The 45,222-nt window shown below is 33.9% G+C and carries 48 protein-coding genes and 1 tRNA gene; 17 read left to right on the forward strand and 32 right to left on the reverse strand.

Features of this window, described 5'->3' with window-relative positions:
• The 8 genes from AC061C_RS11940 to AC061C_RS11975 form a co-directional block, all read left to right on the forward strand.
• The coding region (locus tag AC061C_RS11940; protein WP_478291356.1) for a hypothetical protein at positions 1–686 on the forward strand (686 nt) is incomplete at its 5' end.
• Between the two features lie 108 nt (positions 687–794).
• Entirely contained in the window at positions 795–1,076 is a 282-nt protein-coding gene (locus AC061C_RS11945; protein WP_478291357.1) for a helix-turn-helix domain-containing protein, read from the forward strand.
• 5 nt (positions 1,077–1,081) lie between these two features.
• Entirely contained in the window at positions 1,082–1,393 is a 312-nt protein-coding gene (locus AC061C_RS11950; protein WP_478291358.1) for a hypothetical protein, read from the forward strand.
• A 2-nt stretch (positions 1,394–1,395) separates the two neighbouring features.
• Positions 1,396–2,571 (forward strand): AAA family ATPase, encoded by a 1,176-nt coding sequence (locus AC061C_RS11955; RefSeq protein WP_478291359.1) that lies wholly within the window; start codon positions 1,396–1,398, stop codon positions 2,569–2,571.
• Between the two features lie 125 nt (positions 2,572–2,696).
• On the forward strand, positions 2,697–3,728 hold the full coding sequence (locus AC061C_RS11960) for a DUF6371 domain-containing protein (protein WP_478291360.1): 1,032 nt from the start codon (positions 2,697–2,699) through the stop codon (positions 3,726–3,728).
• Positions 3,718–3,906 carry a hypothetical protein gene (locus tag AC061C_RS11965; protein ID WP_478291361.1) on the forward strand — a complete coding sequence of 63 codons (189 nt, stop codon included), beginning with the start codon at positions 3,718–3,720 and terminating at the stop codon, positions 3,904–3,906. The genes AC061C_RS11960 and AC061C_RS11965 overlap by 11 nt, the downstream gene beginning before the upstream one ends.
• 42 nt (positions 3,907–3,948) lie before the next feature.
• The gene (locus AC061C_RS11970) at positions 3,949–4,509 is read left to right on the forward strand and encodes a hypothetical protein (RefSeq protein ID WP_478291362.1); all 561 of its coding nucleotides are present in this window, start codon (positions 3,949–3,951) and stop codon (positions 4,507–4,509) included.
• 110 nt (positions 4,510–4,619) lie between these two features.
• Complete coding sequence (locus AC061C_RS11975; protein ID WP_478291363.1) at positions 4,620–5,030, forward strand: hypothetical protein; 411 nt, start codon at positions 4,620–4,622, stop codon at positions 5,028–5,030.
• Positions 5,031–5,496: 466 nt separating this feature from the next.
• On the opposite strand, the gene AC061C_RS11980 is transcribed toward AC061C_RS11975, so the two are convergent.
• From AC061C_RS11980 to mraZ, 16 genes are all read right to left on the reverse strand, one after another.
• Positions 5,497–5,570, reverse strand: a tRNA-Arg gene (locus AC061C_RS11980).
• 71 nt (positions 5,571–5,641) lie between these two features.
• Complete coding sequence (locus tag AC061C_RS11985) at positions 5,642–6,091, reverse strand: GatB/YqeY domain-containing protein (RefSeq protein ID WP_478291364.1); 450 nt, start codon at positions 6,089–6,091, stop codon at positions 5,642–5,644.
• 340 nt (positions 6,092–6,431) lie between these two features.
• Positions 6,432–8,366 (reverse strand): cell division protein FtsZ, encoded by a 1,935-nt coding sequence (gene ftsZ / locus AC061C_RS11990; protein ID WP_478291365.1) that lies wholly within the window; start codon positions 8,364–8,366, stop codon positions 6,432–6,434.
• Positions 8,367–8,462: 96 nt separating this feature from the next.
• Complete coding sequence (ftsA, locus tag AC061C_RS11995; protein ID WP_309754849.1) at positions 8,463–9,833, reverse strand: cell division protein FtsA; 1,371 nt, start codon at positions 9,831–9,833, stop codon at positions 8,463–8,465.
• Between the two features lie 6 nt (positions 9,834–9,839).
• Positions 9,840–10,562 carry a cell division protein FtsQ/DivIB gene (locus AC061C_RS12000; RefSeq protein WP_417976964.1) on the reverse strand — a complete coding sequence of 241 codons (723 nt, stop codon included), beginning with the start codon at positions 10,560–10,562 and terminating at the stop codon, positions 9,840–9,842.
• Positions 10,549–11,898 (reverse strand): UDP-N-acetylmuramate--L-alanine ligase, encoded by a 1,350-nt coding sequence (gene murC, locus AC061C_RS12005; protein WP_478291366.1) that lies wholly within the window; start codon positions 11,896–11,898, stop codon positions 10,549–10,551. Before murC ends, AC061C_RS12000 begins: the two co-directional genes overlap by 14 nt.
• Positions 11,899–11,915: 17 nt before the next feature.
• Positions 11,916–12,086 carry a hypothetical protein gene (locus AC061C_RS12010; protein ID WP_478291367.1) on the reverse strand — a complete coding sequence of 57 codons (171 nt, stop codon included), beginning with the start codon at positions 12,084–12,086 and terminating at the stop codon, positions 11,916–11,918.
• 6 nt (positions 12,087–12,092) lie between these two features.
• Positions 12,093–13,181: an undecaprenyldiphospho-muramoylpentapeptide beta-N-acetylglucosaminyltransferase gene (gene murG, locus AC061C_RS12015; protein ID WP_478291368.1), complete on the reverse strand. Its 1,089-nt coding sequence runs from the start codon at positions 13,179–13,181 to the stop codon at positions 12,093–12,095.
• 30 nt (positions 13,182–13,211) lie between these two features.
• Entirely contained in the window at positions 13,212–14,504 is a 1,293-nt protein-coding gene (locus tag AC061C_RS12020) for an FtsW/RodA/SpoVE family cell cycle protein (RefSeq protein ID WP_478291369.1), read from the reverse strand.
• Between the two features lie 75 nt (positions 14,505–14,579).
• Complete coding sequence (gene murD / locus AC061C_RS12025) at positions 14,580–15,911, reverse strand: UDP-N-acetylmuramoyl-L-alanine--D-glutamate ligase (protein ID WP_478291370.1); 1,332 nt, start codon at positions 15,909–15,911, stop codon at positions 14,580–14,582.
• Between the two features lies 1 nt (position 15,912).
• The gene (gene mraY, locus AC061C_RS12030) at positions 15,913–17,142 is read right to left on the reverse strand and encodes a phospho-N-acetylmuramoyl-pentapeptide-transferase (RefSeq protein ID WP_417943565.1); all 1,230 of its coding nucleotides are present in this window, start codon (positions 17,140–17,142) and stop codon (positions 15,913–15,915) included.
• Between the two features lie 102 nt (positions 17,143–17,244).
• A complete protein-coding gene (locus AC061C_RS12035) occupies positions 17,245–18,708 on the reverse strand; it encodes a UDP-N-acetylmuramoyl-L-alanyl-D-glutamate--2,6-diaminopimelate ligase (RefSeq protein ID WP_478291371.1) in 1,464 nt (487 codons plus the stop codon).
• Entirely contained in the window at positions 18,705–20,708 is a 2,004-nt protein-coding gene (locus tag AC061C_RS12040) for a PASTA domain-containing penicillin-binding protein (RefSeq protein ID WP_478291372.1), read from the reverse strand. Before AC061C_RS12040 ends, AC061C_RS12035 begins: the two co-directional genes overlap by 4 nt.
• Positions 20,699–21,046, reverse strand: coding sequence for an FtsL-like putative cell division protein (locus AC061C_RS12045; protein ID WP_309760396.1), 348 nt, complete (start codon positions 21,044–21,046; stop codon positions 20,699–20,701). The genes AC061C_RS12040 and AC061C_RS12045 overlap by 10 nt, the downstream gene beginning before the upstream one ends.
• 12 nt (positions 21,047–21,058) lie before the next feature.
• Entirely contained in the window at positions 21,059–21,967 is a 909-nt protein-coding gene (rsmH, locus tag AC061C_RS12050) for a 16S rRNA (cytosine(1402)-N(4))-methyltransferase RsmH (RefSeq protein ID WP_478291373.1), read from the reverse strand.
• Complete coding sequence (gene mraZ / locus AC061C_RS12055; RefSeq protein ID WP_417943560.1) at positions 21,942–22,415, reverse strand: division/cell wall cluster transcriptional repressor MraZ; 474 nt, start codon at positions 22,413–22,415, stop codon at positions 21,942–21,944. Before mraZ ends, rsmH begins: the two co-directional genes overlap by 26 nt.
• A gap of 380 nt (positions 22,416–22,795) precedes the next feature.
• On the opposite strand from mraZ, the gene AC061C_RS12060 reads away from it, so the two are divergent.
• Both AC061C_RS12060 and yihA read left to right on the forward strand, forming a co-directional pair.
• Positions 22,796–23,569, forward strand: coding sequence for an alpha/beta fold hydrolase (locus AC061C_RS12060; RefSeq protein WP_417943558.1), 774 nt, complete (start codon positions 22,796–22,798; stop codon positions 23,567–23,569).
• A gap of 34 nt (positions 23,570–23,603) precedes the next feature.
• A complete protein-coding gene (gene yihA, locus AC061C_RS12065; protein WP_417969958.1) occupies positions 23,604–24,224 on the forward strand; it encodes a ribosome biogenesis GTP-binding protein YihA/YsxC in 621 nt (206 codons plus the stop codon).
• Positions 24,225–24,302: 78 nt separating this feature from the next.
• Here the strand turns inward: yihA and gldC are convergent, their stop codons facing one another.
• Positions 24,303–24,638 (reverse strand): gliding motility protein GldC, encoded by a 336-nt coding sequence (gene gldC / locus AC061C_RS12070; RefSeq protein WP_417943556.1) that lies wholly within the window; start codon positions 24,636–24,638, stop codon positions 24,303–24,305.
• A complete protein-coding gene (gene gldB / locus AC061C_RS12075; RefSeq protein WP_478291374.1) occupies positions 24,638–25,594 on the reverse strand; it encodes a gliding motility lipoprotein GldB in 957 nt (318 codons plus the stop codon). The genes gldC and gldB overlap by 1 nt, the downstream gene beginning before the upstream one ends.
• Positions 25,595–25,693: 99 nt before the next feature.
• Here gldB and nadE point away from each other — a divergent pair, with 99 nt between their 5' ends.
• Together nadE and AC061C_RS12085 are read left to right on the forward strand one after the other, a co-directional pair.
• Positions 25,694–26,491, forward strand: coding sequence for an NAD(+) synthase (gene nadE, locus AC061C_RS12080; RefSeq protein WP_478291375.1), 798 nt, complete (start codon positions 25,694–25,696; stop codon positions 26,489–26,491).
• Between the two features lie 97 nt (positions 26,492–26,588).
• Positions 26,589–27,218, forward strand: coding sequence for a LuxR C-terminal-related transcriptional regulator (locus AC061C_RS12085; RefSeq protein WP_309758036.1), 630 nt, complete (start codon positions 26,589–26,591; stop codon positions 27,216–27,218).
• Here the strand turns inward: AC061C_RS12085 and dnaG are convergent.
• The 5 genes from dnaG to AC061C_RS12110 all read right to left on the reverse strand — a co-directional run bounded on the left by dnaG (position 27,215) and on the right by AC061C_RS12110 (position 33,360).
• Positions 27,215–29,200 carry a DNA primase gene (gene dnaG, locus AC061C_RS12090; RefSeq protein ID WP_478291376.1) on the reverse strand — a complete coding sequence of 662 codons (1,986 nt, stop codon included), beginning with the start codon at positions 29,198–29,200 and terminating at the stop codon, positions 27,215–27,217. The genes AC061C_RS12085 and dnaG overlap by 4 nt on opposite strands.
• A gap of 113 nt (positions 29,201–29,313) precedes the next feature.
• Positions 29,314–30,909, reverse strand: a complete 1,596-nt coding sequence (locus AC061C_RS12095; RefSeq protein WP_478291377.1) for a hypothetical protein — start codon at positions 30,907–30,909, stop codon at positions 29,314–29,316.
• 34 nt (positions 30,910–30,943) lie between these two features.
• A complete protein-coding gene (locus AC061C_RS12100) occupies positions 30,944–31,708 on the reverse strand; it encodes a hypothetical protein (RefSeq protein ID WP_478291378.1) in 765 nt (254 codons plus the stop codon).
• The gene (locus AC061C_RS12105; RefSeq protein WP_478291379.1) at positions 31,695–32,255 is read right to left on the reverse strand and encodes an RNA polymerase sigma factor; all 561 of its coding nucleotides are present in this window, start codon (positions 32,253–32,255) and stop codon (positions 31,695–31,697) included. Before AC061C_RS12105 ends, AC061C_RS12100 begins: the two co-directional genes overlap by 14 nt.
• A gap of 127 nt (positions 32,256–32,382) precedes the next feature.
• Positions 32,383–33,360: a polyprenyl synthetase family protein gene (locus tag AC061C_RS12110; protein WP_478291380.1), complete on the reverse strand. Its 978-nt coding sequence runs from the start codon at positions 33,358–33,360 to the stop codon at positions 32,383–32,385.
• A 225-nt stretch (positions 33,361–33,585) separates the two neighbouring features.
• Between AC061C_RS12110 and AC061C_RS12115 the strand changes: the two genes are divergently transcribed.
• Positions 33,586–34,470, forward strand: a complete 885-nt coding sequence (locus AC061C_RS12115; protein WP_478291381.1) for a hypothetical protein — start codon at positions 33,586–33,588, stop codon at positions 34,468–34,470.
• 54 nt (positions 34,471–34,524) lie between these two features.
• Here the strand turns inward: AC061C_RS12115 and rlmN are convergent, their stop codons facing one another.
• Positions 34,525–35,568 carry a dual-specificity RNA methyltransferase RlmN gene (gene rlmN / locus AC061C_RS12120; protein WP_478291382.1) on the reverse strand — a complete coding sequence of 348 codons (1,044 nt, stop codon included), beginning with the start codon at positions 35,566–35,568 and terminating at the stop codon, positions 34,525–34,527.
• Between the two features lie 198 nt (positions 35,569–35,766).
• Between rlmN and AC061C_RS12125 the strand changes: the two genes are divergently transcribed.
• Genes AC061C_RS12125 through AC061C_RS12135 form a run of 3 tightly spaced genes read left to right on the forward strand, consistent with a single transcriptional unit; the run spans position 35,767 to position 36,951 of the window.
• Entirely contained in the window at positions 35,767–36,018 is a 252-nt protein-coding gene (locus AC061C_RS12125; RefSeq protein ID WP_478291383.1) for a hypothetical protein, read from the forward strand.
• Positions 36,011–36,310, forward strand: coding sequence for a type II toxin-antitoxin system RelE/ParE family toxin (locus AC061C_RS12130; RefSeq protein ID WP_478291384.1), 300 nt, complete (start codon positions 36,011–36,013; stop codon positions 36,308–36,310). Before AC061C_RS12125 ends, AC061C_RS12130 begins: the two co-directional genes overlap by 8 nt.
• Positions 36,310–36,951 carry an O-methyltransferase gene (locus AC061C_RS12135; protein WP_478291385.1) on the forward strand — a complete coding sequence of 214 codons (642 nt, stop codon included), beginning with the start codon at positions 36,310–36,312 and terminating at the stop codon, positions 36,949–36,951. Before AC061C_RS12130 ends, AC061C_RS12135 begins: the two co-directional genes overlap by 1 nt.
• 130 nt (positions 36,952–37,081) lie before the next feature.
• On the opposite strand, the gene AC061C_RS12140 is transcribed toward AC061C_RS12135, so the two are convergent.
• The 8 genes from AC061C_RS12140 to AC061C_RS12175 form a co-directional block, all read right to left on the reverse strand.
• On the reverse strand, positions 37,082–37,645 hold the full coding sequence (locus AC061C_RS12140) for a phosphatase PAP2 family protein (protein ID WP_478291386.1): 564 nt from the start codon (positions 37,643–37,645) through the stop codon (positions 37,082–37,084).
• Positions 37,645–38,046, reverse strand: coding sequence for a twin-arginine translocase TatA/TatE family subunit (locus AC061C_RS12145; RefSeq protein ID WP_478291387.1), 402 nt, complete (start codon positions 38,044–38,046; stop codon positions 37,645–37,647). Before AC061C_RS12145 ends, AC061C_RS12140 begins: the two co-directional genes overlap by 1 nt.
• Positions 38,047–38,154: 108 nt before the next feature.
• On the reverse strand, positions 38,155–40,398 hold the full coding sequence (locus tag AC061C_RS12150) for a M1 family metallopeptidase (RefSeq protein WP_478291388.1): 2,244 nt from the start codon (positions 40,396–40,398) through the stop codon (positions 38,155–38,157).
• Positions 40,399–40,458: 60 nt separating this feature from the next.
• Positions 40,459–40,965: a DUF6702 family protein gene (locus AC061C_RS12155; RefSeq protein WP_478291389.1), complete on the reverse strand. Its 507-nt coding sequence runs from the start codon at positions 40,963–40,965 to the stop codon at positions 40,459–40,461.
• A 73-nt stretch (positions 40,966–41,038) separates the two neighbouring features.
• Complete coding sequence (bamP, locus tag AC061C_RS12160; protein WP_478291390.1) at positions 41,039–41,794, reverse strand: BamP family beta-barrel-assembly machinery protein; 756 nt, start codon at positions 41,792–41,794, stop codon at positions 41,039–41,041.
• Positions 41,795–41,805: 11 nt separating this feature from the next.
• Entirely contained in the window at positions 41,806–42,585 is a 780-nt protein-coding gene (locus AC061C_RS12165) for a hypothetical protein (RefSeq protein WP_478291391.1), read from the reverse strand.
• Positions 42,572–43,264 (reverse strand): BamP family beta-assembly machinery protein, encoded by a 693-nt coding sequence (locus tag AC061C_RS12170; RefSeq protein WP_417984889.1) that lies wholly within the window; start codon positions 43,262–43,264, stop codon positions 42,572–42,574. The genes AC061C_RS12165 and AC061C_RS12170 overlap by 14 nt, the downstream gene beginning before the upstream one ends.
• 25 nt (positions 43,265–43,289) lie before the next feature.
• Complete coding sequence (locus AC061C_RS12175) at positions 43,290–44,045, reverse strand: hypothetical protein (RefSeq protein ID WP_478291392.1); 756 nt, start codon at positions 44,043–44,045, stop codon at positions 43,290–43,292.
• A 149-nt stretch (positions 44,046–44,194) separates the two neighbouring features.
• On the opposite strand from AC061C_RS12175, the gene pepE reads away from it, so the two are divergent.
• Positions 44,195–44,902, forward strand: coding sequence for a dipeptidase PepE (gene pepE, locus AC061C_RS12180; RefSeq protein WP_478291393.1), 708 nt, complete (start codon positions 44,195–44,197; stop codon positions 44,900–44,902).
• Positions 44,903–45,222: the final 320 nt, after the last annotated feature.

Here is a 45,222-nt window from a genome sequence, read left to right on the forward strand (position 1 = left end):
ACTTACCAATGTATCTAAAAAGAATTAATGGAATAGTTTCACAGATCGAACTAATGCAAAGTGAATTTGAATTGTACTTTCCTAATTTAAAAACTGATTTGCAAAAACTAAATGCACCTCTTTCAAAATTTAAGAAAGGCATATTTAACACCTTAGAAACATCATTAGAATCAGTAATTAAAAGCGACTTCGACAGGTTACTTTTTGAATATTTACATATTACAAATAAATTAGAAACTGAATTAAAAATTGAGGGTAAAAACATAAGTGATCTTTTCAAACTTTTTTACGAACGTTTACAATACATTAAGTTAAATCCAAAACCTCAACAACCCGAAGCCGACACCTCAACAGTTATAAAAGAATCGTTTATTAATAAATTCGACAAAGTAAGCGAAACCATATTAATTCAATATTTCAAACAAAACCTAGTTGAAAAAAAGTACTTAACCGAAATTGAATTAAACAAATATTTAAAACAAGCGTTTGAATTAAAAACACCACCTGATACAAAATATAGTTTTAATAATATCGACTCAATTGAGAATATTGTAAACATTTTTTACAAATATTATAAAGACGTAACAACAGAAAGCACCTACGGAAGACAAAAGGAATATTTCAATTTACTAAAAGATTATTTTAACGGATTTGAAAAAATTCACTTGAAAAATTTTTCAAAATAATACGTATTCAATACGTAATTTACGGAATTGATATGTATTTTATGTATTGATTTACAGATACATAGCATTTAAATACTATTGCATCATATTAATTTTTAAATAAATTTTATGAGCGCAACAGTTCAATTTATTCAGTACACCCCTGAACAACTTCAAAAAGAAATTTCAAACGGGGTAAAAATTCAATTACAGGAATTTTTAAAACATTTTAAACCCGTACAACCAGCCGAGTATTTAACACGTCAACAAGTAGCGCAAATGTTTGATGTGGATATTTCAACCGTACACAATTGGTCAAAATCAGGGAAACTCAAACCCCTTGGAATAGGTTCACGGGTTTACTTTTTACGTAGTGATATTGAGGCCACCTTAAAACCCTTAAATCAATAAAGGCGATGGAAAGTACACCAACCACCCACCGCTCTGATACCATTATCATTCCTAAACAAAGCAAAGATAAAGTATCAACTTCACAATTAAAAACCATATTTAACTATTTACAAAGCCACACGGCCACCGCCTCAATGGTTGCTGATGCAACTGGAGTTCCTCAAAAATCAATTTGCAGATACAAAAGGGATTTGCAAAAAAGAGGTTTACTCTACGAGGTTAAAAAAGGGTTTTGTGAACTCACAAAATTTAGAGCATGGTATTTAACCACAAACCCCGATTTGTTTCCTAGATCTAATCAATTACAATTGTTTTAGGCATGAATGAACACGCACCACAGGCGAACGGCTTAAACAAATTAAGCACCGCAATAGACAACGCAATGCAAAGCGAACAAAACATTCACGAAACAAACCGCCTTAAATTTAAAATTGATGTTAATGAGGTTATTCCACCGCCTCAAATAGCATGGAGTTTAACCAATATCAAAAATAAGGGCGAAGCAATTTTGGGTACATTGGGCGATTTTGGTTTGATCATTGGTAAAGCCAAAAGCCGAAAATCGTTTTTTGTAAGTATTGCAGTTTCCACCGCATTGGGGAACGATTATATTTTGAACCGCTTTAAAAGCTATTTACCACCTGATAAAAATGATGTAGCATACTTTGACACGGAACAAAGTAAATATTACGTACAAAAGGCAGTAAAACGCATTTGCGCACAGGTGCAACAACCCGAGCCAAAGAATTTACACGCATTTAATTTAAGAAGTTTATCCCCAGCAGAACGTTTGCAATTTATTGAAACTGAAATCTACAGCAATGATAAAATTGGTTTTGTTGTAATTGATGGCATTAAGGATTTAGTAACCTCAATCAATGATGAAAGTGAGGCCACAATGATTGCTAGTAAATTATTAAAATGGACAGAGGAACGAAACATTTATTTAGTAACCGTATTGCACCAAAACAAAAGCGACAATAACGCCCGTGGCCACATAGGTACTGAATTGATCAACAAAGCACAAACCGTTTTAAGCGTAACCAAAGCCGAAAACGACAGCAATATTTCGATAGTTGAACCTTTGCAATGTAGAGACGTAGAACCCGAGATTTTCGCCTTTGAAATTGATCAAAACGGCATCCCTCAAATAGCTGAAAACTTTGAAATGAGAACCGAAACGAAAAAAAACAAATTTGATGTTTCAGATTTAGAGGACTACAAAAAATATCAATTATTGACAGCCGTATTCAGTAAGGGCGAAAGTTTCAGTTTCAAGTTATTAGAAACACAATTAATATTGGCTTACAAAAATGTATTTGGTAAATCTATTGGCCAAAACGCAATAGGTAAATTAATCACTGATTGCAAAAATAATGGCTGGTTGCTTCAGGACAAATTAAAAGCACCGTACACACTAGGCCAATTTGATAACGACTTTCAAAGTGATGGTTTTGTACGAAATAAACAAGGCGGGATCGAGGGTTTTTTATAATCTATCACTTTAATCAAAACAAAATTATTAATCCCTATCACTTTACTTTAAGTGTATACATACACACTTAAAGTGTAAAGTATCTATTTAGGTACTTTATTATGATACTTTAAAGTAACAAAGTAATGATACAATATAAATACACATTAGATAAAAGCAGTAAGAAGTTTATTTGCCCTAAATGCAACAAAAAAACCTTTGTACTATTCATTGAAACAGAAACAGGAAACTATTTAGCTGAAACGTTTGGGCGTTGTGATCGTGAAACAAATTGCGGTCACTACAACACCCCTACGGGCGAATTAAAGAACACTTTTGAACTTGTAAACATTCATAAACCTAAATCCAGCTATCACAGCTATAACCTTGTTTCACAAAGCGGGCGCAATTTCAAAGAAAATACCTTTGTTCAATTCCTAAGAACTATTTTTTCAGATAGTCAAGTAAAAGAAGTGATTTTAAAATACTTAATAGGAACGTCAAAACATTGGAGCGGTGCAACTGTTTTTTGGCAAATTGACAATGAACAAAATGTAAGACACGGCAAAATAATGTTGATCAATCCCTACACAGGGAAACGAGTAAAAAACAACGAGGGCAAAGGTTTTATAAGCAGTGTAAGAAGTGTTTTAAAATTGAATGATTTTAATTTAAGTCAATGTTTATTTGGCTTACACCTGATCAATGAAACCAATTTAAAGACTATTGCAATAGTTGAAAGCGAAAAAACAGCCGTTGTAATGAGCATTTTTAAACCTGAATATACTTGGTTATCAACAGGCAGTAAAGGCGGTTTAAAACACGAGTATTTGCACCCCATTAAGCAATACAAAATTGTGGCGTTCCCTGATAAAAGCGAGTATAATGACTGGTTAAACAAAGCCACTCAGCTTAATGGATTTGGTTATAAAATTGTTGTAAATGATTGGCTAGAACAGCAAACCAACTTTGCAGATGGAACAGATTTAGCAGACGTATGTATTCAAGAATTAAAAGAACACCGAATACAAAAACCTGATGAGGTTCACTACACTGAAAGCGAACTAATTATACATGAAATTGAACAGTATAAACCCGAAATTTGGGAACTAATAAAAACCTTTGATTTAGTAGATTACAATTATAAAGAATTAAAAAAAATCATTAATGAAAATTAGAAGTAAATCCCTGATGGGAACGTATAAAAGAAACGGCAACATAGTACAAGACTTTCACATAATTACAAACAAAAGTAAAGAGTATAAAATGCAAGTAGAAACCATAAACGGCAAAAAGAAAATTTCATATTTCGATATAAATTTTGTTTCAAATGCTGGACGTATGAATTTTATTTAATGGTAAAGTTCCTTAATAATTTAGGCTATTAATCAAAGCAACATGAATATAGAAAATTGTAAAACAGTTAGCATAACCAAGCTAAAAGCATGGGGATATTTAAACCACGGTGTAAAATCGGGCGTTATACGTTGGAGTATTGAGGGCGAAATAACTTCAAGTATAAACATAAAATGCAACATTTTGGAGCATAAAAAGTTTATCACATTATCATACAACCAAAACGGGGAAAGTATCACTTATGATGTACAAATTATATCGATACCCTCAAATTTAGGCAAGGTCGAAGTATTCTATTTTATTTGTCCTATTACAAAAAAACGTTGCAGAAAATTGTATCACTACAACAAATATTTTTTACACCGAGAGAATTTTAAATATTTGTATTACGAGAAACAAAACGTTTCAAAAAAAACAAGACAGTTACATTCCATTTTTGACAGAATCTATTTAAGAGATGAAATATTTGAGGAACAATATAAGAAGCATTTTAAAACCCATTACAACGGGAAACCCACAAAACGGTATCAAAAAATTTTAGATAAAATAAGTTTATCCAAAAATTATCCATTTGAAACAATTGAAAGGTTATTACTGATGTGATGTTAACCGTTCAAAATCTATTTGGTTTTTTCGTTTAAATATCACTAAAAGTGGGTATTGTTGCTACATTACTAAAACACTTACTTTGTAGAAAATAAAAAACTTAACAAATGAAAAACGCATTAATAATTCTATTCGTTTTATGTTATTCATCAGTAAATGCACAAATAAGTTCTTATAATAAGGGATTAAAAGGTACTACATTCATTTTAAACAATTGGCTTTTAAATAAGGGTGCAGAAACATTTGCAACGAAACAAACACCTGTAGGTTACAAACAAAGTTATGACGAATTAAAAAACGTACTCGCACACTTTGATTTAAATATTATGGAAGCAGAAGTTGACGAATCATTAATTGCTGAAAATATTGAGGGCTTACGAGATTTTCACAATCTAAGCAATTCAATACTTCTTGAAAATTCCTTAATTAAAATGGCTTGGAGAACAAATGATAACTTTCAAATTTTCTGGGGATGTAGCAATGAGATGAATATAATTTTGATTAATAAATTAAAATAATTCAACAAGCATAAAAAACTAATCAAAACCGTTCAAAATTGAGCGGTTTTTTTTATTATTCGATATACTGCAACAAAGTAAAAGTTCATTCCTATTAATTCGCGTGGGTTTAATTTAGATTAAATTTAGTGATTTTAAATAATTTGTATTTGCACCTATCTGTTACGCGTGTGCAATTTGAATAATCAATTTTTTTTTCAAAATCTGCACCTATTTTTTACGCGTACAGGGTGCGTAATTATCTAAAATCAAAACAATACGCGCGCGTAATGGTCGGAATAAAAAAACGGGAGTTGTTCACGCTCCCGTTTTACGTTGTTCAAACGTAGGTTTAAAATTGGCATCAAAAACCTTATACAAATGTATTAAATTTTTACTGTTTTAGTAAATGTTTGGCAATGGTTTGGCAATTCTAAAAAACAAAAAACTCAACTACCTAATAATAAGGTAATTGAGTCTGTAAAAGTGACCGCGACAGGGTTCGAACCTGCAACCCTCAGAGTCGAAATCTGATATTCTATCCAGTTGAACTACGCAGCCATTTGATTTAAGATTTTTGATTAACGATTTTAGATTTGTGATTTAAAATCGTTAAGCTTGAATCATAAAATTTATGTCAATAATTTTTTAACTAGTGTAGAAATAGTTTTTCCTTCGGCAGTTCCACCTAATTGTGCGGCTGCTAAACCCATTACTTTCCCCATTGATGCAATTCCTGACGCACCTGTTTCTGCAATAATTTTAGCAATTACAGCTTCAACTTCTGCTTCACTTAATTGCGCTGGCAAGAATTTTTCGATTACTGCAATTTGTGCTAATTCTGGTTCAGCTAAATCCAGACGATTTTGTTCAGTAAAAATTCTAGCGCTTTCCTTGCGCGTTTTTACTAATCTTTGAAGCAATTTAACCTCGTCATCTTCTGTTATTTCCTCTTTTGATCCTGTTGCTGTTTGTGCTAATAGGATTTCAGATTTAATAGCTCTCAAAGCTTCTAGTGCAACGGTATCTTTGGCTCTCATGGCGGTTTTCATTTCGTCCATGATTTGTACTGATAAACTCATATTCTTTATTGTTAATTTGGTTAATCGATTGTTTAATGAATCGATTGTTGAAAAGCTAATTGTGAAAATGATTCCTATTTTCTGCCCCAGATGGTAGTGGAAAGCCTTTTGAGAGGAACTATATTTTTTATTGAACTAGAAAAGCGACTAAAAGAAGCTCTTTCTTGTTCCTATAAAAAAATAGTTGCGATAAAAAGCTTGAAACGACAGCTGGACTAAGGCCCGACAAATTTAAAGAAATTTACTGTAATTAACAATAAATTGCCTTGTTGCTCGAAACAAAAAAAATAACCCGAAAATGCTATAGATTTTCGGGCTACCTCATTTTGGTTTGAGTTAGTTAATCTACGTTGTCATGTAAATACGAGTTGTTTGAACGCAACTGTAAATCGTTGTTGCTGTCTGTTCCAACAGAAATTCTCGAATTTGTATTATTAGATTGATTGTTTGAAATGTCTATTCCTAATCTTTTGTAAGCTGGCTCTTTTTCATATTCATCAATTTTAGAAACATTATTATGAAACTTATAATTGAATTCTTTTAATTTTTTTCTTCTTTCATCTGCCCTCATTCGCAATGATTCCTCGATTGTCATTTCCATAGGAGAAATAGCCTCGAAGTCAACCGCTGTATTTACAGCTGTGTCCACTTGTTTCATTGTGATATTCAACTCAGCTGGCACAACAATTTCTGGAGTTTTAGCAACTGGCTTCACCATGAAATCTGGTTCTGGATCCATGTATTCTTCAAGAGAATATTTGATAATTCCATTTTCAGTCAACTCTGTCACTGGAACAAATTGAACAGCTTCATTTACTTTGATGTCGCGAGTTTCATTTGTCAACTCAAACATTATCTTATTATCTTCAACTTGCGCAACTGGTTCCGCTTTGAAGAGTGGTAAGTCAAAAGAGAAAGTCGTTTGCTCTTGTCTTTCGATAATTTTTGGCTGAACTGCTTTTACTTCGGCTACTGGAGAAGAAATTGTAAAATCGATATCAGTGATAGGAGAAACTATCTCGAATGTCACGTCTAAATTTTTAATAAACTCAGACATTACTATTAATTCTTCTTTATTAATAGTAGGAGACGTTACCACTGGTTCAGGAGCAACAACGGTATCTTCTAACAAATCAAAAACTATTCTTTCGTTTGAATTTGAAGCTGGAGATTCTGTATTTAAATCAAAAGCTGCAACTGTTTTACTACTTAGATTGTGAACGCTTCTTTGCTCATCTTCTAAGGTGTGTATGATTTTTTTTGGTTCTGTATTTACAATTTCGTTCTGTTGTTCAATATCAAAACCGGTAGCAATAATGGTTACTGCAATAGCATCTCCTAGTGATTCGTCTTCACCAACCCCCATGATAATATTGGCATTATGCCCTGCTTCAGCTTGAATATGATCATTGATTTCTCCAATTTCGTCAATTGTAATTTCATTGGTTCCAGAAACGATAAGCAACAATACGTTTTTGGCACCAGTAATTTTATTATCATTTAACAACGGAGAATCTAAAGCAGCAACGATAGCTTCCTTGGCTCTATTTTCACCAGAAGAAACAGATGATCCCATAATAGCCGTTCCGCTATTATACAATACGGTTTTAGCATCTCTTAAATCGATATTTTGAGTGTAATGATGCGTGATTACTTCAGCAATTCCTCGTGAGGCTGTTGCCAAAACTTCATCTGCTTTTGAAAATCCTGCTTTGAAACCAAGATTCCCGTATACTTCTCTTAATTTATTATTATTAATAACAATTAAAGAGTCGACTTGTTTGCGTAATTTTTCAATACCAATTAACGCTTGTTCTTGACGCACTTTCCCTTCAAATAAAAAAGGTAATGTCACTATCCCAACTGTAAGAATATCTCTTTCTTTGGCCAATTGTGCAATAACAGGTGCAGCTCCAGTTCCTGTTCCTCCGCCCATTCCGGCAGTGATAAATACCATTTTAGTATTTCTATCCAACATTTTTTCAATCTCGGAAATACTCTCAATAGCAGATTGCTGTCCTACATCTGGATTTGCTCCAGCACCAAGTCCTTCTGTCAAATGCACTCCCAACTGAATTTTGTTAGGCACGGAACTACTTTGTAAAGCTTGAGAGTCTGTGTTGCACACGATAAAATCTACGCCTTTAATTCCTTGCTTGAACATGTGGTTTATTGCATTACTTCCGCCTCCACCTACACCAATAACTTTTATTACATTTGATTGGTTCTTTGGTAAATCAAATGAAATACTTCCAAATTCTGAGTTGCTCATCATTTTATTTGGTTTTTGATATTTATTATTATTTTTGATTTTATTTCTTTTTACTTGGGGCAAAAAGGAAAAAAAACAATATTCTTTATTACTTCTAAATTACTCTGCATTATCTAAGAAATCCTTAATCTTGTCTACATAACGATCAAAGAAATTTCTTTGTATCCTGTTTACGGTAGAGTTGTGTTTCTCATTTGGATTCTGATCCTCTTCTTCCTCTTTTTCAATAACTGGATTTTGCACAACTGCTTGTCTGTATACAGGAGCTTTAGGTTGTTCAACAGCATCTACTCGAATGGCACTATGCGTTTTATTTTCAATGCTTTTCATCACCAATCCAACTGCTGTTGCATACAAAGGACTTGAAATTTCCTCATCTGAATTTCCGGCTAAATGTTCGTTTGGATATCCTATCCTAGTATCCATTCCAGTAATATATTCAACTAACTGCTTGATGTGTTTTAATTGTGCACCTCCCCCAGTAAGTACAATTCCAGCTATGAGTTTTTTGCGAGGATCTTCGTGTCCGTATGCTTTCACTTCTGTAAAAACTTGGTCAATAATTTCCACCACTCTTGCATGGATAATTTTAGACAGGTTTTTCAAGGAAATCTCTTTTGGCTCTCTCCCTCTTAATCCTGGAATAGAAACAATTTCGTTGTCTTTATTTTCTCCTGGCCAAGCTGATCCAAATTTAACTTTCAACAATTCGGCTTGTTTCTCTATTATGGAGCAACCCTCTTTGATATCATCTGTGATTACATTTCCTCCAAAAGGAATTACCGCTGTATGACGAATAATACCGTCTTTAAAAATGGCTAAATCTGTCGTACCACCACCGATATCAATCAATGCAACACCAGCTTCTTTTTCTTCCTGACTCAAAACAGCATCCGCCGAAGCTAATGGTTCTAACGTCAGACCAGATAACTCAATCCCTGAACTTTGAATACATCTGCCTACATTCCTTATCGATGAAGCTTGCCCTACAACAACATGAAAACTGGACTCTAATCTTCCGCCGTACATTCCTATCGGCTCTTTGATTTCAGATTGTCCGTCAATTTTAAATTCTTGTGGTAAGACGTGTATAATTTCCTCACCAGGCAACATCGCCAATTTATTTACTTGATCAATCAAAAGTTGTATGTCATTCCCGCCAATAACCTCTTCAGGATTGTTTCTACTGATATAATCGGTGTGTTGAATACTGCGGATGTGTTGTCCCGCAATTCCTACAACAACATCTTTTATTTTATATCCAGAGTTATTTTCGGCCTCTTGAATCGCTTGTTGAATAGATTGTATGGTTTGAGTAATGTTATTAACAACACCTCTTGCCACGCCTAAACTTTTGGATTTACCTACACCTAAAATTTCTAATTTCCCGTACTCATTCTTCTTGCCTATCATGGCAACTATTTTAGTTGTCCCAATATCTAGACCTACTGCAATATTCTCTTTTTCCATTATCTATTATTTAGTACAAACTACTTGTTCCGTAAATCGGAGGTCAATTTTTTTATATTTATATAACGAACTATCTAAAACTGCTTTTTGAAAAAAAGCTTTGTAATTCTTTAATTTACGCTCCACATTGATCATTCGACCAAAATCAATTTGGTAATCAAAATTTCTATTGAGCATTTTTAAGCTTCCGTTAGGCATAATTTGGATTCCGATGATGTTTTTTTTTAAAAACGCATCGTCATAAATTAAGCGTAACAAATCAGATAAATCTTCGTTATTTTTTTTATTAATTCCCCCCGAAACAAGTGGAACTCTAGCTGTAAAATTACTTGATAACGACATTTTATTTCCTTCATAATCAATATAAAAGGAACTGTTATTATCAAAAACTCTAGCAATAGGAGTCTTTTGTTTTACCACTGCTTTTAACACACCGTCAACACTCACAAATACATCCGATTTTTCAATCATCTCTTGTGCGTTGAGCGTTTTTTCTAGTGTATTCAAATCTAGATTAACTTTTTGAATGCTAGATGCGTCTTTTTTATTTTCTATCAACAATTTATTAACCGTTTCTTGTTTTACAAAAAGAGCGTCATTTCCTTCAAAAAAAACAATAGATTTAGTCAATTTTCTATTTTCATTTCGATTTGACGTAAATGAAAATAAAAAAATCACCAACACAAACATCAGTATTAATCGAATATTTGTCCAATTAAATAGTTTCATTTATCGCTTTTTTAATTGATGGTACTAATTCTCCAATATCGCCTGCTCCTATTGTAACAATTATTGTTGCATCACTTTCTAAAATACGTGCAATTAAATCGTTTTTAGCTACTAGTTTTTTATTGGTGTTTATCATTTTATCCATCAACCATTGTGAGTTTATTCCTGCCATAGGCAATTCACGTGCAGGATAAATATCCAATAGAATGATTTCATCAAAGGCCGATAAACTTTTGGCAAAATCATCAACAAAATCTCTCGTTCTACTAAACAAATGAGGCTGGAAAATGGCCAAGACTTTTTGATTTGGATACAACTCTCGAACTGCTTGATGCACCGCATTAATTTCTGTTGGGTGATGTGCATAATCATCAATATACACCTTGACATCCGTTTTAATCTGATACGAAAATCTTCTTTTGATTCCCTTAAATGATGCAATGGCTTTTGCAATAGCAACGGTTGGGGTTCCGAATAACTTAGCCATTGCGATAGCCATTAAAGCATTCATTAAATTATGTCTTCCCGGCAAACCAAAATGCAAATCTTGGATTACTTCCGTGGGCGTTTGTACATCAAAAACATAGCTGCCATTTCCAATTCTAACATTAAAAGCCTTGAAAACTGCATCTTCATTAACGGCACAGGTTACACCTTCTAGCGGTAATTCTTTTGTTATAAAAAGATTGCTTTTGTCTTCAATTTTAGATGCAAATTCAACAAAAGATTCCTCGATCGCTTCACTGGTTCCATAAATATCCAAATGATCTGCATCCATAGAGGTTATGCACGCAATATTGGGATGCAAATGCAAAAACGAACGATCAAATTCATCTGCTTCAACAACAGTTACCGTTTTGCCGCTTCCTATCAAATTCGAATTATAATTCTCAACAATACCACCGATAAAAGCAGTAACATCTGCTCCGCTCTCCTGTAAAATATGTCCTAAAATACCTGAAGTAGTCGTTTTACCATGCGTTCCAGCAACGGCAAAACAAAAAGTATCTTTGGTAATTATTCCTAAAACCTCCGCTCTTTTTTTTACTTGAAAGTCTCTTTCTAAGAAATAATTCCACTCTGAATGTGTCTTCGGAACCGCCGGTGTAATAATAACCAACGTATTTTCTAAGTAAAAATCTTTTGGAATTGCATGTATATCATCTTCAAAATGAATTGAAACACCACTTTCAATCAATTCAGTTGTAAGTACAGATGGCGTTTTATCGTACCCAGAAACCTTCTTCCCCAGATTCTTGAAATAACGAGCCAAATTACTCATCCCAATCCCTCCGATTCCGATAAAATAGACGTTATGTATTTGATTTAAGTTCATTTATTTAATTGAAAAATTTAATGATTGAAAAATTGAAATATTAAGTACAATCCGAATAATATAGAACCAATACCCCCAATATATCCTTTTGCATCATAATAATCTTTATGGTTTTTAATTTTAAGATATATAATAAGAATAACTCCTAATAAAAGAAATATCATTCCCTTAAAGAAATCGCTCTCCATTTGTTATTATTTTAAAAGTTTCACTATTTCGTCAACAATCTGTTTTGTTGCTTCTGGCAAAGCCAATGCTTTTATATTTTCACTCAGCTGATTTTGTTTTCTCTGATCTTTCAGTAAGTCTTCAAAAACAAGGCCGAATTGCGCATCAAGATCAACTTCTTTAAGTAAAATGGCACCTTTTTTATCTACTACTGCTTTTGCATTTTTAGTTTGGTGATCCTCAGCTACATTGGGCGACGGAATAAAAATCACTGGTTTTCCCACTATGCATAACTCGGAAACAGACGAAGCACCAGCGCGAGAAATAACAACATCTGCCGCTGCATACACTAAATCCATTCTTTCAATAAAAGCGACTACTTGAACATGTGCAGAATTGTATTTTTTATAGTCTTCTAAATATAACTTCCCGCATTGCCAAATCACTTGAACATTTTGAGAAAGCATATTTGCCAACTCTTTTTCGATTAATTGATTTACTCTTCTTGCTCCAAGACTGCCTCCAAGAACCAATACTGTTTTTTTATTTGAATCTAAATTAAAGTACTGAATCGCTTCTTCTCTTTTGCTTTCGATATCGATTAAATCCTGTCGAACTGGATTTCCAGTTAGTATCATTTTCTCTTTTGGAAAAAAGCGTTCCAGATTTTCATAAGCCACACAAATTTTATTGGCTTTTTTACTCAATAGTTTATTGGTAATTCCAGGAAAAGAATTTTGCTCCTGAATTACTGTCGGAATTCCTGCAATTGCTGCTACTTGCAATAAAGGGCCACTTGCGAAACCTCCTGTTCCAATAACCACATCTGGCTTGAACTGTTTGATTATGGTTCTAGATTTTAATAAGCTTGAAAGCAACTTAACTGGAAATAGCGCATTATCAAATGTCAGTCTGCGCTGCAATCCTGAAATCCAAAGTCCTTTAATTTTATAACCTGCCTGAGGTACTTTTTGCATTTCCATTTTATCTTGGGCACCTACAAAAAGAAATTCGGCATTAGGAAAACGAGTCTTTAATTCATTTGCAATAGCAATTGCAGGATAGATATGTCCTCCCGTTCCGCCACCACTTAATATGAATTTATACTGTTTCATTTTTTATTAATTTCTAATTTTCTTAACAACTTATTTATTTAAAACCGCTTGCATTGGATTAGTAGCTTTATCTTCGATCGAATAGTTACCTACTGCAACTTCTTCCACTTCATCCTCCATAGCCCGATCAATTAATTTTTGAAGTGCTTCTTCTCTTTTGGCTGCGTCTTTTAATTCTTGTACAATTTCTTCATCTTTTTTCGTGACACTAATGATGATTCCAAGTGCAAAACAAGTCATCCAGATAGAGCTTCCTCCACTACTGATTAAAGGCAATGTCTGTCCTGTAACGGGTAACAATTCTACTGCAACTGCCATATTTACCATGGCTTGAAATATCATCGGAAAACCCAATCCTACGACTACTAGTTTTCCAAATAGGGAATTAGCTTTATGCGATGCAATTACAAATCGAAACAACAATAATAAATACAACGCCAATACTCCTAAACCGCCTACAAGTCCATATTCTTCAACGATGATGGCAAAAATAAAATCAGAAGAAGATTGTGGTAAAAAGTTTTTTTGAACACTTTTACCTGGACCTAAACCATATATTTTACCTGAAGCTATTGCAATTTTAGCCTTCTCTATTTGATAATCATCTTCATCGGGTTTATCGCTCGTAAAATTGTCAATACGGCTAATCCATGTATCTACACGATTGGGAAAAGCATCTGGAAACGCTTTGGCAATCAAAATAAAAAACGTGAGAAATACAATTCCAGATCCTACAACAATTCCAATATACCGCAGCGGATATTTCCCAATAAAAACCAACATCAAAACCATTGAAAAAATTAATGCCGTTGTGGAGAAATTTGCGGGAAGAATAAATAGTAACGTAATGAATACAGGCAACCAGAGCTCCCAAATGGAGGACTTAAAAGTAATCGGAACTGTTCTCGTCTTAGATAAATAGCGTGCAACAAAAATAAATAACACCATTGCAGCCAATGTAGATGTTTGAAATGTCACACCTATAAATGGAACTTGAATCCAACGACTGGCGTTGGCACCAGCAATTACGGTTCCTTTAATTAAGGTGTAGGCCAATAAAATCCATACAATATAAAGTGCTCCTTTAGAAATAGCTTTAAAATAGTGATAGGGTAGTTTATGCACCATAAAAATAATGGTAAAACCAATACAAATATGCACGATGTGCTTTACCAAATAACCTAATGTATTTCCGGTTCCTTGACCAATATAAGCCAGGTTACTACTAGCGCTAAAAACAGGCATAAAGGAAAACAAGGCCAATAAGGCCACAAATGACCAAATCCCTTTATCTCCTTTTAAGTTGCTGACTAGTTGTTTCATTTTTTATTTGTTTAAAGTTTCATTTTGTTTAAATTTTAAAGTTGCTCAACCTTAAACTTTAAACTTTAAACTTTTCTATAAATTTTTAACCGCTTGTTTAAATTGTTTTCCTCTGTCTTCATAGCTTTCAAATAAATCGAAACTAGCACAAGCTGGTGACAATAATACAGTATCTCCCTTTTCTGATAATCGTTGTGCCATTTGTACAGCATCGCTCATATTATCAACCTCAATCATCATGTCTACTACATTACCAAATACATCGATGATCTTTTTATTATCCACACCAAGGCAAATAATCGCTTTCACTTTCTCACGAACCAATGACATCAATTCGTTGTAATCATTTCCTTTATCAACACCTCCTACAATCCAAACCGTTGGTGTGTTCATACTGTCTAATGCAAAAAAAGTAGCGTTTACATTTGTTGCTTTAGAATCGTTGATGTATTGTATGTTTTGAATTTTCAATACTTTTTCAAGACGGTGCTCAACACCCTGAAAATTAGATAAACTTTCACGTATTGTAGATTTTCTAATCTGCATCAATTTTGCCACAGAGGTTGCTGCCATTGCGTTTTTCATATTGTGTTTTCCTTCTAAGGCAATGTATTCGGTGTCCATTGTAAATTCTTCTTGATTGATTGAAATTTCCATTTTGTTATTTTTTATATAAGCTCCTTCACTGAATGTTTTTGTCAATGAAAAAGGAATTAATTTGGCTTTTGTTGTATGTGTTTTTAACCATTCTGCAATGGCCTCATCATCGGCATCATAAATAAGGTAATCTTCCTCGGTTTGATTCATCGTTATTCTAAACTTTGCATCAATGTAATTTTCATATTTGTAATCGTATCGATCTAGGTGATCCGGACTAATATTGGTAATAATAGCAATATGTGGCTTAAAATTCACAACTCCATCAAGTTGAAAACTACTTAGCTCCAGCACATAGAAATCATATTTGTTATCCGCAATTTGCCAAGCAAAACTCTTTCCTATGTTTCCTCCCAACCCAACATTTAATCCAGCTGATTTTAATACATGATAGGTCAACATTGTCGTTGTTGTCTTTCCGTTACTACCCGTAATTCCTATTATGGTCGCATCCGTAAAAGGGGCTGCAAACTCAATTTCAGACAATACTGGAATTCCTTTTTCAATAAGCTTCTTCACTATTGGAGATTTATCTGGAATACCAGGGCTTTTCATAACCACATCTGCATTCAAAATCAAATCTTCGGTATGCTTTTCCTCTTCCCAAGCTATTCCATTAATGATAAGAACTTCTTTGTAATTCCCTTTTATCTTTCCGAAATCAGATACAAAAACTTCATATCCTTTTTTCTTACCCAGAATAGCAGTCCCAACACCACTTTCTCCTCCACCTAAGATGACTAGCCTCATGTTATCTTAATTTTAAAGTAACAATTGATAAAATGGCCAGCATAATCGCAACAATCCAAAAACGGGTAACAATTTTGCTTTCGTGATAGCCTTTCTTCTGATAATGATGATGCAAAGGCGACATTAGAAATATTCTTCGGCCTTCGCCAAAGCGTTTCTTGGTGTATTTGAAGTAACTTACTTGTAATACCACAGATAAATTTTCGACCAGAAAAATCCCGCACAATAAAGGGATCAGCATTTCTTTTCGAACGGCAATTGCCAAAACAGCTATAATTCCACCAATAGTCAAACTTCCTGTATCACCCATAAAAACCGATGCTGGATAGGAATTGTACCAAAGAAATCCAATCAATGATCCCACAAAAGCGGCTATAAAAACTGTCATTTCCCCAGAATTAGGGATATACATAATATTCAAATAATTAGAAAAAATTATATTTCCAGAAACGAACGTGAAAATTCCCAGCGCCAACACTGATACCGCCGAAGTTCCTGCAGCCAATCCATCAATACCATCTGTTAAATTGGCGCCATTAGATACCGCAGTAATAATAAAAATAACAACTGGAATAAAAATCAACCAAGCCCATTTTTCATATCCTTCGCCAGTCCACGCTAATAATTCAGCATAATCAAATTCATTATTTTTAAAGAATGGTATGGTAGTGGCCGTAGATTTCTCCTCGGTTAGCGCAGGCTGAATGACGGTTTCTGTAGTTACTTTAAAAATATCTGAAGTAGATGTATCTGTACGTACGGTAACACTTGGACTAAAATAAAGAACGGTACCTACAATTATACCCAGACCGACTTGTCCTACCACTTTAAATATTCCTTTTAGACCGGCTTTATCTTTCTTGAAAATTTTAATATAATCATCTATAAAACCAATTGTCCCCATCCATAGTGTCGTTACAATGAGCAAGACAATATAAATGTTGTGTAATTTTGCGAAAAGAAGAACAGGTACGAGAGTCGCAAATATTATAATCAATCCTCCCATTGTTGGTGTACCCGCTTTTTCATTTTGACCGGCTAAACCAAGTTCTCGAACGGTTTCACCCACTTGCTGTCTTTGCAAAAAACGAATAATTCTTTTACCGTAAATGGTAGACAACAACAAAGAAAAAAGCAATGCTAATGCTGATCTAAAAGTAATGTACTGGAAAACACCTGTTCCAGGAACATCTAATATTTTGTCTAAATATTCAAATAAATAGTATAGCATATATCTTGGTTTATTTGGTTAATTGTTGATTTGTTATTTGTTACTTCTTAAAATGATAATTGACTATTTTTTAAATAAATATCTCAATTGTCTCTGTATTTTTTATTTTCCTATTTGTTCTAAAATTTCCCTTACTGTTTCCATATCATCAAAATGATGACGAACGCCATTAATTTCTTGATACGTTTCATGGCCTTTACCCGCAATTAATATAATATCATTGGGCTGAGCCAATTGAACCGCAGTCTTTATGGCTTGTTTTCTGTCGGTTATACTCAATGTTTTTTTATAGTTTTGAGGGGCAATGCCCACTTCCATTTCGGCAATAATAACTTCTGGGTCTTCATTTCTTGGATTATCAGATGTGAAAATTGCTTTATCACTCAAATTCGAAGCTATGTCAGCCATAATTGGTCGCTTAGTTTTATCTCTATTTCCTCCACAACCTACAACTGTAATTAATTGTTCGTTTTTTGTACGAATGTCATTAATGGTTTTCAGTACATTTTCTAAGGCATCAGGAGTATGTGCATAATCTACAATCGCCGTAATATTTGAAGCAGAAACAATAAATTGAAAACGACCTGAAACGCTTTCTAAATCGGATAATAATCGAAGTACTTCCAGACTATCCATTCCAAGTTCAACAGCAGTACCATAAATCGCCAATAAATTATAAGCATTAAATGTTCCAATCAATTTTACCCACACTTCATTTCCGTTTATTTTCAATAGCAAACCTGACAATTGATTTTCCAGAATTTGCGCTTTATAATCCGCATAGGATTTTAAGGCATACGTCAATTTTTTTGCCACAGTATTCTGTAACATCACTTGCCCATTTTTATCGTCAATATTGGATAATGTAAAGGCTGTTTTAGGCATAGTATCGAAAAACGATTTTTTTACATCTCTATATTCGGCAAACGTGGGGTGATAATCCAAATGATCGTGAGACAAATTGGTAAAAATACCGCCAACAAAATGCAATGCTTCCGTTCTTTTTTGGTGAATTCCATGAGAACTCACTTCCATAAAACAGTATTCAACTCCGTTTTCCACCATTTCATTCAAATACTGATTTATCGTAATTGAATCTGGAGTTGTGTGTGTCGCTTTATACTCAAAAGTATCTACCATGATTTTCACGGTCGACAGTAATCCTACTTTAAAACCAGCTTTTTTAAATAACTGATATAATAAAGAAGCGATAGTCGTTTTACCATTTGTTCCCGTAATTCCAACTAATTTCAAGTTTTGTGATGGATCACCATAATAATTGGCAGCCATAAATGCCAAAGCTGAATTCGTATCTCTTACCTGAACATAGGTAACTCCTTTAGCAATATTTTCTGGAAATGTGTCGCATATAACGGCAACCGCACCTTGCAAGATTGCTTTTTCTATAAAGTCATGACCATCGCTAATAGTACCACGAATAGCCACAAAAACATCATTTGATTCGATTTTTCTAGAATCAAAATTCATTTTGTTAACTGCTACATCTGTCGAACCTTGTACCGCTTCGATAGCTACTTTGTATAATATGTCTTTTAATGTACTCATGATAACTCCAATAAAATCGTTGCATTTTTATCTAAATTCTGCCCTGCTTGCACCGATTGTTTTTTAACTTTTCCAACTCCAATCACTTTTACTTTCAAACCTAAATTGCCTAATAAAGCCACAGCATCCATTCCTGACATTCCTTTAAGATTGGGAACAAATCTTTGCTTTTTCTGAGATTTGCTATAGTAGGATTCATAATTATCTTCTTGTTTTGCAATCTTTTTATTCAAATTTTTAATTTCATTTGTTGAAGGCGCATCGGTAAAAATTTTTTGTGCAATTCTCTTGAAAACCGGACCCGCAACATCTGCACCATAATAGTTATTGAGCGCTGTACTTGGTTTATGCACAACAACTATACACGAATATTTAGGTTCTTCAGCAGGAAAGTAACCCACAAAAGAAGAGGCGTAATATTTTCCAACTCCACCAGCTTTTCCGTAATTCACAGCCGCTGTTCCTGTTTTTCCGGCCATTGAAAAATCCTTAGAATATAGTTTCGAAGCCGTTCCTTTTTTTACTACGTTGGCTAAAACCGCTTTTAACTTTAAAATAGTCTCGGGAGAGCAAACTCTAGGATTCAAGACTTCCTTTTCATATTTTTTGATCGTTTTATTCCATTCTTTTATTTCAGACACAAACTGCGGCTTAACCATTTCGCCATTATTTGCTACCGCATTATAAAAAGCCAACGTTTGCATAGGTGTAATCGAAACTCCATAACCAAAAGCCATCCAAGGAAGCGAAATTTTTGACCAGTGCTTATCACTTGGCTGCGGAATATAGGGTCTTCCCTCTCCTTTTATAGAAAGTCCGAGTGGTTTGTTTAATCCAAAATTATTGAGGTGATTGACAAAAGTTGAAGGTTCGTTTTTGTACGCATTGTAAACGGCTTGCACTAAAACTGTGTTCGAAGACACTTCAAAACCACGCCCCAAAGAAATTTTACCATATCCACCTTCATGTGAGTCCCTTACCTTGCGTCCGAAATACGTTATTTCTCCACCTTTACTATCGAAAACAGTGCTTGTATCTGCTTTTCTATCTTCAAAAAGCGCCATTAGACCCGCCAATTTATAAGTAGAACCTGGTTCATGCGATTCAGCTACTGCATAATTTGTGGTTTCATAATATGTGCCATCATTTGCTCTTCCTAAATTCGAAATTGCTTTTACATGACCCGTTTTAGTCTCCATCACCACCACGCAACCATGATCCGCTTCATACAATTCTAACTGTTTTAGTAGTGCATGATGTGCAATATCCTGAATATAAACATCAATTGTAGATATAACATCATACCCGTCTTGAGGATCAATTTCATTAACATCGCGAATGGGTTTCCACTGTCCTTTTGCTATTTTTTGTTTTAAAATTTTACCGTCTTTACCATTCAAATAGTTTCGAAAAGCCCACTCAATACCTTTTCCATCATACGATTGTCCTTTTGAAGTTCGCTCGTAACCCACAGTGCGTTCTGCAATTTTTCCAATTGGATGCTCTCTTACCGTTTCTTGTTGAATGATAATTCCACCTTTATAGGCTCCTAATTTAAATAATGGAAAACCTTTAATTTTAAAATATTGGGTATAACTCAATTTGCGAGCAATCAAATAATATCGATTTTTATTGGCTCTCGCTTTTCGCAGTTCATTTTCAAAGAAATTAGAAGATTTTCCTAAAACCGTTGCTAATGAATCTGATAGCGACTTGACATTTTTTTCGAATGTCTCTGCTTTTGGAGCGACCGCATCAAAACGTATTTCATAATTAGGAATAGAAGTAGCCAAAAGACTGCCGTCAGCAGAATAGATATTTCCTTTATTGGCTGGAATCACAAAATTCTTAACCGTTCTTTCCTTGGCTAATTTCCTGTAATAATCGCCCTCAACCCACTGGATATTGGTCAATTTTACAGCAATCGCAATAGCCATCAAAAAGATAGCGCATGCAACCAGATAAATTCTGTACGATATGTATTTATCTTCTACTGCCATAATTTTTTGAAAAAGCTTTTCTCTTCTTCTTTTTTAACTTTTATCTTTACAGGAGGAACTGTTGATGGAAAAATTTCTTTTTCTATCATTTTTTGAGAAACAGTAGACTCCATTTTTAATTTCATTAGTTCAGAACGCCTGTCTACAAATTCAGAACGCAATTCTTTAACCTGATTTGTCAACTCAGCAATCCTAAATACTTTTTGCTCAAATCGCTGCGTATTTGCAATCATTATAATTGCTAGAAGAATTAAAAAAACAATAAAACGCCAGTTTTTCAAGGCATCATCATTGATTAGAAACCGTGCTTTTAAAAGGCTGTATACTCCGTTTTTCATTTATGTAACAAATTATATCTTCTCAGCAATTCTTAATTTGGCACTTCTTGCTCTATTGTTCACTTTGATCTCAGCATTATCTGGGACAATTAATTTTCCAACCGTTTTAAATGGCACTGAAAAATTACCAAAAAAATCACGTTCAGGCTCTCCTTCAAACATTCCGTTTTTTATGAATCTTTTCACCAATCGATCTTCTAGTGAATGGTAGGATATTACACTTAACCTGCCACCTGGATTCAATACTTCTAAGGATTGCTCAACAAACTCTTTCAACACATCCATTTCTTGATTTACTTCAATACGGATCGCTTGATAAATTTGTGCCAATATTTTATTTCGAACTCTTTCTGGTAAATATCTCGCTAAAACCTCTTTCAATTCATCTGTGGTTTTGATCGGTTGTTCCTCTCTCGCCTCTATAATTGTTCTTGCCAAAGCAGGTGCATTTTTCAATTCACCATAATCCAAGAATACTCTTTTTAAATTCACATCATCATATTCATTGACAACACGGTAAGCGTTTAGGTCATTTTTCTGACTCATTCTCATATCCAACTCCGCATCAAAGCGAGTAGAAAAACCTCTTTCGGGAACATCAAATTGATGCGATGAAACTCCTAAATCTGCCAAGATACCATCTACACTTTTCACCCCATAAAAACGCAAAAACCGTTTTATAAAACGGAAATTCTCATTGATAAGTGTAAATCTTTCATCAGGCAAGGCATTCGCCAATGCGTCTTCATCCTGATCGAAAGCAAATAGCTTTCCGTTTGGCCCGAGTCTTTTCAGAATTTCTTTTGAATGTCCTCCGCCACCAAAAGTTACATCTACATAAATGCCGTCTGGCTTAATATTTAAACCATCTACCGATGCCTGTAGCAAAACTGGATTATGATATTCCATTGTCGTCGTCATTTATATTTCCCATTACTTCCTCTGCTAAATCTGCAAAATCAACATCCTCACCGTCTATTGATTTTTCGTATAAATCTTTATCCCAAATTTCAATAATATTCACTGCCGATGAAAACACGACCTCTTTAGCAATACTCGCAAAAATCACTAAATCTTTCGGCACCAATAACCTGCCTAAAGCATCTATCTCAACCACTTTAACTCCTGCGGTAAACCTGCGGATAAAGTCATTGTTTTTCTTTACGAACCGATTCAGTTTATTGATTTTTTGCATCATCAAATCCCACTCTTTCATAGGATACAACTCTAGACATGGCTGAAAAACGGAACGCTTCAAAACAAAACCGTTTTGAAGTGACGCAGCCAACTGCTTTTTTAAAGGAGCCGGTAACAGCAACCTTCCTTTAGCATCGACTTTACATTCATATGTTCCAATTATTGCATCCACACAAATAGTATTAAATGATGTAGAGCAAAAATATAAAAAATATTACCACTATTTACCACTATCTACCACTTTGTTAATAAGTTTAACCACTTTTGATCAAAAACCCCTAATTTTTGGACAATCAGTTCATTAGCTCGATTTTATTTCTTTGTAAGAATGATAATTATATAAAAAAAAGACACTACAACATAACAAATTATAGATTAAAAATGCTATGAATAAATGTCGGAAAAACCAAAAGAAGAACTCAAATATGAAAATAAAACCATTTGATTTTTTACATGAATCAGTATATTTTGTAATTAAAAATTGTTGTAAAAATTCTTTTTTATTTATTAAATCCTATATTTGTCAAAATTGAAAATCCGCATTCAAAAAAAATGGACAAACACTACAAAACAGAAGGAAGATATAGCTATTACGAAGCTGGCGAAGGAACACCAATTGTCATTTTACACGGGCTAATGGGCGGACTTAGCAACTTTGATGCTGTTGCCAATTACTTCTCTACAAAAGGATATAAAATAATCATTCCCGATTTGCCAATATACACGCAAAACATTTTAAAAACGAATGTGAAAAGTTTTGCAAAATATGTTAAAGATTTTATCACATTTAAGGGTTTAGACAGAGTTATATTACTAGGAAATTCATTAGGCGGACACATTGCTTTGTACCATACTAAAATGTATCCAGAAAAAGTAGCGGGCTTAGTTATTACAGGAAGCTCAGGGCTATACGAGAGTGCCATGGGAGACAGTTACCCAAAAAGAGGTGATTATGAATACATCAAGAAGAAAGCTGAAGATGTATTTTATGATCCAAAAGTAGCTACCAAAGAACTTATCGATGAAGTATACGAATCTGTAAATGATCGAATAAAATTGATAAAAACGCTAACAATTGCCAAAAGTGCCATTCGTCATAATATGGCAAAAGATTTGCCAAAAATGCATGTACAAACCTGTATTATTTGGGGAAAAAATGATAAAGTTACGCCACCAGATGTTGCTGAAGAATTCAATAAATTATTACCTAATTCTACCTTATATTGGATCGATAAATGTGGCCATGCCGCAATGATGGAGCATCCTGAAGAATTCAATCGTTTGCTAGAAGACTGGTTAACTCATACACACTTATCCGTACACTAGCTCTAGAAATAGGATAATTTTACACCTTGAAGAAATGAAAATTAATACTGCCGAATTTGTTATCAGTAACTCTGATGTAACGAAGTGTCCTAAGGACTTTATGCCAGAATACGCTTTTATTGGTCGATCAAATGTTGGTAAATCTTCCTTGATCAACATGTTAACCAACCATAAAAAGTTAGCTAAAACCTCAGGAAGACCAGGAAAAACACAATTAATCAATCATTTTTTAATAAACAGCAATTGGTTCTTAGTCGATTTACCTGGTTATGGTTACGCTAAAGTTTCTAAAAAAACCAAATCAATTTTTCAAGAATTTATTACTGATTATTTTGAAACAAGAGAGCAATTGGTTTGTGCTTTTGTTTTGATCGATATTCGTCATGAAGCTCAAACGATTGACATTGAATTCATGTCGTATATGGGCGAAAGTGAAATTCCTTTTTGTATCGTTTTCACCAAAGCGGACAAAATAAGTAAAGTAAAAATTGATTCTCATATTGCTGCGTATAAAAAGCAAATGTTTGCCAACAATTGGGCCGAAATGCCGCATTATTTTGTAACATCAGCTACTGAATCTACTGGAAAAGAAGAATTATTGAGCTATATTGACGAAGTAAATCAAGAGGTTTTTAAGAATAATAGTCAGTTTTAAAAAGCTCCATTTTATACTAAAAAAAATCCCCAAAACATCAATCAGTTTTGGGGATTTTTTTTTAGTTGCAAGTCCGCTTTATTTTGTCAACTCCAATTTTTCAGCAAAATAATCGCAGAAATCTTTCATGGTGTCAGCCATTTTTTCGTCATCTGTCGCACGTTTGAAAGTTTCAGACATGGCCACCAAAGTTTGGTGAAAAAATATTTTCATTTCGTCAACTGGCATATCCTTCGTCCATAAATCAATGCGCATGCTCTCTTTTACCTTGCTGTCCCATATAGACAACATAATTGCTTTGGCCTCTTCTTGCTCTACTCCGCCATCTTTTGCAGACCACATTAATTTTTCTGGAACACGGTTTTCGTCTAATTCAATTAGAAACTTAATTTCTGATGTATTTTTATTTGACATTACTTTTTAGGTTTGTATTTTGATTTTATAAATATTTCTTTGGCATTGGTTTTCAATAGGTTTTCTAATGGCATATCGTTATTTTGCACAAACGAACGTACCATTTGCCACCCAATCCAAGCACCTACCTGACCCGGTGATTCATTATCAATTTCTAAATAAAATTTAGAAAAAGGAGCAGGATTTATAAACCTGGCAATCAACTTCTGATCGTTGCTGTACAACATTTCTTTTTCTATAAAATAACGCCACATATAACTCTCATTTTCTAGACACCAAGCAATTTGTTTTGGAGAATACCCCATTTTTTCAGCATCGGTATAGTCTGGCAAAAGCAAGTCTTTTAGATACAATTGCTTACCATGATAAATCATTTGACTCAATAAATCTTTCTCAACAACTGCGGGAATTTTTAGTCCAGCAAAACTAGAAACAATATCTGGAGCGATTTGTCTTTGCTCAAAATTTTGTTTTAAATAATTTGGAAACTGATAAAATTTATGATTTTTTCCCAAATATAATTCTAGTGAAATAACAACTAAACTATCCGCATAAATTACCTTACTTTTATAATCCATTTCAGAGATTATAGTTATTACTTTTGGAGTTTTAGTTTTTGGAAAATAATATTTAATGTGTTTAAAAAGTGTTTCAACTTCTTTTTTAACAGGATCAAAATCACCATACTTCTTTTGAACTTCTGCATACAACTCCTGCCATAAAGGATCTTGCATTTTACTCAACCACACACTATCCTCTATTCCATCAGGAAAAAAATAAGGGAATTCTTTTTTGACTTTTTCTAAATCCTCTGGTTGGGTTTCAAAAAATATTTTATCGAATCGGGTTACATTTAAATCCAAGGGAATGGCTGTGACTTCATTTTCAACTTTATTCTTTTTATCGCAGGATAAAACAAAGAGAAAAATGACTACAAGAAACAGATATTTTTTCATATATATTTTTTAAATTTGTGTCTCAAGAGTGTAAGGTCACCAAGTTCCAACAAATTGCTTTTGCAAATATACATTCCTGATTTTTAAAACGTAATTATTATGACTAAAAAAAGTACATTACAGATTGAAAAAGTGAATGATCATATTGTACACTGGTTGAAAACTTACGCAGAAAATGCAAAAGTAAACGGTTTTGTGATTGGGATTTCTGGAGGAGTAGATTCTGCTGTTACCTCAACGTTGTGTGCACAAACAGGACTGCAAGTATTATGTGTAGAAATGCCCATACACCAAGCGCAAAGTCATGTAACCCGAGGACGTGAGCATATACAACAATTAAAAAATAGATTCCCTAATGTTCGTAGTATCGAAGCTGATCTAAGCTCCGTTTTTGACACCTTTACAACTGTAGTTCCAGAAATTGAAGATACTGCCAAGCTTCATTTAGCACTTGCTAATACACGTGCACGATTGCGCATGACTACTTTGTATTATTTTGCGGGAATTCATGGCCTGCTAGTCGCTGGAACTGGAAACAAAGTAGAAGACTTTGGAGTAGGGTTTTATACTAAATACGGTGATGGCGGAGTAGATTTAAGTCCAATTGCCGATTTAATGAAGTCAGAAGTCTTTCTTTTAGGAAGTTATTTAAAAGTTCCAGAGTCTATCTTGACGGCATCACCAACTGATGGTTTATTTGGTGACGACAGAACAGATGAAGATCAACTAGGAGCGACTTATAACGAACTGGAATGGGCAATGACTCAAGATGAAGGAGGACAAACTGCAGCTTCTTTTTCAGGAAGAGATAGAGATGTATTTGAAATTTACAAGCGATTGAACAATGCAAATAGACATAAAATGGACGCAATTCCCGTTTGTTTTGTACCAAAATGATAAAAAAATCACATTTTATATTGATTTACAATTAATTACAGAAATTATTTATTAATTTTACAGTTCCAATTACAAATAATTCTAAAAATTTAAAATCATGATTAAAGTATGTATAGCCGATAATTATCCTGTTGTGCATTTTGGAGCAAAATCTTACTTTAAAGATAATGCTGAAATATCAATAGTTGCCAATGTTGGTAATTTTTTGATGGTACGGGATATACTTTTAACTAAAGAGATCGATGTCTTAGTTATCGATTTGGAACTGGAAGGACTTTCCAGTATTTTTGAGGTCAAAGCACTCTTGAAAAATTTTCCAAAAACTAAAATTATCATTTTTAGTGGTCTTTCCGAACAAATTTATGCTCCAAATGCTATTAAAGCTGGTGTTTCAGGATTCATCCACAAAAAAGAGAAACTAGAAACTTTAGGTATTTCTATTATCAAAGTCCACCAAGGAAAGATAATTATGAATGAAACCGTAAAGAAAAATCTTGCTCTAATCGCCAAACAAAGCAAAAGCGAACGTTTGTATCGAAAGCTTTCTAACCGTGAAGTAGAAGTTTTGCGTTATTTAAGTGACGGAAAGAAAAATCATGAAATAGCTGATATTCTGAAACTAAACGAAAAAACAATTAGTACGTATAAATTACGATTACTAACCAAACTAAATGTTACCAACTTGGTAGATTTAGTAAATAAAGCAAAAACTTTAGAGATCGTTTAGTACCGCGACATAACTCTCCCTAATTTTTTTGAAAAAGAATGGATCAATAAATTATAGTCCATCACCATTGATAAAGGCTCTGTATTATCTGAATTACCTTCGGATGATAGAGAGCTTTTTAATTCCTCAATTATTTTACCTACCAAATACCATCTAAGTGTCAAAATGGTTTCCGATACATTTTGACTGATCGTATCATTTTTAGATTTTGGAAAAATATTTTGTCCCTCCCAATTGTGCAAAATAACACGTTCGTCTTCCATTAAAATATCTGTAACTTCTTGTGCAAATTCTACTTGTAAGTGCATAAGATATTGCTCTAAACTAAACGTTTCATTTTGATGGTAGTAATTAATCAAGTTATTAAATATATCTCGAAACAAAGGATTTGCTAATTCTACCTCATCTTCTTGCAAACTTAAATAGATTCTTTGGTACACTTTATATTCCCGTTTTTCAACAACGGTTTCAATTTCACCTTCGGCGTTTGTTCTCAAAAAAACATCTTCAAACTCTTCATTCTTATTGCCATACAACAATAAAATTTCTATTATTTTTCGTTCCAAACGATACAGTATGTCTACTTTTTCGACATCAATAGGATTCTCATTTTTTAAAACTTCAAATGGTTTTTGACCCGAAGCATCTGGATTTTTTTGCTTTTTTGCAACCTCAACGCTATCTTTCTGAATCAATTGCGCTAAAGTGCTAACAAGCACTTGCTCTGAAATGTCCATAATACGAGAACATTCCTGAATGTAAATTTCGCGTTGAATACGATCCGGAATTTTAGAAATACTAACAACCATATCCCGAATCAAATCGGCTTTTTTTATGGGATCATTCTTGGCTTCATTCATTAAAAGCGATGCTTTGAATTGAATGAAATCCTTGGCATTGTTTTCTAGATACAACACTAAATCCTCATAAGATGTTTTTTTGGCAAAACTGTCTGGATCTTCTCCGTCAGGAAACGTACAAACTTTAACGTTCATTCCTTCTTCCAGAATTAAATCGATTCCTCGAATGGAAGCCCGCAAACCGGCTGCATCACCGTCAAAAAGAACGGTAATGTTTTTTGTCAATCTATTTATTAAACGAATTTGGTCTGGCGTCAAAGCTGTCCCCGAGGAAGCGACAACATTTTCAATTCCAGATTGATTGAACTGAATTACATCTGTATACCCTTCGACTAAATAGCAATTGTTTAATTTTGCGATGGCCTGTTTGGCCTGAAAAATACCATACAGCACCTTACTTTTATGATACAATTCGCTCTCTGGTGAATTGAGGTATTTGGCTGCTTTTTTATCATTGGTTAGAATCCTACCGCCAAAACCCAGTACTCTTCCAGACATACTTTGTATAGGGAACATAACACGCCCTTTGAACCTATCAAAAGGTCTGTCTTCTCTGGGAATTGTGAGTCCTGTACTTTCCAGAAATTCTAATTTATAGCCTTTACCTAATGCTTCCTTGGTAAAAGCATCCCAAGCTTCAGGAGAATAACCCAATCCAAATTTCTTTATGGTATCATTGGTAAAACCTCTTTCTTTGAAATAAGAATAGCCAATCGCTTTCCCTTCTTCAGAGTTTAAAAGTGTATTATGGAAATAGGTTTTTGCAAATTCAGAAACCAAATACATACTTTCTCGAACATCAGTATTGGCTTTTTCTTCATCTGTTTGCTCCGTTTCTTCTATTTCGATATTATACTTTTTGGCTAAATACCGAATGGCTTCCGGATACGTAAATTTCTCGTGTTCCATCAAAAACGCAACCGAATTCCCCCCTTTTCCTGAACTAAAATCTTTCCAAATTCCTTTGGCGGGAGACACCATAAACGATGGTGAACGTTCTTCAGAAAATGGACTTAATCCTTTGAAATTGCTTCCTGCACGTTTCAAATTTACGAAATCACCTATCACCTCCTCAACACGAGCAGTTTCGAAAACAGTATCTATTGTGGCTTTTGAAATCAAATTAGTATGGTCTAAAATTGCGAAAGGTCAAAGTTACAAAGTTTTTAAAGATATAAACCCTTTCAGAGTTTGAAACTCTAAAAGGGTTCTAAAAAAACTAACTAAAACAATTGCTAATTAAAATCAAAACGTACTCCTAAAGAAACGTTGTTTTGTTTCACAGTATTATCTTTAAACAGTGGATTTAAATCATATTTCAAGTATAAACTAGTTGCTTTATAACCAACGTACGTACTCAAACCATATATAAAATTACTGGTATTGAAATCTCCTCTCGTTATCACTCTAGACTTATAGGAATCACTATCATAATTAATGTATTGCTTCGATTTTAGATTGACACCCACAAATCCTCCTACTCCAAAACGAAAACTTTCATGCGTTTTATAATAGGTCTTTCCATCCCTATCTTGTGTTTTTGTAAAATCAAATTCTAGATGCGCCGGAAATACCAAATTGACATTTTTGAAACGAGAATCTTCTTGCTGCAATGCATTTACTTCTAAATTGGTCTGGTTACCGTTTACTACTACGTTTCTATTATCAGTAGCTCGCAAATTATTATATTGTAGTGATAATCCATATTTGGCATGGAGTAAATTGCCTTCAGGTAATATTCTGGTGTTATACGTTACACCCAATTCATAAAAATGAGACCCTAAATATCTGAAATCAGATTTTTCAACAGAACCATCTGTAACAACGTTATTCAAACAAGCTGCAAATACGAGTTGAGAAGTTGTTCTTTTGGATTGGCGTTCTTCTTTATCTTCCTGCCCATTATATACTTTCATTGAAGTCACATTAATCTCTGTTTGAGAACCAATTGAATTCGGATTATTTCCAAATACGACTGAGTTACCTTTATCACTGTAATTTCCTTCATCTTGGACTTTACCATCTACCTTATCTCGTATTAATTGCTGCAGCTTTTCTTGCTCCGCAGCTACTTTAATATCAATTACAGTAGCATGTTCTTGTGCCTTTTTTAATTTCAGAACTTCAGCTTGTTCTTTAGAAATAATTCCTTTTTCAAGATCCTTTTCTATTAATTGTATGTCCTCCTTTAGAGCAGCTTTTTCTGTTGCAACAACACCTTTAATTTGATTACTTATCGCTTTTGCTCTCGTTTCGAAAGATAAAATCTTATGATCTCTCCCTCTGTTCGAGCCAGTTTCTGGAATACTATCACTAACAATTTCTAAAGAAACGTCCTTAAACCACACTTGGCCAGTACCAACTAATGAAACTCCGTAAGAGATTTGCGTTGCTTCCATCGGTACAAATAAAATAATCTCATATTTGGTCCAATCAGTGGTTCCTTTAACTGGCCTATTTTTCATATAATCATTTGCCAACTCTACAAAACCATAATAATCAATACGCATCCAAAGACCAGCTTTAGTTTGCACTTTATCACTTTTGATATAACCTGTCATTTTAACTGTTTTTCCTCTATACAAATCGGCTACTACATTTTTGGTAAGAGTCGCACCCAAACCTTTATTTTTACTATGTATAGATTTTATTGTAATAATATCTTGGTTATAAGACGCTACATTATTTTCTAAAGCTATTTCATAATTCAAAGTTGGCGACTGCCGGTAGGTCCAATCTTTAATAATCTTAGAGGTTCCACTACTTTGAGCAGTTAATTTGGTTGCAAGTCCAGCTAGCAACAGTGCTGCAATTAAAATAATTTTTTGCATGATTTTCGTTTTTTGATTGATGATTGATTTTGATTTATTCTTCGTAATTTCTATTTACTAAAACTGTTTTTATAGCATTAAAATTCTTGTTGAATTTATTCAATGCAGATTCTCGAAATGATTGATTTAATTCCGTTTCTACATTTTGCAATAAAAGGTTTGGGCTAACCGCAAGTATTGTTGTAGTTTTATTGACCGACTTGTCCATACTTTGTGATTCCAATTTTGTATTTGTAACTTCAGCTAAAAGTTTTTCTGCTGAAACATATCTGTTTTTATCAGTTACTTTATAATTTAGCTCTTGAATAGAATTATCACTGATAGTATTTTCTTTTAAGAGATTGTTGATTGAAACTACTACTTGATTTTGATTTGAATTAGAACTAACTATATCCGATTTTTGTTTTAAAATTAAATTTTTGATACTTCTTCCCTGATTTGTTTTAGACACGACTGCGACGGCTTTTTCTGATTCTGTTTGAAGGTTGGTATCATTATCAGAAACTACAGTCGGTTTAGTCGCTGCATCGTTTTGAATAACAACATCATTTTTTTGATTGATAATTTCACTGCTATTTTGATTGAAATACACTGTTCCTAGCAATAGAAAGCCGACAAAACTAGCCGCTATGTACATCCAAGGAAATTTAGCTTTTGGTTCTTGCTTCGTCTGTTCGCTATTGCTCGGGTCAGCAGCCGTAAGCATTGCATCCAGTTTACTCCAAGCCATTTCTGAAGGCTGAATTTCCCGCGAATTTAATTGCTTTTTAAAATGCTTCTCTAATTTATTCGGTTCCATTACTGTAATTTTTTAGCTTGTTAATCTGTCCCTGCAGCATTTTTCGAGCATGTGACAATTGCGATTTAGAGGTTCCTTCATTAATCCCTAACATACTGGCAATTTCTTGATGCTTATACCCTTCGATCGCATATAAATTGAACACCATTTTGTAGCCATCTGGTAAACTATCGATTAGATACTGAATATCATCTATTGAAAATTGACTTTCAATATTGTTGAAACTTTCTTCAAAATAGTTTTCCTCCTCACTATATTTGAGTTTTTTTTCAACTCGAATAAAGGAAATGCATTCATTAACCATAATTCTTCTAATCCAACCTTCGAAACTTCCTTTATGCTGAAAGTTCTTCAAATTGGTAAACACTTTCATAAAAGCAGTAATCATGATATCTTCGGCCTGATGAATGTCTTTTATGTATTGTCGGCAAACACTTAACATTTTTGGTGAAAACTTGGAATAAATCTGCTGTTGTGCCTGCCGATTGTTTTCGACAGCTAACTGGATTAATTCATTTTCCTCCTGATGTAAGTTGATTACTTTCAAAATTTTATAAAGTGTTTCTATAAGTATAGACGATTAACAATACAAAAAGGTTGCATGGAAATATAATTAATTGAAAAAAAATCTCGTGACCTGAGATTCTTCCTTCGTGAGAATGACAAAATGGGGACTATTTTTTTCTTTCAATCACGTAATTCACCATTAAAATCAGCGCTTCTTTAAACAGCGAGTCTGTATAATTATTCAGCAATACAAGTGCTTCTTGCTGAAATTGAATCATTTTATTTTCAGCATAAAGCAATCCGTTATTGTTTTTTACAAAAGCAATAACTTCTTTGACGCGTTTTTTATCTTTATTATGGTTTTTAATAGAATTGATAAGCCATGTTTTCTCTTTTGAAGTACACGTATTCAAAACATGAATAAGAGGCAGAGTCATTTTTTGTTCTTTGATGTCAATCCCTGTTGGTTTACCAATGGCATCTTCTGAATAATCGAACAAATCGTCTTTGATCTGAAAAGCCATTCCTATGAGTTCGCCAAATTTGCGCATGTTTTCTACCTGAACTACATCTTCAATGACAGATTGTGCGCCAAGTGCACAACAAGCAGCAATAAGTGTAGCAGTCTTTTTTCGAATGATTTCGTAATACACCTCTTCTGTGATATCAAGTCTTCGGGCTTTTTCAATTTGGAGTAACTCGCCCTCACTCATTTCGCGCACAGCGACAGAAATAATACGGAGTAAATCGAAATCGCCATGATCAATAGAAAGCAGCAATCCTTTAGACAATAAATAATCACCTACCAAAACGGCAATTTTATTTTTCCAAAGTGCATTGATAGAGAAAAAACCTCTACGACGGTTACTATCATCAACCACATCATCATGAACTAATGTAGCCGTATGAATCAATTCAATTACGCACGCACCGCGATAGGTTCGCTCATTTACTATACCTGACGATACCATTTTTGAAGTTAAGAAAACAAACATGGGACGCATTTGTTTTCCTTTTCTATTTACGATATAATACGTTATTCTATTTAACAAAGCCACTTGTGAAGTCATTGATTCATAGAACTTTTTTTCGAAAAGTTCCATCTCATCAAAAATGGGCTGTTTTATTTGTGAAGTGACATTCATTTGCCATTCAAAGATACAATTTTGAAATAAAAAAACAGTTATGAAATGGAGCGAAGTATTTTTTTTGAAAGCTATTCTTCTCAATTACAGCATAATTCCGTATTCTTTCTAACGATACAGCAACTATTTAACTTTATTTTAGTACTTTAGAACATTATTTTAACACACACATTAAACCTTTTCCCCAAAAATCAATCCAAATACAATAACCTAAAACCCCTTATTATGAAAACAAAATTTTTAGCACTCAGTATGGCTTTGAGCTTTCTAGCTTTTACAAGTTGTACTAACGAGGCAGAACCAGCTGCAGCAGAAGCAGCCGTAACTACCAATGACGTTGCTGCTTCACAAAAAATGGATAACGCCATCGATGACGTTGTTGTCCTGATAGAAAATCAATATGAAATAACTGAAGGAACTTCAGTTGGAAGATTACAAGCGGGTTATTTCTCGATTTTACCAACCTGTGCAACCGTTAGCGATTTGGGATCTACGTCAACAGTAAGGAAAATAACGATCACTTTTGGCAATCCAAACACACCGACTTGTTTGTTTAGAGGGAATCTACTAAAAGGGCAAATTATCTTGACACGTACATTAGGAACAACTTTTCCTAAAATCATGACTGTTACCTTCAATAATTTTTACATCAATGAAAATAAACTAGAGGGAACATCCACTTGGAAAAGAGAAATGATTGGTACGGGAACTGATTTGCATCCAAAAAACACTTTTACCATGAACGCAATGACATGGACTTCAACCGAGGGGATTTACACTAGAAATGGAGAAAGAATACGAGAAATGACTGCCGGATTTGCTACTCGCTCATCTCCTACTGATGACATATTCTCTACTTATGGCACGTTTACTACCACACATCCAAATGGATCTAATTACACTTGGTTAGTAGAAAAAGGAACTGCATTAATCCATAAAACAGCTTGCAGCTTACAAACCGCTCCTATGCCTTTTCCTGTATCTGGAAAATTAAAAATAAGTAAGGACTCGCACTACGCAATTATTGAATATGGCAATGGCGAATGTGATAATCTTGCAACGTTAGCAATTGATGGCGGAACGGCAAAACCAATAATTTTAGGAAATTAATTTTTGACTAGATCTAAAACTAAAAATGGAGTTCAAAATTGAACTCCATTTTTTTTATGCTTCTTTATTGGCTAACTGTCCACAAGCAGCATCAATATCTTTACCTCGACTTCGCCTTACTTTAACCACAATTCCGCTTGCTTCTAATGCTTTAATATAAGCGTTTATTGCTTCCTCAGAAGCTTGTTGAAATTCTCCATCATCGATTGGATTGTACTCTATCAAATTTACTTTGCAAGGAACGTATTTACAAAATTTCACTAGCGCATCAATGGAAGCTTTATTATCATTAATATCTTTCCAGACTACATACTCGTAGGAGATTTTGCTTTTGGTTTTTCGATACCAATATTCTAAGGATTCTCGTAAATCCGCCAAAGGAAAGTTGGCGCTAAAGGGCATGATTCGGGAACGGATTTCATCAATTGCGGAGTGCAAAGAAACTGCCAATTTGAATTTGACGTCGTCATCTGCCAATTTTTTAATCATTTTAGGAACACCAGAAGTAGAAACCATGATCCGTTTTGGAGACATCCCTAAACCTTCTGACGATGTTATCATTTCAATCGCTTTAAGCACATTATTATAGTTCATCAAGGGCTCTCCCATTCCCATAAAAACGATATTCGAAAGCGGATGATTGTAGTACAAACGGCTTTCTTTATCTATAGCAAGTACTTGATCGTAAATTTCTGCTGGCTCTAGATTTCGCATTCTTTTTAATCGCGCTGTAGCGCAAAAATTACAATCTAGACTACAGCCTACTTGACTGGAAACACAAGCAGTTGTTCTGGTATTCGTAGGAATCAAAACCGATTCGACCACCAAACCATCATGCAATCGTACCGCGTTTTTCACCGTGCCATCTTCACTGCGCTGCATCGTATCTACTTTGATGTGGTTGATCACAAAATTACTTTCCAGCATAGTACGTGTTTGCTTGGAAACATTAGTCATATCCTCAAAACTATGCGCCCCTTTGCTCCACAACCATTCATATACTTGATTCCCACGAAAAGATTTGTCTCTATTAGCAACAAAAAAGTCTCGCAATTGTTCTTTTGATAAGGATCGTATGTCTTTTTTCTCGATTTCCATGATGCAAAGTTAGTAAGTATTTTGAGGTTTTCGTTATTTGTGAATTTGGTTATTTGTAATTTTGTAAAAAATTTAAAATAATGCATTTCATTTCCCAAGAATTAGAGGTTTGAAATTAGAAAAAACGAAAATAGTAGACCAAACGCAATAAAAAAACTTATTATAATTTTTTGTAAATTTGTATATAAATTAATAAAAATGGGACTTCCAGAATTAAAACATAAAATCCAACTTCAATTAGATCTTGCAGATGAAAGAGTACTTCGTATTGTATCCTCTGTATTTGATAATTATTTGAATGAAATTGTTTCTTACGATGCAAAAGGAAATGCCTTAACACTCTCAGAATATCATAATACGATTGAAGAAGGGTTAGAAGATATTAAAAACAATAGGGTAATTTCTCAAGAAAATCTTATTGAAGAAATGAAAACCTGGAAAAATGACTAATTCAATTTATGAAATTTTCTGGACTACAAATGCAAAACTTGATTTAAAAGACATTTATCTTTCATTAATACATAAATTTTCTCTCTCAGTTGCCTCTACAGTAACCGATGAAATTTTTGAAAGTATAAATTCAATAACTTTTCCTGATCAATTTCAAACTGATGAATACCGAATTGATTGCAGAAGAATGATTACAAGAAACTACAAAATACTTTACCAATTCCATCACAACAAAATTTACGTTATTAGAATATTTAATACTTTTCAAGATCCAATAAAAAGTTTAAGATAATGCATTTCATTTCCCAAGAATTAGAAGATTATATCGAGCAGCATTCTCAAAAAGAACCTGCTTTACTGGCTGCTCTAAATAAAGAAACCTATCAAAAAATTCTTTTGCCGAGAATGTTAAGCGGCCATTTTCAGGGACGGGTTTTGAGTATGTTATCAAAATTGATTCGGCCTGTAAACATTCTCGAAATTGGGACGTATACTGGCTATTCTGCTTTGTGCTTGTGCGAAGGAATGCAGAAAAACGGTTCACTTCATACGATTGACATCAAAGAGGAATTAGTAGATTTTCAGCGCAAACATTTTGAAAAATCATCTTGGGGAAATCAAATTTTCCAACATTTAGGGGAAGCTGTTACAATAATTCCAACATTAGATCTAAAATTTGATTTGGTTTTTATTGATGCTGATAAAGAAAATTATCTGAATTATTTTGAGCTGATTATACCAAAAATGAATCAAGGCGCAATCATATTATCTGACAATGTACTTTGGAGTGGAAAGGTTTTAGAGCAATTACAACCCAATGATTTAAGTACCAAAATATTATTGGAATACAATCAGTTGTTAGCTAATGATCCTAGAGTAGAAACTGTTTTGTTGCCTATTCGCGATGGTTTGACGGTGAGTCGCGTGTTGTAATTACCAACTAAACCGCTATTGAAAACTAAGCCCTAGCCCGGATGGAAATGAAAATCCCACGCTTTTTTGCGTGGATTGTAATGTACTGCCGGAAATAGCTCCAGATAATTACTAATATGTACCCATAACTCTATAAAGGAAAGTACTTTTTTTGTGCTATTTTGTAAGCTTTAAACATCAAGAAACCAAAGGTAAATCCAAATAAATAGCCCGTAAGTATGTCTACTGGATAATGTAAGCCAAGATAAATCCTGCTGTAGGCAAAGATGAGCGGCCAAAGGAACAAAAATCCAAAAAATTTGATTTTATCCTTGAAGTTGAAATACACAAATGTGGCAACTGCCATTGAATTAGCGGCATGACCAGAGAAAAAACTGAATGAGTGGCTAATTTTAACAATGCGGATAAAAGAATTAATTTCAAGATTATTACACGGACGCAATCTTTGAAATCCATTTTTGAATAGGTTTGTAGTTTGATCCGTAATTGTTACTAAAACAGCTATAAATAGCAGTAAATATAAAGTTTGTTTAACGCCTAACTTTGTATAAATAACATATAAAAGGAGTGAAAAAAGTGGAATCCAGTTGCTTTGTTTGGTTATAAACAACCAAAGTCCATCAAAAGTTTCAGATCCTAATCCATTCAAAAAAACAAATAATTTTACATCTAAAGAAAGTATTTTTTCTAGCATTACATCTGACGTTTTATAGGCCCAGTAACTTCTTCAATACTTTCTTTGGTGGTTTCGATTGGCGTGGTTGTATCGCTAAGTAAGTCAACTTTGGCTTTATTAATTTCTGCGGTTATATTCCCCGTTATGTCAGTAAATTGGGTAGTGTCTCCTAATAAATTTTCTTTGGCTTTATTAATTTCCGAGGTAATATTTCCCGTTATATCGCTTAATGATTTAGAATCAAATCCATTCGCCTCAGCACCTTTTTGAATTTCACTTTTAATGTCATTCGTAGCATGTTTTAATTGCGCCATAGCTTTCCCCATAGTTCTTGCTATTTCAGGTACTTTATCCGACCCAAAAAGCATTAATACTATAAACATGATAAAAATTAATTCGCCTCCTCCTATGCCAAACATATTTTTTATTTTTTAGTGTTACAAATATACCAAATTTAGCAACTTTGAATTTTAATTTTTTCATAAAAAAAAGACTCTTTTCAGAGTCTTTTTAAATGTTGTTTGTGCTTAGTCAAATTTTGATTTCACTTCCTCTTTAGGCCAAGCGTTATTGGTAACATCAATATCCGCTGTTTCTAGTTTTGGATCTACAAGAATCTTTTTAATCGCTTTTTCTGTAGCATAGACTTTCTTTGCAGTATCATTATTTTTTCTCCAAATTTGGGCTGGATATTTAAATGTCTCTTTGGTATCATCGTCGTAAGTCAATTCAACAATAATTGGCATTAACATTCCTCCTGGCTTGTTAAACTCTACTTCATAGAAAAACTTTGGAGATTTTAACATCGCTTTTTCATCAGCAGAGAAGTTTTTGCTAACGTACTCTGAAAGTAAATTTACATCTGCAATCGCTAATGCTTTTTTATCCTTAGCAGGTAATTCTTCACTTGTTCCTGGAACTAAATAAACGAAAGGTCCTTTTTCTTGTCCAAAACGTCCTCTGCGAACTACCGCATCTTTCAATTCCTTAGTAGCAGTCTCAGATACAAAATATTGTTTTACTTCCTTTACTCCGATATCTACAAAATCAGTAGAGTAAAACCATCCTCTAAAAAACCAATCTAAATCTACTGCCGAGGCATCTTCCATAGTTCTAAAAAAGTCTTCTGGTGTAGGATGTTTGAACTTCCATCGGTTGGCATATACTTTAAAAGCATGGTCAAACAATTCTCTTCCCATGATTGTTTCTCTCAGGATATTCAATCCTGTTGCAGGTTTACCATACGCATTAGCTCCAAATTGAACTATTGTTTCTGAATTTGACATGATTGGTTCTAAGAATTTTTGATCTCCACTCATGTAAGGAACAATTTTACTTGCAGGTCCGCGACTAGAAGGGAAGTTTGTTCCCATTTCTTGTTCGGCCATATATTGCATAAACGTATTTAATCCTTCGTCCATCCAAGACCATTGACGTTCATCAGAATTGACAATCATTGGAAAGAAATTGTGTCCTACTTCGTGAATTACCACACCAATCATTCCATTTTTTGTACGCTCGCTAGTAACTCCTTTTTCGTCAGGACGACCGTAATTCCAACATATCATCGGATATTCCATTCCTTGATCTTCTGCTGATACTGATACCGCTTTTGGATAAGGATAATCAAAAGTATGAGCTGAATAACTTTTCAAAGTATGCGCCACTGTTCTAGTAGAAGTTTCTCCCCAAAGTGGATTACTTTCTTTTGGATACACTGAAATAGCCATAACCGTCTTATTGTTCAATTGTACCGCCATAGCATCTAGAATGAATTTTCTAGAAGTAGCAATACCAAAATCTCTCACGTTTTTAGCGCTAAATTTCCATGTTTTTTTCTTTTCTGAAAATCCTTTTTCACTTGCTTCAGCTTCCGCTTGTGTAACAATTACAACAGGCTTATCAAATGATTTTTGAGCCAGTTCGTATCTTTTTACTTGTTCTGCAGTAAATACTTCGCTTCTGTTCATAAGCTCTCCTGTAGCTTCCATCACGTGATCAGCAGGCACAGTAATGTTTACATCAAAATTCCCGAAAGGCAATGTAAATTCTCCTGTTCCCCAAAACTGCATGTTTTGCCAACCTTCAACATCATTATAAACTGCCATTCTTGGATAGAACTGTGCAATTACATATAATTTATTTCCTTCTTTTTCGAACAATTCATAGCCAGAACGACCGCCATCTTGTCTGTAATTATTAATATTATACCACCAATTGATAGAGAAAGTGAATTTTTCACCTGGCTTCATTGGAGAGGCTAAATTAATGCGCATCATGGTTTGATTGATGGAATAGGACAAGGCATTTCCTTTTACATCCTTTACGAACTCAATATTAAAACCGCGCTCTTGTTCTTGTTTTAAAAACTTGTTTGCGAAGTTTCCAGCAGGAAAAACCTGTTCCATTCTTTGGCTTTCCGCCAAAGGTGTCTGAGACGTTTTCGCAGCTTGATTTTGGTCTAACTGTACCCATAAATACTCTAAAGTATCTGGCGAATTGTTATAGTAAGTAATGGTTTCAGACCCACTTAATTTTGATTTTTTATCATCAAGCTCTACATTGATCTTGTAATCTGCTTGTTGCTGATAATAAGCTGGACCTGGCGCTCCAGAAGCCGTACGAAACATGTTAGGCGTAGCTAACAAATCATACATTTGACTAAACTTATTGGTGTCGTATTTTCCTGTTTGTTTAGGTGCAACAGGTGCCGTTTTCTCCTGAGCAAATAACATTGCTGGAAGAAGTAATAATAAGGTAAATTTTTTCATAGGTTGAAATCTGGTTTTTCAGTGTGTGAAAATAATAATTAAAAATACATTTATCTTAATTTATTCATATTTTAACATTCCTTTTGATGTTGATTCTGTAAAAAGTATGGTGTTTTTGATCCCGCCAACGTTAAAATGCATAATATTTTGCTGTTCTGAATTTCCTTCTATGATAACGGTGTTGAATATTTCAATTGCATTAATTTTAGGAATTTCCTTGATACTTAAATAACAAATGAGCACGTCTCCTTCCATTTCTTTGCTTAATAACGTCATGGTCTTGGACTGTCCGTTGATTTTAATGCTGAATTTTTCGGCTAAATACTTCTTTAGTAATGTGAGATCTTCATCTGTTTCTTTTTCAGAACCTAAATTAACTTTTTTAGTATATTTTTTTCCAATGGCAGCATTCAAATCATCTACAAAAATACGAGCCGTAATTTGTACCATTTTCTTTTGTGGAGCATAATTAACTTGGTACAAGGCTACATAAAATTTATGCACGGCAAAGGAAGTTGTAGTTAAAAATAATAACCCAAAAAAAGTAATTAAAATTGTTTTTTTCATTTAGAGATTCTATTTGTTTTTTATCGAAATATGGCAGCTTCAATCTTATTTGTATTCTGGAATCAAAGCGATTTCATTTTTCAAAAGTAGTAATTCTTTTAAACTCCTCGTTCTTGGTGATTAAAAAATCAATTAATAGAAATTCGTCTTCTTGTTTTAAAAGCGTTTTTGACTTTGGATCATTCTCACAATACTCGAGAAACAATCCAATTTCCTCTTTTTTTAACTGCAAAGTAGTGGTAAAAAAATACTTGTCAATTCCTTTTCCAACCGTTTCTGAAAAATCAATAGTAGGATTCAAATCATTTTTTTTAGCCGAATCTTTGGTGAATAATTTAGATACCATTTTGTAAATCTTTACAAAATCCATTCCATTTTCTATAGTCCCGTCAGATGGCATCGTCCTATTTATAGGAGAAGACTTTGCATCATCAATAAATTGCATGTCAACAATACTTTGCGTATTCCCAGTTATTAGTTTTATTTCGGCTTTACGTTTTACAATAACTTCATTCAATACTGTAGTTTGTGTTTCCAAAGCAATTACAAATAGCGGTTTTGCGAAATCCTTATCTTGAATTACTATTTTTTTTGACTTAAAAGAGGCACTAGAAAACAGCAATGTGTCTTTGGCTTTCGCCAAAATATCAAAAAAACCTTGACTGCTTATAAAAGTTCTGGTTCTTGAATTTAAATTAATAACATAGCCGTTGTCTACCATCGTTGATTCATTTGTAAATTGACCGTGCAATGGTTTTCTATTTTCATTTTGACCAAAGGAAACTTGGCAGATGAAAATCAAAAAAAAGATTTTAATTATTGTCTTCATTTTAGATTTTTTTATTTGTTGCGATCTATTTGACTTTCACTTTTCAATAAATTATTATAGTCTTGTGCCAAACCCACCAAATAAAAAGTAATTTTTTCTTGATCCTTTGACTCTAAAATTTTTACAAAAAATTCATTTTCGACCAGATAATATTTAAATCCACTTACATATTCCGCAGGCAACCCTAATTGCGTCGTAAAATAATCATGCTCATACCATTCAGAAATCATTTTAATATACTTCTCTTTTTTTTCTACGAAAACTAATTTTTTGAGCCGCTTAGTTCGCCCATTAATTTTATTGATAATCGGGTCAAGAGGCATTACCCCGCCCAATAATCCTAATAACATAATTGGTTTAAAATCTCCTGCAGTGCGCAATCGCCTTTCTGCAACGGTATATTTCTTAGGTTCCTTAGCAACAATTCTTTCTGAAACGGCATTTATTGCATTCGAATTAATAATAACTGCTTTAAGCGGAGTGGCTTTGCCTTTCATTTCTACATGTATCAAACCCAACGTAAAGTCTTCTTGCTTAACTACCCGTTTTGTGGTTTCTACATTCACGGCAGTGAAAACTAGCACATCATTTATTCGAACCATAATTACAAATTCTCCATCTTGATTTGTGGTGGTAGATTTATCAGTGCTTAAGTTTAGAATACTTATTCCACTTGCATGGTTAGCATCGACTCTTATTGTACCGCGAAGCATTCTCTCAGCAGGGGTTTGACCAATAGAAATTTGGTAGACCAAACACAAAACCAGTAAAAGACTACTATTTATTTTCACCCGCAATAATTTCGTTATAATTTTCAGCTAGTTTGACTATTAAAAATTGAATCAGCGTCTTGTTTTTAGCTCGCAAAGCATTAGCAAAGGCTACATCATCAATACAATAATATTGAAATCCTCGTATATAATCCTGTGGAATCTTAAGAGTTTCAAGATAGAACTTGTCTTCAAAAAGATCATCAATTCGATCCAAAAGCTGCAATTTCTTTTCGACAATGATTTCTTTTTTCAGCATTGCTTTTCGGCCAGAAATAGTATTTAACAACCCATCAATCCCGCCGCCAGAGGTTGCTGTGTATAATTTTCTCTCGGCTGGCGTATACTTTTTTTGGCCGTAAGGAATAATGCCAAGACTTTCCGCCGTGATTGTAGATTCGTTCACAAAGACTTCGTTTAACAAGATACTTTTAGGAATCATGTTAATGGTTATACTATCTAGTAAAAAATCTTCTTGATTAATTCTTCTGCGAAGTCCCTCTAGATGAACCGCTGTAAAAACTAAAACATCACCTTCCTTTGCCGCTATGGTAAAGAAACCCTTGCTGTCCGAAAAGACAGTTTTATCTGTGGTTACATTTTCAATTGTAATGCGATCGACCGCCAGCGAATCGGCACTGATTTTTCCGCGTAGTTCGCGAATGTTACCCGTTTGAGCAAAACAAATTTGAACTAACAACAAGACTAGTATCTGTAAGGTATATTTAATTTTCACTAGCGATTATCTCTTTATATTTTAAAGCCAATTCTCCTATTAAAAAAGTGGTCATTGTCTTATTCTTAGCTTTTAAAACAGCCATTAATGGCTCGTTTTCAATACTATAATATTGAAATCCCTTGACATACTCCGCGGGAATTTTTAATTTACTGACAAAATAGTCTGGCGTAAACCAATTCTCTAATTGTCGCAAATAGGATTCTTTCTTTTCAACTTCGAGTTCTTTTTTAAGCATTTTTGTTCGTCCAGAAATCCAATTCAAAAGTGGATCGGCAGAAACAGACCCTCCCATCATACTGCCCACATTAGCCGAAGCATTGAGATCAGTTGCAGTATATAATTTTCTTTCTGCTGGAGTATATGTTTTTTGCCCCTTTGGAATTATCCCCATAGAGACCGCGTTGATATCATTTTTGACAACAACTTCTTTCAATTCATTTACTTTGAGCGCCATCTGTACAGTAAGTATTTCTTTTTCAAAATCCTTTTGAGTGAGGCCAATCTTAACCTCTTTAAATTGCCCTTCGGCGAAGAGTAAACTGTCTCCAACTCTAGCCAGTATAGAAAAATTTCCCAATTTATCTGAAACTACTGCTTGCTGACTTTTTAAATTCAATACGGTAATTCCCTCCAAAGCTGAGAATTCAAAAGTAGTTCTTCCTTTCAATTTTACACGAAACGACTCTTGAGCTAGACCATTCGTAACTACAAATACCAAAAAAAAGTAAACAATTCTAATCATCCATTTTTGGAATTCGTTACTAACCGTTCGTAAAAGTATCTTAATGCATTCCAAATTAAGTACTAATAGCTTGATAAAAAAATGTTAATTAAAAATGCGAGAATAAGTACAGTGATTTTATACCTTTAACGCAAATTATGCACTTAAAAATGAAAAACATACTCATCGCAAGTACCTCTACACTTGCTAATCAAAATTATCTAGACTATTTATTACCTGAATTAAAAATTCATTTTCGAAACTGTTCTACCATTCTTTTTATCCCTTATGCAAGACCAGGAGGCATATCACACGACGAATATACTGCTATGGTTAGCTTGGCTTTCGCCAAAATAAATAAAAAGGTAATCGGAATTCATCAATTTGAAGAGGCACCACAAGCCTTGAAAAAAGCTGAAGGCATTTTTACTGGAGGTGGAAACACATTTGTTTTAGTTTCTCAATTGTATAAAACCAACGCAATGGAAACGCTCTCTGAAGCAGTAAAAAACGGAACTCCCTATTTGGGAACCAGCGCCGGTAGTAATATTTGTGGACTAACCATGCAAACTACAAATGATATGCCGATTGTTTTTCCGCCAAGTTTTAAAACGTTAGGATTAATTCCATTTAATCTAAACCCACATTATTTAGATCCCGACACCAATTCTAAACACATGGGAGAAACAAGAGAAACCAGAATACAAGAATATCATGCTTATAATTCGGTACCCGTCTTAGGATTAAGAGAAGGAAGTTGGCTGGATGTAAAAGGCGAAACCATTACTTTGAAAGGAGATTTAACAGCCCGTTTGTTCCGACAAAACCAACCGCCTGAAGAAATCGAAAGCGGAATTGATTTACATTTTTTGAAATAATTTAACAAATAGCTCACAAAAAAGCCGAAACGTAATGTTTCGGCTTTATAGTGGGTAATAAAAGACTTTCTATCGTATCATAGCATTTATAGGATATCCCGAAGCTTCGGGACTCGCGCAACATTAAATTAAAAAACCTCAAACAATGTTTGCCGTTTTAGAGCGAAAGACGAGGCTTCCCGTATCTCTGCGTTCACGGGATATCCCGAAGCTTCGGGACTCGCACAACATTAAAATAAAAAACCTCAAAACAATGTTTGAGGTTTTAGAGCGAAAGACGAGGCTCGAACTCGCGACAACCAGCTTGGAAGGCTGGAGCT

This window comes from Flavobacterium sp. GNP010 (assembly GCF_056428945.1).

Bases quoted from the DNA above. Each gene is read 5' to 3' on its own strand.
- AC061C_RS11945 (WP_478291357.1), top strand. From the start codon at position 795: ATGAGCGCAACAGTTCAATTTATTCAGTACACCCCTGAACAACTTCAA.
- AC061C_RS11950 (WP_478291358.1), top strand. From the start codon at position 1,082: ATGGAAAGTACACCAACCACCCACCGCTCTGATACCATTATCATTCCT.
- AC061C_RS11955 (WP_478291359.1), top strand. From the start codon at position 1,396: ATGAATGAACACGCACCACAGGCGAACGGCTTAAACAAATTAAGCACC.
- AC061C_RS11960 (WP_478291360.1), top strand. From the start codon at position 2,697: ATGATACAATATAAATACACATTAGATAAAAGCAGTAAGAAGTTTATT.
- AC061C_RS11965 (WP_478291361.1), top strand. From the start codon at position 3,718: ATGAAAATTAGAAGTAAATCCCTGATGGGAACGTATAAAAGAAACGGC.
- AC061C_RS11970 (WP_478291362.1), top strand. From the start codon at position 3,949: ATGAATATAGAAAATTGTAAAACAGTTAGCATAACCAAGCTAAAAGCA.
- AC061C_RS11975 (WP_478291363.1), top strand. From the start codon at position 4,620: ATGAAAAACGCATTAATAATTCTATTCGTTTTATGTTATTCATCAGTA.
- AC061C_RS11985 (WP_478291364.1), bottom strand. From the start codon at position 6,091: ATGAGTTTATCAGTACAAATCATGGACGAAATGAAAACCGCCATGAGA.
- ftsZ (WP_478291365.1), bottom strand. From the start codon at position 8,366: ATGATGAGCAACTCAGAATTTGGAAGTATTTCATTTGATTTACCAAAG.
- ftsA (WP_309754849.1), bottom strand. From the start codon at position 9,833: ATGGAAAAAGAGAATATTGCAGTAGGTCTAGATATTGGGACAACTAAA.
- AC061C_RS12000 (WP_417976964.1), bottom strand. From the start codon at position 10,562: ATGAAACTATTTAATTGGACAAATATTCGATTAATACTGATGTTTGTG.
- murC (WP_478291366.1), bottom strand. From the start codon at position 11,898: ATGAACTTAAATCAAATACATAACGTCTATTTTATCGGAATCGGAGGG.
- AC061C_RS12010 (WP_478291367.1), bottom strand. From the start codon at position 12,086: ATGGAGAGCGATTTCTTTAAGGGAATGATATTTCTTTTATTAGGAGTT.
- murG (WP_478291368.1), bottom strand. From the start codon at position 13,181: ATGAAACAGTATAAATTCATATTAAGTGGTGGCGGAACGGGAGGACAT.
- AC061C_RS12020 (WP_478291369.1), bottom strand. From the start codon at position 14,504: ATGAAACAACTAGTCAGCAACTTAAAAGGAGATAAAGGGATTTGGTCA.
- murD (WP_478291370.1), bottom strand. From the start codon at position 15,911: ATGAGGCTAGTCATCTTAGGTGGAGGAGAAAGTGGTGTTGGGACTGCT.
- mraY (WP_417943565.1), bottom strand. From the start codon at position 17,142: ATGCTATACTATTTATTTGAATATTTAGACAAAATATTAGATGTTCCT.
- AC061C_RS12035 (WP_478291371.1), bottom strand. From the start codon at position 18,708: ATGAGTACATTAAAAGACATATTATACAAAGTAGCTATCGAAGCGGTA.
- AC061C_RS12040 (WP_478291372.1), bottom strand. From the start codon at position 20,708: ATGGCAGTAGAAGATAAATACATATCGTACAGAATTTATCTGGTTGCA.
- AC061C_RS12045 (WP_309760396.1), bottom strand. From the start codon at position 21,046: ATGAAAAACGGAGTATACAGCCTTTTAAAAGCACGGTTTCTAATCAAT.
- rsmH (WP_478291373.1), bottom strand. From the start codon at position 21,967: ATGACGACGACAATGGAATATCATAATCCAGTTTTGCTACAGGCATCG.
- AC061C_RS12060 (WP_417943558.1), top strand. From the start codon at position 22,796: ATGGACAAACACTACAAAACAGAAGGAAGATATAGCTATTACGAAGCT.
- yihA (WP_417969958.1), top strand. From the start codon at position 23,604: ATGAAAATTAATACTGCCGAATTTGTTATCAGTAACTCTGATGTAACG.
- gldC (WP_417943556.1), bottom strand. From the start codon at position 24,638: ATGTCAAATAAAAATACATCAGAAATTAAGTTTCTAATTGAATTAGAC.
- gldB (WP_478291374.1), bottom strand. From the start codon at position 25,594: ATGAAAAAATATCTGTTTCTTGTAGTCATTTTTCTCTTTGTTTTATCC.
- nadE (WP_478291375.1), top strand. From the start codon at position 25,694: ATGACTAAAAAAAGTACATTACAGATTGAAAAAGTGAATGATCATATT.
- AC061C_RS12085 (WP_309758036.1), top strand. From the start codon at position 26,589: ATGATTAAAGTATGTATAGCCGATAATTATCCTGTTGTGCATTTTGGA.
- AC061C_RS12095 (WP_478291377.1), bottom strand. From the start codon at position 30,909: ATGCAAAAAATTATTTTAATTGCAGCACTGTTGCTAGCTGGACTTGCA.
- AC061C_RS12100 (WP_478291378.1), bottom strand. From the start codon at position 31,708: ATGGAACCGAATAAATTAGAGAAGCATTTTAAAAAGCAATTAAATTCG.
- AC061C_RS12110 (WP_478291380.1), bottom strand. From the start codon at position 33,360: ATGAATGTCACTTCACAAATAAAACAGCCCATTTTTGATGAGATGGAA.
- AC061C_RS12115 (WP_478291381.1), top strand. From the start codon at position 33,586: ATGAAAACAAAATTTTTAGCACTCAGTATGGCTTTGAGCTTTCTAGCT.
- rlmN (WP_478291382.1), bottom strand. From the start codon at position 35,568: ATGGAAATCGAGAAAAAAGACATACGATCCTTATCAAAAGAACAATTG.
- AC061C_RS12125 (WP_478291383.1), top strand. From the start codon at position 35,767: ATGGGACTTCCAGAATTAAAACATAAAATCCAACTTCAATTAGATCTT.
- AC061C_RS12130 (WP_478291384.1), top strand. From the start codon at position 36,011: ATGACTAATTCAATTTATGAAATTTTCTGGACTACAAATGCAAAACTT.
- AC061C_RS12135 (WP_478291385.1), top strand. From the start codon at position 36,310: ATGCATTTCATTTCCCAAGAATTAGAAGATTATATCGAGCAGCATTCT.
- AC061C_RS12140 (WP_478291386.1), bottom strand. From the start codon at position 37,645: ATGCTAGAAAAAATACTTTCTTTAGATGTAAAATTATTTGTTTTTTTG.
- AC061C_RS12145 (WP_478291387.1), bottom strand. From the start codon at position 38,046: ATGTTTGGCATAGGAGGAGGCGAATTAATTTTTATCATGTTTATAGTA.
- AC061C_RS12150 (WP_478291388.1), bottom strand. From the start codon at position 40,398: ATGAAAAAATTTACCTTATTATTACTTCTTCCAGCAATGTTATTTGCT.
- AC061C_RS12155 (WP_478291389.1), bottom strand. From the start codon at position 40,965: ATGAAAAAAACAATTTTAATTACTTTTTTTGGGTTATTATTTTTAACT.
- bamP (WP_478291390.1), bottom strand. From the start codon at position 41,794: ATGAAGACAATAATTAAAATCTTTTTTTTGATTTTCATCTGCCAAGTT.
- AC061C_RS12175 (WP_478291392.1), bottom strand. From the start codon at position 44,045: ATGATTAGAATTGTTTACTTTTTTTTGGTATTTGTAGTTACGAATGGT.
- pepE (WP_478291393.1), top strand. From the start codon at position 44,195: ATGAAAAACATACTCATCGCAAGTACCTCTACACTTGCTAATCAAAAT.